General features: G+C 34.4%; 33 protein-coding genes, 8 tRNA genes and 1 pseudogene (1 of these 42 running past the window's edge). 31 read left to right on the top strand and 11 right to left on the bottom strand.

What is annotated here, in order from left to right; translation table 11 throughout:
- Positions 1–1,588: 1,588 nt before the first annotated feature.
- The 3 genes from adk to accD form a co-directional block, all read right to left on the bottom strand.
- On the bottom strand, positions 1,589–2,233 hold the full coding sequence (gene adk, locus CIPSTX3056_RS01850; protein ID WP_072666262.1) for an adenylate kinase: 645 nt from the start codon (positions 2,231–2,233) through the stop codon (positions 1,589–1,591).
- Positions 2,234–2,965: 732 nt separating this feature from the next.
- On the bottom strand, positions 2,966–4,213 hold the full coding sequence (gene folC, locus CIPSTX3056_RS01845) for a bifunctional tetrahydrofolate synthase/dihydrofolate synthase (RefSeq protein WP_072666261.1): 1,248 nt from the start codon (positions 4,211–4,213) through the stop codon (positions 2,966–2,968).
- A gap of 72 nt (positions 4,214–4,285) precedes the next feature.
- Positions 4,286–5,185: an acetyl-CoA carboxylase, carboxyltransferase subunit beta gene (gene accD / locus CIPSTX3056_RS01840; protein ID WP_072666260.1), complete on the bottom strand. Its 900-nt coding sequence runs from the start codon at positions 5,183–5,185 to the stop codon at positions 4,286–4,288.
- Between the two features lie 915 nt (positions 5,186–6,100).
- Between accD and lpcA the strand changes: the two genes are divergently transcribed.
- Together lpcA and acnB are read left to right on the top strand one after the other, a co-directional pair.
- Complete coding sequence (gene lpcA, locus CIPSTX3056_RS01835) at positions 6,101–6,688, top strand: D-sedoheptulose 7-phosphate isomerase (RefSeq protein ID WP_072666259.1); 588 nt, start codon at positions 6,101–6,103, stop codon at positions 6,686–6,688.
- A gap of 668 nt (positions 6,689–7,356) precedes the next feature.
- Positions 7,357–9,957 (top strand): bifunctional aconitate hydratase 2/2-methylisocitrate dehydratase, encoded by a 2,601-nt coding sequence (gene acnB, locus CIPSTX3056_RS01830; protein ID WP_072666258.1) that lies wholly within the window; start codon positions 7,357–7,359, stop codon positions 9,955–9,957.
- Between the two features lie 1,140 nt (positions 9,958–11,097).
- Here acnB and queF read toward each other — a convergent pair.
- Both queF and bamD read right to left on the bottom strand, forming a co-directional pair.
- On the bottom strand, positions 11,098–11,949 hold the full coding sequence (gene queF / locus CIPSTX3056_RS01825; protein ID WP_072666257.1) for an NADPH-dependent 7-cyano-7-deazaguanine reductase QueF: 852 nt from the start codon (positions 11,947–11,949) through the stop codon (positions 11,098–11,100).
- A gap of 1,159 nt (positions 11,950–13,108) precedes the next feature.
- Positions 13,109–13,840 carry an outer membrane protein assembly factor BamD gene (gene bamD, locus CIPSTX3056_RS01820; RefSeq protein WP_072666256.1) on the bottom strand — a complete coding sequence of 244 codons (732 nt, stop codon included), beginning with the start codon at positions 13,838–13,840 and terminating at the stop codon, positions 13,109–13,111.
- A 132-nt stretch (positions 13,841–13,972) separates the two neighbouring features.
- Between bamD and rluD the strand changes: the two genes are divergently transcribed.
- Positions 13,973–14,938 (top strand): 23S rRNA pseudouridine(1911/1915/1917) synthase RluD, encoded by a 966-nt coding sequence (rluD, locus tag CIPSTX3056_RS01815; protein WP_072666255.1) that lies wholly within the window; start codon positions 13,973–13,975, stop codon positions 14,936–14,938.
- A 1,527-nt stretch (positions 14,939–16,465) separates the two neighbouring features.
- On the opposite strand, the gene fabA is transcribed toward rluD, so the two are convergent.
- The 3 genes from fabA to CIPSTX3056_RS01800 all read right to left on the bottom strand — a co-directional run bounded on the left by fabA (position 16,466) and on the right by CIPSTX3056_RS01800 (position 20,787).
- Positions 16,466–16,984 (bottom strand): bifunctional 3-hydroxydecanoyl-ACP dehydratase/trans-2-decenoyl-ACP isomerase, encoded by a 519-nt coding sequence (gene fabA, locus CIPSTX3056_RS01810; protein ID WP_072666254.1) that lies wholly within the window; start codon positions 16,982–16,984, stop codon positions 16,466–16,468.
- 1,073 nt (positions 16,985–18,057) lie between these two features.
- Positions 18,058–19,827, bottom strand: coding sequence for an AAA family ATPase (locus CIPSTX3056_RS01805; RefSeq protein WP_072666253.1), 1,770 nt, complete (start codon positions 19,825–19,827; stop codon positions 18,058–18,060).
- 627 nt (positions 19,828–20,454) lie between these two features.
- Positions 20,455–20,787, bottom strand: coding sequence for a BolA/IbaG family iron-sulfur metabolism protein (locus CIPSTX3056_RS01800; RefSeq protein ID WP_072666252.1), 333 nt, complete (start codon positions 20,785–20,787; stop codon positions 20,455–20,457).
- 1,502 nt (positions 20,788–22,289) lie between these two features.
- On the opposite strand from CIPSTX3056_RS01800, the gene recB reads away from it, so the two are divergent.
- The 11 genes and pseudogenes from recB (at position 22,290) to CIPSTX3056_RS01745 (ending at position 35,062) form a co-directional block, all read left to right on the top strand.
- A complete protein-coding gene (gene recB / locus CIPSTX3056_RS01795) occupies positions 22,290–25,835 on the top strand; it encodes an exodeoxyribonuclease V subunit beta (protein ID WP_072666251.1) in 3,546 nt (1,181 codons plus the stop codon).
- 221 nt (positions 25,836–26,056) lie between these two features.
- Positions 26,057–27,724, top strand: coding sequence for a glutamine--tRNA ligase (glnS, locus tag CIPSTX3056_RS01790; protein ID WP_072666250.1), 1,668 nt, complete (start codon positions 26,057–26,059; stop codon positions 27,722–27,724).
- 1,086 nt (positions 27,725–28,810) lie between these two features.
- Positions 28,811–29,074 carry a DUF493 family protein YbeD gene (gene ybeD, locus CIPSTX3056_RS01785; protein WP_072666249.1) on the top strand — a complete coding sequence of 88 codons (264 nt, stop codon included), beginning with the start codon at positions 28,811–28,813 and terminating at the stop codon, positions 29,072–29,074.
- A gap of 121 nt (positions 29,075–29,195) precedes the next feature.
- Positions 29,196–29,888, top strand: coding sequence for a lipoyl(octanoyl) transferase LipB (gene lipB, locus CIPSTX3056_RS01780; RefSeq protein WP_083595502.1), 693 nt, complete (start codon positions 29,196–29,198; stop codon positions 29,886–29,888).
- Positions 29,889–30,498: 610 nt separating this feature from the next.
- Positions 30,499–31,428: a lipoyl synthase gene (lipA, locus tag CIPSTX3056_RS01775; protein WP_231939200.1), complete on the top strand. Its 930-nt coding sequence runs from the start codon at positions 30,499–30,501 to the stop codon at positions 31,426–31,428.
- A 1,713-nt stretch (positions 31,429–33,141) separates the two neighbouring features.
- Positions 33,142–33,606, top strand: a pseudogene (gene rimI / locus CIPSTX3056_RS01770) (ribosomal protein S18-alanine N-acetyltransferase).
- Positions 33,597–34,319, top strand: coding sequence for a pyrimidine 5'-nucleotidase (gene yjjG, locus CIPSTX3056_RS01765; RefSeq protein WP_072666246.1), 723 nt, complete (start codon positions 33,597–33,599; stop codon positions 34,317–34,319). Before rimI ends, yjjG begins: the two are co-directional and overlap by 10 nt.
- 361 nt (positions 34,320–34,680) lie before the next feature.
- A tRNA-Leu gene (locus CIPSTX3056_RS01760) sits at positions 34,681–34,765 on the top strand.
- A gap of 24 nt (positions 34,766–34,789) precedes the next feature.
- Positions 34,790–34,861 (top strand) — tRNA-Gln (locus CIPSTX3056_RS01755).
- 42 nt (positions 34,862–34,903) lie between these two features.
- Positions 34,904–34,980, top strand: a tRNA-Met gene (locus tag CIPSTX3056_RS01750).
- A 7-nt stretch (positions 34,981–34,987) separates the two neighbouring features.
- Positions 34,988–35,062 (top strand) — tRNA-Gln (locus CIPSTX3056_RS01745).
- Positions 35,063–36,521: 1,459 nt separating this feature from the next.
- Here the strand turns inward: CIPSTX3056_RS01745 and accC are convergent.
- Together accC and accB are read right to left on the bottom strand one after the other, a co-directional pair.
- On the bottom strand, positions 36,522–37,871 hold the full coding sequence (accC, locus tag CIPSTX3056_RS01740) for an acetyl-CoA carboxylase biotin carboxylase subunit (protein WP_072666245.1): 1,350 nt from the start codon (positions 37,869–37,871) through the stop codon (positions 36,522–36,524).
- 11 nt (positions 37,872–37,882) lie between these two features.
- Entirely contained in the window at positions 37,883–38,353 is a 471-nt protein-coding gene (accB, locus tag CIPSTX3056_RS01735) for an acetyl-CoA carboxylase biotin carboxyl carrier protein (RefSeq protein ID WP_072666244.1), read from the bottom strand.
- A gap of 1,754 nt (positions 38,354–40,107) precedes the next feature.
- Here accB and cysP point away from each other — a divergent pair.
- The 5 genes from cysP (at position 40,108) to aspS (ending at position 46,871) form a co-directional block, all read left to right on the top strand.
- Positions 40,108–41,121 (top strand): thiosulfate ABC transporter substrate-binding protein CysP, encoded by a 1,014-nt coding sequence (cysP, locus tag CIPSTX3056_RS01730; protein WP_072666243.1) that lies wholly within the window; start codon positions 40,108–40,110, stop codon positions 41,119–41,121.
- Positions 41,122–41,123: 2 nt separating this feature from the next.
- Positions 41,124–41,957 carry a sulfate/thiosulfate ABC transporter permease CysT gene (gene cysT / locus CIPSTX3056_RS01725; protein ID WP_072666242.1) on the top strand — a complete coding sequence of 278 codons (834 nt, stop codon included), beginning with the start codon at positions 41,124–41,126 and terminating at the stop codon, positions 41,955–41,957.
- Complete coding sequence (gene cysW, locus CIPSTX3056_RS01720) at positions 41,957–42,802, top strand: sulfate/thiosulfate ABC transporter permease CysW (protein WP_072666241.1); 846 nt, start codon at positions 41,957–41,959, stop codon at positions 42,800–42,802. The genes cysT and cysW overlap by 1 nt, the downstream gene beginning before the upstream one ends.
- A 26-nt stretch (positions 42,803–42,828) precedes the next feature.
- A complete protein-coding gene (cysA, locus tag CIPSTX3056_RS01715; protein ID WP_072666240.1) occupies positions 42,829–43,908 on the top strand; it encodes a sulfate/thiosulfate ABC transporter ATP-binding protein CysA in 1,080 nt (359 codons plus the stop codon).
- A 1,211-nt stretch (positions 43,909–45,119) separates the two neighbouring features.
- Positions 45,120–46,871 carry an aspartate--tRNA ligase gene (aspS, locus tag CIPSTX3056_RS01710; protein WP_072666238.1) on the top strand — a complete coding sequence of 584 codons (1,752 nt, stop codon included), beginning with the start codon at positions 45,120–45,122 and terminating at the stop codon, positions 46,869–46,871.
- A gap of 524 nt (positions 46,872–47,395) precedes the next feature.
- Here the strand turns inward: aspS and cysS are convergent.
- Positions 47,396–48,790: a cysteine--tRNA ligase gene (cysS, locus tag CIPSTX3056_RS01705; RefSeq protein WP_072666237.1), complete on the bottom strand. Its 1,395-nt coding sequence runs from the start codon at positions 48,788–48,790 to the stop codon at positions 47,396–47,398.
- Positions 48,791–49,395: 605 nt separating this feature from the next.
- On the opposite strand from cysS, the gene CIPSTX3056_RS01700 reads away from it, so the two are divergent.
- The 12 genes from CIPSTX3056_RS01700 to mtnN form a co-directional block, all read left to right on the top strand.
- On the top strand, positions 49,396–50,112 hold the full coding sequence (locus CIPSTX3056_RS01700; protein WP_072666236.1) for a UDP-2,3-diacylglucosamine diphosphatase: 717 nt from the start codon (positions 49,396–49,398) through the stop codon (positions 50,110–50,112).
- Positions 50,113–50,270: 158 nt separating this feature from the next.
- Positions 50,271–50,774, top strand: a complete 504-nt coding sequence (gene purE, locus CIPSTX3056_RS01695) for a 5-(carboxyamino)imidazole ribonucleotide mutase (RefSeq protein ID WP_072666235.1) — start codon at positions 50,271–50,273, stop codon at positions 50,772–50,774.
- A gap of 2 nt (positions 50,775–50,776) precedes the next feature.
- The gene (purK, locus tag CIPSTX3056_RS01690) at positions 50,777–51,847 is read left to right on the top strand and encodes a 5-(carboxyamino)imidazole ribonucleotide synthase (protein WP_072666234.1); all 1,071 of its coding nucleotides are present in this window, start codon (positions 50,777–50,779) and stop codon (positions 51,845–51,847) included.
- A 1,293-nt stretch (positions 51,848–53,140) separates the two neighbouring features.
- Positions 53,141–53,485, top strand: a complete 345-nt coding sequence (gene erpA / locus CIPSTX3056_RS01685) for an iron-sulfur cluster insertion protein ErpA (RefSeq protein ID WP_072666233.1) — start codon at positions 53,141–53,143, stop codon at positions 53,483–53,485.
- 791 nt (positions 53,486–54,276) lie between these two features.
- Complete coding sequence (minC, locus tag CIPSTX3056_RS01680) at positions 54,277–54,957, top strand: septum site-determining protein MinC (protein WP_072666232.1); 681 nt, start codon at positions 54,277–54,279, stop codon at positions 54,955–54,957.
- A 48-nt stretch (positions 54,958–55,005) separates the two neighbouring features.
- Complete coding sequence (minD, locus tag CIPSTX3056_RS01675; RefSeq protein ID WP_072666231.1) at positions 55,006–55,818, top strand: septum site-determining protein MinD; 813 nt, start codon at positions 55,006–55,008, stop codon at positions 55,816–55,818.
- 3 nt (positions 55,819–55,821) lie between these two features.
- The gene (gene minE / locus CIPSTX3056_RS01670) at positions 55,822–56,094 is read left to right on the top strand and encodes a cell division topological specificity factor MinE (protein WP_072666230.1); all 273 of its coding nucleotides are present in this window, start codon (positions 55,822–55,824) and stop codon (positions 56,092–56,094) included.
- 191 nt (positions 56,095–56,285) lie between these two features.
- A tRNA-Arg gene (locus CIPSTX3056_RS01665) sits at positions 56,286–56,362 on the top strand.
- A 68-nt stretch (positions 56,363–56,430) separates the two neighbouring features.
- A tRNA-His gene (locus CIPSTX3056_RS01660) sits at positions 56,431–56,506 on the top strand.
- A gap of 14 nt (positions 56,507–56,520) precedes the next feature.
- Positions 56,521–56,604: transfer RNA gene (locus CIPSTX3056_RS01655), tRNA-Leu, on the top strand.
- A gap of 71 nt (positions 56,605–56,675) precedes the next feature.
- Positions 56,676–56,752 (top strand) — tRNA-Pro (locus tag CIPSTX3056_RS01650).
- Between the two features lie 265 nt (positions 56,753–57,017).
- Positions 57,018–57,671, top strand: the 5' portion of a protein-coding gene (gene mtnN, locus CIPSTX3056_RS01645) for a 5'-methylthioadenosine/S-adenosylhomocysteine nucleosidase (RefSeq protein ID WP_072666229.1). The gene runs 39 nt beyond the window's last position; the window shows 654 of its 693 coding nt (coding positions 1–654); it begins with the start codon at positions 57,018–57,020; the stop codon falls past the right edge of the window.

Here is a 57,671-nt window from a genome sequence, read left to right as displayed (position 1 = left end):
GTAATCAAACCGTGATGTCTGACTATCAATAAAATTGATATTATCGATTTTATTTTATTTACACCAATATAAGTGATACGTACGCATCTATCGCAATGTTTTTCACTCTGTCTATTATATAAAAAATTTGACTACAATGTCCTGATTACTCTCATATAAATTTCATTTTATCAAATGTACGTAACGTTTTAGTTTATTGTTATCTACTGATGCAGCAAGTAAATTGCATCCATGCTTATACCGTTTTAACTCTTGTCATGCTTATATTGCTTACACAATTAACGTCACTATATCCATAAGTATAGTTATCATATCTGACCAACTTAGCATAGCGCATCAAAATACAATAATTAGCATTAAAGTGGTTCACGGATAGATATATTATTCAGCACTTGGCTCTCTTTCTTCAGAAAGACTTCCCTAATATATGCTTGCCGTAATCTCTGTTAAATCTTTTTATGGGTCAATGCAAAATCTATTGACTTAATTTCAGTATCATATTGAAAATAGATGGTTTGCTTGTGTAAACAAAAAAATCAAGATTTTTCTTATTTTTAAGCAAAATACGATAATTATGTATTTGATACATACACAATTCATCACGATTTAAAATTTTTGTTACATAGAATGTCTGAGTATATATCTAAGATAGACCTAGCACAGTCTCTATTTAGGGGTTGTTATATAAAGCATTTTAAAATATTAAATCGTACTCATTACTCAATAAGAGCCGATGTCAGTCATAAACAATCATAAAATATATTATATTTACAGATTTTCATTATTATATACACGCATATAGGTATTTTCTCAAAAATAGTCATCGTAAGTCATATTTCAACTATATATAGATATGATGACTAATATCTGACATCTTGTTTTTAAACATAATGATCATTAATAACTATGATTGATTATTTATGACACTGATATTGGTATCACCTACGATTTACTCTATTGCGCACAGAAATCAATAACCGATACGTAGCATTATACATCTTATATTAATCATGACGATCCTGTAATATATCCATTAGATATATTACAGCTAATCTCAATGGGGATGCATGGGTTAGTATGAACGCTTGATGATTAATGAGGTAGGATATATAATTATATATAACACCTTTGTCTGTTTTTTAAAATATCTATTTTTCACTAAAAATAGATATTTTACTCAAATATCTTAATGCTCACTTTCTGAATGTACCAGCGGAAAATTTTATTTCATTTAGATATATACTGATTTTAGATAAGTAGTGTGATTTGTCTTTGTTATTTGATAAAGTGTACTACAGATTTACCTGTCACGAGAGCATGAGATTCGATTACTATACAAAATAGAAGATCCTCTCATTGCAGTGTATAATTTATATCTTCATAAGATCATCAGCAGAGTATCTTCTGTCTCTATCAAGAAAGAAGAAAAAATTTATTATGGAGTATAATCAACGGAGCATCACCAATAGAGATATATTCTTTTAAATGACAACTAAAATAAATAAATAAATAAATAAATATATTCTGCATCATGCTTAATGATGATCGCAAACGCATAAAAATCTTTGTATCACCCAACTCGATTCCATCACTCAAGAATATTTGAGATTATTTTTTTGAGTAGAGTGATATTAAGTGTACCATCTAGTCGGTGGTATTGCGTATGATCCGCTGATCTTTCTGTAGTATAATATTTTATTAGAGGAGCTGTCCTCTGATGATATTCACTTAATCGTTGGTGAACTATTTCTTTTTTATCATCGTTACGCATGGTCAATGGCTCGCCAGTTATGTCGTCCTTTCCTTGAATTTTCGGTGGATTATGGTGTATATGATAAATCCGGCCTGATCTTTCGTGTGTTTGACGTCCAACCAGCCTTTCAATAATTAGTTCGTCTGGAACTTGAAATTCTAAAATATGGTCAACCTTGATACCTAATGTTTGTATTGCATGCGCTTGAACAATCGTACGAGGAAACCCGTCTAATACAAAACCTGTACAACAATCTGTTTGAGATAGGCGCTTCGTTACTAACGCAATCATGATTTCTTCAGTAACTAGCTTTCCGGCATCCATGATTTTTTTAATCTGATTCCCAAGCGTTGAGTTACATTTGACAGCAGTACGTAATATGTCACCCGTAGAGATTGCTGGAATACCGTATTGATCTATAATAAAATTCGCCTGAGTTCCCTTTCCTGATCCAGGTGGCCCCAGTAGAATAATGCGCATTTTACCACTCTCCTCATTCACAATTGCATGAATATTATATTGCATACGTTATGCATACTACGTCGGTATAATGACTACAAGTAAATGGTACTGCGGTGATCTATCCTTAGGTATACTACTAAGACAACTTAGTACACTAGTAACCTATACTAAGAATATTCTATGCAAATATTCTTAGTATTTATCGATAGCTCTGTGTATTCTGTATTCAGAGCGCCTAGTGAATGTATAAGTTCTATATTGTGCTCAAAATATTTAAAAAAGTATAGTGATAAAATTTTTATGCCTCAAGTTAAATATTGAGTAGATTCTTACCCTAGCCAGCAGGTAATGTAATATATTTACAAAATAAATTCTATATTGATATCTATATAATAGAATTATTATTCTCTTGCGCCAGATCTATTGAAGTGATAGATGTCAACATTGCTCTTTTTCTAATGTATGCTCTCACTAAAAATTTTTATAAAAACATCTATGCATAAACTCTATACTTAATGTTAGCTAGTACTTAAACTCTCAATTCATATTTATTTTGTAATTATCAAGACACGATATCATCAATAGGCACCTCCTTGGATCTAACGAGATTATCGCACTATTTATCTATCACTACTAGGGATTTGACTGCAATCTTCATATTGATATTAATAATGTAATCAATGACTAATTATTAGCTCTGTGAAGAGCTAATTGTTTTAACATGTACCTGATTTTGTTGATTTGAAATATTTAGCTATTCGCCGTTAGTCTAGCAGTTATCACCTGAGAGACAGTATCAAACGACCCAAAAACTAGGATGATATCCTGCGAATGAGCCTTATTTACCGCATGACGCCATGCACGAGCGACTGATGTAAAACATATTGCGTTGTTCAGGTAAGACATAATACGAGCAGCACTTGCGCCATAGGGGTGAGTTAGCGATGCACAGTACCAGTAATCTACTTGAGGCACTAGGTAAGCTAAAGTATTAGCAATATCTTTATCCTGGCGCATACCTACTACTGCGTGTATTTTTGCTGTTTTTTTAATTTTTATAAGTTGTGCAGAAAGATAATGTGCTGCATGAGGATTGTGCGCTACATCAAGAATAACTTTAGGGCAGTCGGATACTATCTGAAAACGACCCGGCAAAGTAGCCTGACACAAAGCATGAAAAACAATCGAATCATGAACTGGTATGAGAGATATACGTAATGCTGCGATAGCAGTAGCGGCATTATCAATAGGTATTTGTGGTAACGGAATAGACTGAACCTTGCCATGAAAATCTTCAAACGCCCAACTGTCATCGGTAGCACTATAAGACCAATCACGATTGCTTTGGTATAGCTGCGCCCCTACATATTGCGCTATTTCTCGAACAGAATTAGGCGTGTCTGGCTCACCAATTACAGCCGGCTTACCAGTGCGAAATATACCGGCTTTCTCTCGACCAATACTTTCACGATCTGATCCTAACCAGGTCGTGTGATCTAGTGCAATACTTGTGATGATAGCTATATCTGCATCAACAATGTTAGTAGCATCCAACCGACCACCAAGGCCAACCTCTAGGATCACAATATCTAGCTTGGCCTGTCTAAATAACCATAAAGCTGATAGCGTTCCAAATTCAAAATAAGTTAATGAGATATTTTTACGTCCATTTTCAATTTCTGAAAATGATGTAATAAGCTCCTCCTCTGTTACTTCCTTCCCGCAAATACGTATGCGTTCAGAATAATGTGTCAGATGCGGAGAATTGTAGACTCCTACCTGATATCCTGAAGCTAATAGAATGATTTCTATGGCCCGACAAGTAGTACCTTTCCCATTGGTCCCAGCAACAGTAAATACAATAGAAGCAGGAGTAAGAAGATTGAGTAATTGCCCAACATGTCTAACGCGTTCAAGCCCTAGATCAATTGGTTGAGTATGCAAATGTTGAAGGTACTCCAACCATTCACTCAGTGTTGATTTAGTGTTTAAAAGCATCCATTTATATTCTCTCAAGTTAATGACTGAGTAATATTATCATATTACATAGATTGTTAATCATGAGATTAATCACTGTACTCTTTCAGTAACAGTATTATTCTTATTCTCGGCCTCTGGCGCTGGAAGATTCATCATTTTCGCAAGTATACATGCTAATTTAAAACGCATTATTGGGCGACGCAGGATCATATCGATCGCACCTTTCTCAAGTAAAAACTCGCTTCGTTGAAACCCTGGTGGTAATGTTTCACGAAGTGTCTGTTGAATAACACGAGGACCAGCAAAACCAATTAATGCTTTTGGTTCAGCAATATTGAGATCCCCAAGCATTGCAAGACTAGCAGAGACCCCACCCATAGTTGGGTCTGTTAGAACCGAAATATATGGTAGACCATTCTCCTGTAGTTTTGCAAGAGCTGCACTAGTTTTCGCCATTTGCATGAGAGCTATGAGAGCCTCCTGCATTCTCGCGCCACCAGATGCAGAAAAGCAAATCATTGGGCAGTGATCTTTTATAGCTTGCTCTACTCCCCGTACAAACCGTTCACCGACTACAGAACCCATGGATCCACCCATAAATAAAAACTCAAACGCTACTGCAATCACTGGCATCCTGTGTATAGTTCCCTGCATTAATATTAGCGCATCCTTTTCTCTAGTAGCTTTCTGAGCAGAGATCAGACGATCTTTATATTTTTTAGAGTCTCTAAATTTCAAAACGTCTTTAGGTTCCAGCTCGATGGCTAGCTCACATAGCGAGCCTGGATCCAATAGACTATGTAGACGATCTCGCGCATGCATTCGCATATGATGGTCACACTTTGGGCACACGTTCAGATTACGTTCTAATTCAGCACGATAGAGAACCTGGCTGCAGCTATGACATTTTGTCCATACTCCTTCAGGGATATGTGCTTTACGCGACGGGGTCAGTCTCCTTGTAGAAAAAATTCGCTCAATCCAGCTCATAAATGACCTGTTATATGTTATGTGATGCTTTTCTGAACAGAATCTATCTTTTCATAGAGTCTATTGTATATAGTTTAAAGGTAAGTAATTATAACACAACATATAATATAATATTATTATTTAATTAATACGTATCTTAATGAACTTCTATTAAGTTATAGATGCTTACGTTAAGTAATATACTTAAAAGTAAGATTATTTTAAGCCATGATCACAGTAACATCTTCTTACTGAAACTCTAAAATAAATTAAATTTTAAACCTTAATTCCTGTTCATTATAGTAGTACTAATACCCAATCAAACACATTGCGTATTACACTCATAATCTCATTCGAGCATATTACTCTATGATAACCCTCTCTAATAGAGACTATAGATATACATTAAGCGATGCATTAATTCTATTTACCAATGAATAATATAATGCTTAATATTCTAGCTTGAAACCTGAATCAAGCATACCTTGCATAAGCCTATTTACAGCGATTAGAAAATATGGAATAACCAGCTAGTTGTGGTCTCCAATACTAGGGGAGAAATCAATACCGGGTTTACATAGAATAATAAGTCTATTGTAGATGTAGGGTTACCATTTATTATCTGAACATTATACAGATGTGTTTAGACACTGTAGATCATCAGCTTATCCCAGAAGATGATTAACTATAGAAGCATTAAAAAGTAAATCTAACATATTAGTTCTATCTTGGTCTGACAGAAATCCTGACAGGAATCTTTACTTTTTGTAGCTTTTCTTAAATATTATAATTTTATAATTATACTCATGTAATCTAACCAATCTTAAAACTCCTGTATGCGTTACACGTGCTACACATCATTACAATATGACTCCCCTATCTGTGATGGTAGGTTGATTTTACTAAAGTTATTCCTTAACAAAAAAAGGGGGTTAGATGTATCAAGACACGATTCGCGCTGAACTACAGCAAGCATCAGAAACGTTGGATGCATTTCTTAGTCATCAAGAAAACATTACGGCAATTGAGTTGGCAGGGGTATTATTAGCTAATACTTTTAAATCTGGAGGTAAAGTCTTGTCTTGTGGTAATGGAGGATCACATTGCGATGCCATGCACTTTGCAGAAGAACTTACTGGTCGTTACCGCGAAAATCGCCCAGGATATCCAGCGATCTGTATTTCTGATGTTAGTCATTTTTCTTGCGTGAGTAATGATTTTGGTTACGATTATGTTTTTTCTCGCTATATTGAGGCTGTAGGAAAACCTGGGGATGTTTTAATGGGCATATCAACTTCAGGTACCTCAAGAAATATAATAAAAGCCGTGCAATGTGCTTATTTACAGGGCATGAAAGTTATTATGCTAACAGGTTATCAGGTTGGTAAAATAAATAGTATGGTGGATGTCGCTATCCGTGTTCCTCATATTGGTTATGCTGATCGTATCCAAGAAATCCATATAAAAGTTATTCACATTCTTATACTCCTAATTGAAAAAGAAATGACAAGAAAAACTCTGTAATGACCGTATAATAATCTCTGTATATTAAGAGATACTTAAGATAAGTAATATGATATACTACCAAAAGATATACAATGCATTTATTCTTCATGATCTTGCCTGATCATTCAGTCTGAAACAGATCATGATGAATGAAAATTTTAATGATTAACGTCTCATGTGGTATAAGGATTGAGTATCTATGCTAATTTAATATTTTTATATTAAAGGTTTAACAACCTTTATCATTAGCTGAAAATGGTATTTAGAGATAGTCAATCTCTATCGCAATTGAATATATAGTTGTATATATATATTCAATATGTGAAATATGTTGAATATATATTAGTAAGTTCTAATTACTTTATAGATAGATTATGATCTCAAGTTTTAACCGCTATTCTGCTGCCTGACTCATGTGCGATGAGTCATACGTTATCTAGAATTTTTTACTTTAAAATAAAGAAGATGTTTAGCTCATATTAATACTGTTGATAAAGCAAAGATCTCATATGATGATGAGATGCCATCACGTATTAAACACTACTATAAAGTCTTGTTATTCTGATATTTTTTGCTGAGGCATATCGTAAAATATTTAACCTGAAAGAATATACAGTCGTATGACTATACAATATGTATTAATAAAATATCTACCTCTAATACGCTAACTATCTAAGGAGAACATCGTGTTAGCAGAATACCGCAAGCATGTTACTGAACGTCAAACCCAAGGAATTCCGCCAAAAGCCTTAAGTGCGAATCAAGTAACTCAGTTAGTCAAGCTATTGCAAAAACCCCATTCAGAAGAACAAGAATTTCTACTTGATTTATTAATGCATTGGGTGCCACCAGGTGTTGATAAAGCATCATATATCAAAGCATCATTCTTGGATTCTATTATTAAAGGTCATATAACTGTCCCTCTTGTCACTCCAGAAAAAGCAGTAAAACTGCTAGGTACTATGCGAGGGGGTTATAACATTCACATTCTTTTAAAAGCACTGGATAATGATAGATTATCCCTGCTTGCCTCTGATGCTTTGTCGCATACGTTACTAATCTTTGATCATTTCAATGATGTAGAGGAAAAAGCAAAAAAGGGCAATATATATGCTAAAAAAGTTATGCATTCATGGGCGAACGCTGAGTGGTTTTTCGCGCGTCCAGCGTTAGCCAAAAAACTTACACTTACCGTATTTAAAGTAGCAGGTGAAAGTAATACTGATGATTTATCTCCTGCCACAGACGCGTGGTCTCGACCAGATATTCCATTACATGCGCTCACAATGTTAAAGCATCCTCGTAAAGGCATAAAACCAGATAAAGAGGGTTATATTGGTCCAATAACGCAAATTCAGACTCTAAGAAAAAAAGGTTTTCCTTTAGTTTATGCGGGTGATATAGTCGGTACAGGTTCATCACGAAAATCAGCTACAAACTCAGTACTGTGGTTTATAGGAGAGCGTATTCCCTATGTTCCCAATAAGAAAAGTGGTGGCGTGTGCCTTGGTGGTAGTATAGCTCCTATTTTCTTTAATACCATGGAAGACTCAGGCGCACTACCCATTGAAGTCGATGTAGAGCGTTTTACCATGGGAGATATAATTGATATCTACCCATATCAAGGTGAAATCCGAAGCCATCAAACTAATGAGGTATTAGCAAATTTTTCACTTAAAACTAAGGTTTTATTAGATGAGGTACGTGCTGGCGGCCGTATTGCACTTATTATTGGGCGCTCTTTAACTGAAAAAGCTCGAGTTGCTTTATCACTACCACCTACAGATGCCTTTGTAACGGTCAAGACGATTAAAGGCAGTCCATCTAACTTCTCTCTAGCACAAAAGATCGTAGGTCGTGCCTGTGGCGTTAAAGGCATGCATCCGGGAACCTATTGCGAACCAAAAATAACTTCCGTTGGCTCACAAGACACTACTGGCCCGATGACTAGAGATGAACTTCAAGATCTAGCATGCCTAAGATTTTCTGCGGATTTAGTCATGCAGTCGTTTTGCCATACTTCAGCTTACCCTAAGCCCATAGACATGCTCACTCATAACACGTTACCAAATTTTATAATGGATCGTGGTGGAATCTCTTTGCGCCCCGGAGATGGAATTATTCATAGCTGGCTAAATCGTATGCTATTACCGGATACTCTTGGTACTGGTGGTGATTCGCATACCCGATTTCCTATTGGTCTTTCTTTTCCAGCGGGTTCTGGTTTAGTGGCGTTTGCTGCCACTACTGGAATGATGCCACTAGATATGCCAGAGTCAGTATTAGTACAATTTACAGGAAAAATACAATCATCTATTACTCTACGTGATATCGTTCATTCCATTCCATTCTATGCTATTCAATCAGGATTATTGACTGTTGAAAAAAAAGGCAAAAAGAACATATTTTCTGGTCGAATCATGGAAATTGAAGGATTACCAGATCTCAAGGTAGAACAAGCATTTGAGTTCTCAGATGCGTCTGCTGAACGCTCTGCAGCAGGGTGCGTTGTTCAATTAAATCAAGAGTCAGTGATAGAATACCTAAACTCGAATATTGTACTATTACAATGGATGGCCCGTGAAGGTTACGGTAATACACGCACCATTAAACGTCGCATTAATCATATGAAAGAATGGTTAGAACATCCTCACCTTTTGGAAAGAGATGTAGATGCGTCATATGCAGAGACTCTCAATATTGATCTATCGAATATCATAGAACCGATTCTATGCGCCCCAAATGATCCAGATGATGCCTGCGTTTTATCTGATGTCGCAGGAACCCCTGTTGACGAAGTATTTATCGGTTCATGTATGACCAATATCGGTCATTTTCGTGCAGCTGGAAAATTGCTACAACATAGACCAAATGGTTCTATAAAAGCCCGTTTATGGGTAGCTCCACCTACAAAAATGGATGCGATGCAATTGACTCAAGAAGGTTATTATACTATTTTTAAAGATAGTGGTGCAAGAATGGAGATGCCGGGTTGTTCACTATGCATGGGTAACCAAGCTCGTGTATCCGATGGTGCTACAGTGGTTTCAACTTCTACACGAAATTTTCCCAATCGACTCGGTAATAACACAAAGGTTTTCCTTTCTTCTGTCGAACTTGCTACTATCTCAGCAATTTTAGGAAAATTACCTACTGTATCTGAGTACTATATATTTATGAAGGAAATCGCCTCCACTTCTATAGACACTTATCGCTATTTAAACTTTAATACAATAGCAGAATATACTGATAAAAGAAATACAGTAATTTTTCAGACACCAGCCTAAAAAAGCTCCTTTAACCGTTTACCATCAAAAGTACAGAATTTTTATGGTACAAAGTGTATGGTTATACAAAAATCAATATCAGCGATATGATCTCAATCATTCTATCACGTGTTATATTTTTGTATTGTACTGCTGCAGCCTTATTTGGTCTTCACAGAATAAGTAATACTAAAACAGAATAAAGAGTACTAAATATTAGCATTATTTATTCTTCGTTACTCTTTGTTTGGATTAAAATCCTGATTATCTCTGTTGAGTTATAATACAATATAATGAGTATATACGCATAAAATTTAGCTCTATAATCTAGGTTTACGGTTTTTCTTAGGAGTGTACGAATAATATATTGATTGCCTATGTTTATGGCTCTCTATGCGATGAGGATGTGTTCTATCCTAGAACCAACACACAGAGAGTGTCGCAATTAGAGGATGATTATTCTAACTGGGGTATTTTGTGTCGATATCTGTAGATCATGTGATCTATTTATCAGGAAAAAAGTGTGACATATAAGAGTATATGCTCTATGCTAGACTATGAATATATCCTGATATTTTATAATGCAGCATTATAAATATTCATATTATATCCGCCTATCATACTAATATATACAGTTTGGTACATATTAGACTCGACCAGCTGCAATTTACATTAAGTAAAATCTATTAGTTAATACTAGTGATAACATGAGATGTATTGTTCTGCATTACTAAAACGATACAATCTATACAGTACCACGCAATGTTCTAGTCCTTATATCTGCTGTTAAACGTAACATACAATGCAAGCTTTATCTGTCTCTGTTGCTATCGATCAGATAATCCACGAAAGTTTCGGTATTTTGGGAATACTCTGGACAAATTTCGTATGCTCTGTTAAGGAAAAACCACAATAAACCCTTTATCTAAAAACCAGCTATACATATTCATGTGTACCAGAGAGCGTTAAAAAATGTTAAGCTATACGATATACTTTATTAGTATTAATATACTAACCATAGATGGAGCATGATATTATGATACTATGATATAGTTTTAAGATAGTATTCTTAAAACAAACATTTATTGTTAAATTTTCAAAAGCATATTGTCAAAAGCACATACAAGAAGCCTTGCTAAGGATTACTAAGGATATAGTATGTTACTGTCGTACTAGACGAGTAAGGTATGGTACATACTCAGTATTACTGCGCCAGGGGTTAATATCTATTCCACCCCGTCGTGTATAACGAATATATACACTAAGCTTATTTGGTTTACAATACTTTAAAATATCATGAAAAATTCGCTCAGCACACTGTTCGTGAAACTCATAGTGTTTTCTATAAGAAATAAGGTAACGAAGCAAAGGTTCATGATAAATTCGAAACCCATGATAGCTAATCTGTATTGTGGCCCAGTCTGGTTGTTTAGTTATTAAACAGTTAGACTTAAGAAGGTGACTCACTAATTGCTCTTCGACAATATCCTGGGCAGTGCTATTTTTTAGGTAATGGGGATTAAGCTCGTAATTACTAATGCTAATATCTTGCTTATCAATGCATACGCCATTTAAATGACCAATAGTCTTATCCCTTGCATCTTCAAGTTGGAACAAGGTAACTCTAACAAACCCTATTGCATAATAATTTAAGTCATGCTCTATAGTCTTCTGAACTGCCTCTAAATTTGAAAATCGGGTTTGATTAAAACTATTCAGGTATAATTTTAAACTTTTAGATTCGATCAAATTCGTACTTCTGATATCTAACACCAGCTCCCCTATAGCTACCTGTGGTAGCCCTTTCTGATTAAGCCAAGATATTTCATATAATGTCCAAATATCTTCTCCGGTCAGCTTGATTTGATTCAAATCAAAACTGAGCAATTTACGGCTAAAGCTGCGTGGTACAGTTCTTAGAAGCAGAGGTTGATAAATATCATGATATTCTACAGGTTTTCCAAGAAGCTGGTCCGATAAGATTTTTTTATTGATATGGCTAGCCTTAGACATAATCGATTCCTGAGTATCATCCGTTTTATTGAAAATAAACTTCTATGATATTGTTAGTAACTGTTAAAACTTTTAGATATAAAATATGATATATTTATCATATAAATATTATTTTTATTGTAATCTATTATATTTATACTAATATAATACATAGTATGTTTTTAACGCGTCTCACATTAAAATAATATAAAAATATTCAGTCTTTTTTAGAATATTTCTTAACAAAGACTGTCGTGCTTCTTGGAAGAATAATAAACCTTTTAGTAATCCAGATAGTTTTGGTAAGTTCAACTTAAAATAGAAAAATAATATATTAACTTGTTTATATGTATCAGTGTAGTGATAAACTGATGGCTCAACACTAAAACTAAATAAATATATTTTAATGTTCAGTGGATGATGTTAAATTGATAATCGGTTAAATTGTGCTGTTCTCTCAAACACAAGAAGAATATATGTATGTTTTTATCAGACAATGATAAGTATTGAACTTTTTCTATCAATCGTATAGAAAAACTCTAAACGAATTTAACACACTTAAGCAATATTAATATATAGTATGCTTGATTTAATACATAAAACTAACAGGGTATGCTTTTAGGTGCTAATCAATCTAGTATCACCTAATAAATCATTTCATTTTTTTAAATAAACTGCTATTCTAGGCATTTTTATATTTAATGTTAACAACATATAACATAATATTATGTTATAATAACAAAGATAATATCCAAAATAAATTTACTTCTATACTATATAACAAGTATAACCGATATTCTTTATGTTATATGAACATAAAATATTTCTTCATCTATCCTGATTATATATATGATTGTAGATAGCCCACCATACTTATGGAAATGAATTTATCTTAACGAGTTTATATTCATAAAAATATAAAGAAGATACAGTTTATTATATTACTATATTTAGTAATATGACCATTGAGCTGTGCTTTATTGATCTCTCAGTATGTTTTTGAACAGGGCAGCGATCAGAGATCATTCGATATATACTGTCGACTAATAGTTGATAGCGATTTTAGTATGCTTGAACTAATCTCAAATACTTTATGCATGAGTCATATGTCATAGATTCTTTCTAAAATCTAATGTTTTATATTGTGTATGGTTTTGCTAAGAGTAAAACTACATGTTATTTAAATGGGATTAGCGGCAATGATTTTGGAGATACGATCTGCTTGCACATTTAAATGTAATTGACGGTAAGCATTTTTCATTAACTGTAGAGCTCGATGCGTTGCCTGAGCATCTGGGTAGTCTATGAGCATTTGGTTCACGCGGTTAACCACTGCTATATAAGCCCCGCGTTGCGTATAAAATTCAGCCACGGATAAGTCGTATTTTGCTTGACATTCTTTTAGAAAAATAAGACGTTTACGTGCATCAGCGGCATACTGGCTGTGCGGATAACTTCGCAGAATTTGCGAAAAACTATTAAATGCAGATACTCTATGGATTGGGTCGCGATCGGATCGATCAATACCAAAAAAAGTTTGTATCGGATTATTGTCTTTTTCCATGTATATTAAACCACGCATATACACGATATAATCAAGATTCGGGTGATCTGGGTATAGTCGTAAAAAGCAGTCAATAGTTTCTAATGCTAAAGAGAAATTATTATTCTTATAATATGCATAAACTAGGTCTAATTGAACCTGTTGGCAATATTGGCTGAATGGGTAGCTGGAATTAAAAGCTGTGAGCTGTGCAATAGCTTCCTTAAAATCTCCGTGCTCTAGTTTTTTTTCTGCACTTTCTAATGCAATGCTAGGCGACTGATTAGGTATTATGCCACTAGATCCACTACATGCATATAGCATTACGCTGCATAGTGTAGTAACTAAAAAATATTTTATACGCGTCATAAAGATTGTTTGATCCCTGAGTTTTGTGCAAAAGTGTCTCACTTAGTATTTAATAGTAGTTTAGTTATAGCTTAATATTAGCCGAAATTAACACGACATGATAGTCCAACATAAATTACAATACTCCTGTGTATGAAAAAACAAATAAAACTTAACGCAGTAGTCGCTACATTACAATTTGGTCAACGCTTAGATCAGGCGTTGAAAGAATTATTCCCAAAATATTCACGTTCTTGTTTAAAAACATGGATTCTTAAGCAATACGTTTCTGTTAACGGCATGATTGCTGATAAAGCTAAGAAAAAAGTATTCGGTGGCGAACTGATCAGCATTCATGCGGAAATCACAGACACAACCTGCTTAGCATCTAGAAAGATTAAATTAAATATTGTTTATGAAGATGCTGATATCCTTCTAATTAATAAACCTAGTCAATTAGTCGTGCATCCTGGTCCAGGTCATCATGATGATACCGTTATGAACGCCCTGCTGTACCATTTCCCAACCAGCGCTTGTATTCCTCGAGCAGGAATTGTACATCGTTTAGATAAGGATACAACCGGCCTTATGGTGATAGCAAAAACTATTCCTGCACAAAATAATCTTTTAGAGGCTTTACAAAAAAGAAAAATTACTCGTGAATATGAAGCAATAGTCACTGGTAGAATAATTATTGATGGCAAGGTAGATGCTCCAATAGGTCGTCATGTGACTAAACGTACCCATATGGCAGTCAATACCACGGGAAAACCTGCTCTAACTTATTATCATATTATAAAAAATTTTCGCAGCCATACCTGGCTGAAGTTGCGACTAGACACTGGTCGTACACATCAGATCCGTGTCCATATGTCGCATATCACTCATCCAATAGTAGGTGACCCCATCTATTCTCTGCGTCCTCGTCTACCAAAGGGATTTTCAGAAGATTTGATAACTACTTTATGCAGTTTTAACCGCCAGGCTCTTCATGCCACTATGTTACGGATGAGTCATCCTATCTCTGGTATTGCTATGGAATGGCATACAAAACTACCCCAAGATATGCTAGCATTGATTCACGCCATACGGATCGATACTGAAAATTTTCAACAATAACAGACTAATCAACTAATCATTTATTAAATTCACATTTACTATAGTTAGCTATCAAAATACAAATATATGGCAACACATGTACTATTGAATGCATGATACTCTGATATACATAACATAAATAGCACAGTATGTATCTTAGGAATCATTGCAAATGATTGATTATGTAACAATAATATGCTTATGACTATTGTTGATACTAAAAATAAAAATTTTTTCTACCTAATAGCATGATAAAGCAAGACGCCTCTGATACTAAGATACCTGATATTCCAAGAATTACATAATGTAATGCATGTAATACTATCATATTATCAAAAACTTACTGAGTAATGATAAGTATGGCATGACTCAGAAGTTTGAGTGATAAGTATAACAATGGAATGATGCTAGTGATAACAACCTTGTTCACCATTCATTGGGTCTAGATCTGCACTAACTTATATTAATTTGACCAAGCATTACTGAATGATGATATCAGCCATGTTTAATGCAATTAGACCAACTGTTCATAAGAGTTAATAAAGACTCTTAATGCCTAAGCGTTTGACTTGTATACAGGAATAACCTAAATATTTTGCTAGCTGCTATAGCTAAATACTCAGATATTTGATTACATCATCATGTACATGTATATGGAGCCTAACTGAATAAGAGTGCAGAACAACATGCAGTACTGCTATGTTTATGTTATCTAACATATAGTTATATTTTATTATCGACATTAATTTTACGCATAATATATATGTATATCACTTTGGTGTACTCAATGATAGCAAATACTGCCATGCTGTAATTGTATAAGAATATAATATAAAGATTTTACATACAGTGATGAAGTGATACACGTCATATCTCTCGATAGCCCATGAGATACATTATGATTATCAGAAGTGTATTACGCGTTAGGTTAGTATATTTTAGCCAATATTTGTATTTTACACAAAAACTAATGAGCGTTCCTTTATCGTAAACTAAGAGATTAGTTATTGGATTTCCTGAATACTGACAGAGTTTACTATCGATTAATATAAATATACTGTCGATGACAATCTCTAATAAACAATCAATCGTGATCACCATGTATCTCTATACGATAGAAATACAATCCTATAAATATAAATATGCAGAATAACCTATTCAATACTCATCCTTAGTGATATGAGAAGTAGTCATAATTTTTAAAAAAAGTATAAAAATATTCAATTTATTACAATTTATTATCTATAATAGATCTGGTGTAGGTGGTATTCAATACAAGCTTATGACTATACGACGAAATTGTTTTATAAACTAGATGGCAAAATTCTTAATCCGAATCTATACTATACAGTGAAAATATGTAATGACAAAAATCACAATCTACTATATAGCACTACTACTATGTAGTTCTAAACTATATCTAATCAACCCGCAATGTTTGTCTTACATACAATAATTATAGAAAAAATTAAGAATCACATGGCATTTGCGCAAAATTTTCTAAATTAACTATTATAGATATACTCCCTGTATCTATGCTCTGCTCTATTAGAAGGAGGACGAATCTTTAAAGAGCCCCACCTTTAAATCAGTAGCAGTATAAATAATTTCACCATCTACCATTACCTCACCATCTGCTACACCCATGATAAGCTTACGTTGAATAATGCGTTTAATATGAACAAGATAAGACACTTTTTTAGCGCTTGGTAAAATCTGTCCAGCAAATTTTACCGAACCAACACCTAGCGCACGACCTTTACCTTTTCCTCCTAGCCAACCAAGGTAAAAACCGACTAGTTGCCACATAGCATCTAGTCCTAAACAGCCTGGCATAACTGGATCACCAATAAAATGGCACGAAAAAAACCATAAATCCGGGTGAATATCCAATTCCGCTAAAACAAAACCTTTGTGATATTTTCCATCAACTTCTGTAACGCGCACTACACGATCCATCATTAACATGTTACCGGATGGTAACGGAGGGCCATCTATGCCAAAAAGCTCAGCACGCCCAGAGGCGATTAAATCTTCTTTTGTATAAAAAACAGATTGATTTAGCATATTCCATACACCTGATATTGGTTGATTGTATGTAGAAAATCTAAAGGTATATAGTTCATGCTGTGCTTAATAGTACTTATAACCTTAGATTGGCCCTAAAGTATAGATAGACTGAAATATATACAGGATATTTAGATATAACCTAAATGTGTATTTTTTATTTAATCATTCTTCTTTTAATACATATTATTCAGTATCATGTTAATAACTATTAATAGTAAATATTATCAATAAAAATTACTGTTTAGTATTACAGGTTATTCTGTATTAAACGTAAGGATATATATATCCTTATCAATTATTTTCTGCTATAAAATTTATATAAGAATCGATTGTTACAAGATAAATAATATAAGAATAGTTTATTTTAAGTGTCGCAGAATTAAAAATAAATAGTCTTAGGCGGTTTTATCGGCATCGAATACAAAATTTTATTTTTACCATAAACCATAAGTTAGCAATATTGACTTAGTATGTCATACTTTTTGATAGAAATTTTCTATATATTGTTTATTGTTTTTACTTTTACAGCAGTTTTTACTTTTACACCAAAATATGTCATCAAACATTTGAAATATATCCAAAGATATATATCTTCTCATCATCTGGTCAATTGTATTCAGATAGATGATCTTGAACGAGATAGCACTGCATGTATATTGTACTTTCAAACGCAAACGTATTATCGTGAAAATTTATTAGTTTTATCGTACTGTATGATGGAACCCAGAGTCTGTAAAACTTATACTTAATGCTATTAACAACCTTAATTATTAAATTAATTACTATCTATATTTGTAATATAGATAGTAAAAATATTGATAGGATAGTAGATGATGTTGTATTCTGAGGCAATAGAATAATAGACTTTATATGATAAGTCATTAGTCTAAAATAATCAATATTAGATTGATTATTGATCATAGTATCATTAAGGACTATGACATAAATATGTATTTTTAAAACCTTCATGATGTTTATGTTATTAGGGTTTTAAAATCTGTCTTTGGAGATAGATTTTTGACTCTCAACTTCACAAAATCAAATAGACATAACGCATCGCGCATAGCAAACTATATTGATCTTATCCAGTTAAACCAACGCAGTGATCCTATACGTCGACGAGTGTCCTGCAGAGTAATCTTTGTAATGCGCTCTTTAATAAAAGACAAAAGAGACGGCTCTGCTTCATTATCCCACGGTATACCAGTCAATATAAGCAAGGCTTCATCAACATTAGATATTGCCCATACGTAGAATGTACCATTTTTTATGGCCTGCATGACATCTTGATGTAATGCAAGATGACGAATATTGGTGGAGGGTATAATCACCCCTTGATGACCATCAAGGGTCCGTTGATTACAGATCTGAAAAAATCCTTCAATTTTTTCATTAATTCCACCTATAGATTGTACACTACCTAGCTGATCTATAGAACCTGTAACTGCAATCTGTTGATTAATTGGTTTTAACGCTAGTGCACTAATCAGCGCACAGAGCGCAGCGAGTGAAGAACTATCACCATCAATCTCTGAATATGATTGTTCAAAGACCAATGATGCAGAAAATGGCATATTCTGCTCTAGTTTTAATGTCGACATTAGCCAAGATTGCATAATCATGAGGCCTTTAGAGTGAATACTACCACCAAGATCTACCTTACGTTCGACATCAATGAACTCACCATCACCAGTATGGACTGTACAACTTATACGAACAGGGGTGCCATAAACGCATGGATGACCTGGAAATTCTATTACTGATAGGGCATTAATTTGTCCTATTACCTCACCTTTTGTGTCGATTTGGATCTGTTCCTGTTCAATATTATTTAGAATTTTTTCTGCTATCGATCCTTCCCGCCATGCGCGCGTTCGGATGGCCTTCCTAAGATTATCTCCATTCATTAACCCATCTTTAGAATACAATCGGGCTTCCTGTAAATGATAACTAATCCAGTCTAGATTTAATGGCAGACACCCTTGATCCCCAGTCCAGCGCGTACCCTCATGAATTAACTCTGACCAGAAATTATAATCAGCAGGGGGACACTCTAGAGCATTCGCAACACTTTGTACCCACATTTTCCAATTCATAAATGCTATATCATCTGATAATATAATTGTATCCTCAAATTCACTATATAAGGAGATTCTAGTTAATTCAAAATCTAGATTTTTAAAGTCTTCCAGAATCTCTCGCTCACCCATCAGTAGAAGACGAAAAGACATGGGCATGGGCGGGATATCTAGTGGTAGAGGTTGAGATGGATCATTAGAATACCATTCGTACTGTTTTCGAGTAAGTATTGTTTTTAAGCGAAACCACATTAATGGCTGTGCCAATAGAGCACGCAGAGACAGTATTAAACAACCACCATTAGCGTGGTGCACTAAACCTGGTGATAGGAAGACTTTATTTTTATATAAACGCACACAACCAAAAAGATTATCGTGCTCAATCCAGTCCGCCTGATGTACACCACCATAGGTAGCAAAATTATCCTGTATGGTTTTCGCTGGATACCAGCCGACTGTATGCTCAATGATTTCGTAACGACCACCATATAGTATTTTTACTTTATCTGTTGTTCTTTCCTGTATCGATAGAAGAATATTTTGTAAAAATGTAAAGTATATACTACTCTCGGGACTTTTAATTAACATAATCGGTACTGGCGCTATAGTTTTGAATAATAAGTCCAGTCCATTACAGAGACGTGCTTGTACGATACGAAAACAATCCGTATTCACTATTGGATATTCTAAGAATAGATGCTGAAATCGTTCTCTAGAAGTCTGCAGTATATGCCATTCTAATGGGTTTTTTCTCGAAGTCACTATATCATTCTAAATTAATATAACATGTTAGTTAACTAACTATGATCCTAAGAGCTTTGATGTTGTGCATATATTATCTCTTGACTTTACTACACTGATTTCATCTTACATCTTAAGAGTTCAACCATCTTAATGTAAGATAATACTATCTACTATATAAGATAATACTATCTACTGTTATAGTATAGAAAATTTTCTTTTATGTGTATGTCCTGATAAAAATAATCGATCGATAATTTTGATGCAGGACGTGTAAGCAATATTTTTCATAAATTTTGAAACTGGCATCCTGATATTTTTCATAAATTTTGAAACTGGCATCCTGATAGAGTACATCTACCTCTGCAATTAGAAATACATTATTCTGGATTAACGAATCTCATTCTAATGCTAATACGATGTATTATATTACAATAAGAGATAATACAAGTGTAAACATCTATATTATGATACTTTTTTATGTAAAAAACCATTACTGATTTCTTTAACTCAAGATTCTGGAATATTTTTACTTAAAATCAAACAGTAGCACTTTAAAAGTCATGATAATTGAAGTCTGTTTAGAACAGTCTTGTTTTTCCAGCTCACACTGCGAATGAAATTTATTAGATGTATATGATGTGCTAGTCATCTATTATTCAAGCTAATACAGCGTGGAGATTCTAATCTTACTCTTGAGTCGGTAACATGCCGGGCTGTGATCCATTCTGAATAAGAGTAAATCTTTAGAGACAATGAATAAACAGTACTTGCCATTTCTTTACACAGTACTCTGTAAATTGCACGATGTCTTTTCAGTGACTTTTGATCATTAAACATCTTACTCACCATGAATACTCTAAAGTGACTATCTACACCTATATATTTAGGATGATATCTGCTTTCATTATATACTTGCAGATGCTCAGGAGAAAATGCACTAAATAGCTTAGACTCTATAGTCTCACGGATATTATTCATGAATCCTCTTAATGAGCATAGAGCTCATACCAATCTTTATGTAAGTAAAATTTGACCTAATATTCAATAGAATCTCCAGAAATCAGCCATAATTTAATACAGAAAATCAATAAAACTATTTATGTTTTAATGTTTTGTATATAATTTATGCTAGCAGCAAGCTTTTTATTCCACTAGAAATTGACTTGCTTAAGCTTAACTATGAAAACATTCATGATGCTTCTTACTATTTTAGTATAACTTATGTATTTGTATTGAAATCTATGTAATAGTACTATATTACTACTTACTATGACTATTACTATTACTATTACGCGTATCATTAACGTGTTAGTTGCGACTCCTTTTTTGCTTGTGTTCTACTGTCAAACTAGTATTAAGATCGCTATTGGTGGTAACACATTGACCCCTGTATCTAGAATTTTCCGATAACAATCGAGTATATTTTAAGCAATAAAACAAGAACAACACTATAAATAATATTTATCTCATAGTCTAATACTAACATATTTTAGAATGTATTCATAGTATAGAAACACTATAAATAGTGTAGTAGGTTCTTAAAAAGCATTCAAGTTTTATTTAAATACTATTCATTATTACATCTATGATACTTTAGAGTTTTGTAATACAAATATATCTTTTAAGATATATAAATCTCTATTTTAATTAATTGCTCATAGCATCAAGTTAGAATTTAATAAAATTTATAGAAACCAAAATATTTTGTATTAATAATCTAGATGAGATATAATCCTATTAATGCAATATCTCATTATAGATCTCATTATAGGGCCTCAATTCTATATTTTGATATAAATTCTAAACAGAGATAGATACTGATCTAGGTAGATATATATTCTGAATATTTTTACTGTTTAGTTTTGAATCAATCATCCATATAATGTGTTGTTGATTATTAAAAAAGTATTTATATATTATTTTTCCTAATGCTAATAATTTAGCTAATAATTCTATCGAAAATGTTAATGAAATATTATTCATTGTATAACGTATATTACGTTAGTGATATATATATAAAGCATAAATATGTTCTATGAACTAGGTAAATCACTGTTTCTATTTATTCTTCTGATAAGTTTTAACCATACATAAATGTATTAATGTTTATTTACCTTCCATCGTTTAAAAAGTATGATATCATGTAAAATTTTTACTCATTCTTAAAATGAAAGTATCTTTCTTTAATACTGGATTATCATATTTTTATCAATCTAATACTCATATACTTATAGTTTTAATTATATGAATGGATACACGTCTGTTTTGATAAAAATAGAAAAATCTTTAAATGTATTGATACATGTAAACGCAAAATAATAGATCTATCTTTAAAAATTACAGTTAAATCAATGTTGAGACTTACTATCCTCTAGTGCTGAATAGCACTAGTATCTATTTTCAATATACACATAAAGAACAATACCAAAAAATAGGTATATCCTCGATATGTGCTATTACTTTAGCTAGGATTGATTCTCATGCAGAAAGTTTGTGCTAAATTGCAACCTCTAACATTACCTTTGAAAGGTGAAATAATCATTGAGGCTTCCGCAGGGACTGGCAAAACTTTTACAATTGGCTTGATCTATTTACGTCTGCTACTAGGTTTAGGACAACAGTCAGATTTTATACGACGGTTGTCAGTTGAGGAAATTTTAGTAGTAACTTTTACTGAAGCTTCTACAGCTGAGCTACGTACACGGATTCGTAGTAATATACATGAATTACGTATTGCTTGTATGCGCAGACACACCTCCAATCCAGTCCTAGCACAGTTAATCTCCAAGATAACAGATTTACCTCAAGCTATCTCAAATCTATTAATAGCTGAGCGTCACATGCATGCAGCAGCTATTTTTACTATACACGGGTTCTGTCAACGCATCTTACATATGAAAACTTTTGAGTCTGGTGTGCTTTTTAAGCAAGAATTGCTTATAGATGAAACCTCACTACAACGTCAAGCAACATTCGATTTCTGGAGAAGATATTGCTATCCATTACCCCACCAAATTGCTCGTATTGTACGACAGCTTTGGGTTGGGCCAGAACAGTTACTAGAAACATTATCACCATGGCTATACAGGGAGGAGATTCTGCTAAAAACAACCCATGACATTCATGAAAGTATCGAACAGCAGCATTCTAAAATCATAGAACGTATTAAACATATTAAACAGGCGTGGTTAAGCGCACCAAACATACAGGAATTACTTGAGAAATCTAGCATTAATCGCCGCAGTTATAATAGAAAAAATCTGCCATATTGGTTAGATAGTATCACAAAGTGGGCAAATACTGAGACAGTAGACTACTTTATAGTGAAATATCTAGCAAATTTTAGTCAAAGAGAATTACTGAATAACAGTGCACAGATGGAGCAACTGAATCATCCTATCTTTCAGCAGATCGACACCTTTCTTTCAAATCCCGTCTCCCTGCGTGGTTATCTTATAACCTTAGCGCTGAAGCAGATTCGATGCTCTATCAAAAAAGAAAAATCTTTACGTGCAAAAATCGGATTTCATGATCTTTTAACTCTACTGCATTCGTCATTACACAAACCAAATGGTACAATATTAGCCAAAGCTATTCAAAAGCATTACCCAGTAGCATTAATCGATGAATTTCAGGATACTGATATACAGCAATATCGTATTTTTCATGCTATATATCATAACACATCTTATAGCGCGCTATTATTAATAGGAGACCCCAAACAAGCAATTTATGCGTTTCGCGGCGCGGATGTATTTACCTATATGCGTGCACGCTCTGAAATTAGGACGCGTTATACATTAGAGACAAATTGGCGCTCATCTAAAGACATGGTTAATGCTGTTAACCTTTTATTTTTAAATCATGAGAATCCTTTTGTTTTTAGCGAAATACCATTTACGCATGTTAAATCGGCTACACCTAATGATAATTTACATTTTAGTTTAAACTCTAAGATACAACCTGCTATAAAATTTTGGCTACAACCAGGTAATACTATCAATGCCAGTGATTATCAAGAATTTATGGCACAACAGTGCGCTGCAGAAATTAGCCATTGGTTGCATGCAAGTAAACATCGTAAAGCTTTCTTAGGTTACATCGATAATCAACAGTCCGTGAGAGCCTCAGATATTACCATATTGGTACGCAGTCGCAGTGAAGCAGAAATAATGAGGCGAGCTCTATATAGACTAAATATTCCATCAGTATATCTTTCTAATCGAGATAGCATATTTTCTACATTAGAAGCACAAGAGATGCTATATCTTTTGCAGGCAATATTCAAACCAGATAAGAAATCCATTTTACTAAGTGATTTAGCAACAAGTCTTTTAGACATAGATTCAGAAACTCGTTGTTCGATTCAAAACCAGGAAGCAGCTTGGAATTCTTTAGTGAAGAGACTCATTGATTATCACAAGTGCTGGAAAAAACACGGGGTATTATCTATGCTTCGTAAGCTAATACAACAGGAGAAAATTTCTGAGAACCTATTAGAGTCTGTTAATAACACACGTCGCTTAACTAATCTAATACATTTAGGTGAAGTGTTACAGGAAGCCTCTTTGGGCTGTATAAATGAACAAGTTTTGATACGCTGGCTAACCACAAGGATTCAGAAACCGGATGGTAATATCCCTAGCCAACGCATTCGCCCGGAGAGTAGTGATAATTTAGTAAAAATTATCACAATCCATAAATCTAAAGGATTACAATATCCGTTAGTGTGGATACCATTTTTTTCTACCTTTCGCGAAGCACAGGATGCTGTGTATTATGATCATCAAACTTTTACTACCGTGCTTGACTTACAGAAAAACACTCACAATATGATCTTTGCTGATCAGGAACGGTTATCGGAAGATCTACGTTTATTATATGTAGCGCTTACACGCGCTATATTTCACTGTAGTGTTGGTATTGCGCCACTCTTTATAGGCTCACGTAAACAACCTAGCAAAAGCCATTGGCATCGTAGTGCATTGGGTTATTTGATCCAGAAGGGGCAGGTGATGGACGCTAGTAGTTTGCAATCTGCACTTCAGGCGTTCAATACGGAAACAACTACTGTTACTATTTCATTAGGACACAAGGGAAAGTTATGGCAGAATATTGATAATCATGCTATCGACGTCCAAAACTTCAATCATCAAACGCTAGCACCCCCTGTAAAAGATAATTGGAAAATTACAAGTTATTCAGATCTGCTGCAGAAAGGCAAAACTACTAGTATTAGTAATATAGATAAATTATTGCTCAAGAACCTTAGTATTCATTCAGCTGTAAACAAATCAAACACTAAGAGTAAGATACTCGAGTGTGAACAATACACCCAACATACTTTTCCAAGGGGCGCTAAATCAGGAGTCTTCCTTCATAAATTGCTATCAAGTATAGATTTTTGTGCACCATTGAGCATTACTTGGTTAGAGAGACAAATTCTTCATTATGGGTTAAGCCAGGAGTGGGTGCCAGTAATACATGGATGGATTCAGAATATTCTTCATGCTACTTTAAATGAAACCGGTGTGAGTTTATATAATATACCCATGAAGGACAGACAGGTGGAACTAAAATTTTGTTTACTGTTTTCGCAACCACTTACAACAGAAAGACTCAATAGGATTATGACACACGATCCGTTATCGGCAAGCTGCCCTCCACTTAGATTTGAACAGATTGAAGGTATGCTGGAAGGTTCAATTGATTTAGTATTTTTTTGGGAAGGTAAATATTATCTATTAGACTACAAATCTCATTGGTTCGGTGAGAGTATCAGCGATTATACCAAGAACAGGATAACTCAAGCAATGCGGGAGCACCGTTATGATTTACAATACCAATTATACACCTTGGCGCTACATCGATACTTACGTCATCGTTTGGTAGATTACCATTATCAGAAGCACTTTGGTGGAGTGATTTATCTTTTTTTACGTGGTGTCAATAAGTCAGACAATGATAACACCATCTACAATACTTTCCTAAATTCAGATTTTATTACCTCCATAGATCAGCTCTGACCCCTATAGAATAAAAATATCTACACAATTTACAGCAGGTTTTCTATTAAGAGAATCTCTTAATGCTATATTTCAATAAGTGCGATAATTAAGCTTAATGCTCACTATTACTGATATAGTAATCAGTAATCTTTAATACATGAATACTAACTGTAACTGTAACTACTATGCTTTGAATATGTTTCAAATAAAGTTTTATCAGTTTTACTGAGGATATTAAAATGAGTAAGATCTCAGGCTACCCAACTAACTTTATCCGTCAAATTATTAATAAAGATCTAGCACAGGGCATACATAAAATGGTGCGTACTCGCTTTCCACCAGAGCCTAATGGTTATTTGCATATTGGTCATGCAAAATCTATTTGTTTAAATTTTAGCATAGCTCAGGACTACCAGGGGGAATGTCACCTACGCTTTGATGATACCAATCCGGCAAAAGAAAATTTAGAATTTATTGAATCTATTAAGCGTGACATAACTTGGTTAGGATTTCAGTGGAATGGCAAAGTCCGGTATGCTTCGGATTATTTTGAAAAGCAATATCAATATGCTATTGAGCTCATTCAGAAAGGATTAGCATATGTTGATGAATTATCACCTACTTTAATTCGTGAGCATCGGGGAACCTTAACTTCACCGGGGAAAAATAGCCCATATCGTAATCGTAGTATATGTGATAATTTAAAATTATTTTCTAAAATGCGTAATGGTGAAATCGCTGAAAGTGCCGCCTGTTTACGTGCTAAAATTGATATGACGTCCAACTTTATTATTCTACGTGACCCAGTACTTTATCGTATAAAATTTAAAGAACATCACCAAACCGGAAGAAAGTGGTGTATATATCCAATGTATGATTTTGCCCACTGTATTTCTGATGCACTTGAAGGAATTACCCATTCACTATGTACTCTAGAGTTTCAAGATAATCGTCGTCTATATGACTGGATTTTGAATAATATTAGTATTACCGTGCATCCGCGACAGTATGAGTTTTCACGCCTCAATCTTAAATATGCCATCATGTCTAAAAGACATCTAAATCGTCTAGTGACTGAAAATATTGTAGAAGGATGGGATGATCCAAGAATGCTTACTATTTCCGGTATGCGTCGCAGAGGTTACACAGCAGCATCTATACGCGAATTTTGCCGTCGTATTGGCGTTACAAAACAAGAAAACATGATTAATATGGAAATGCTCGAAAGCTGTATTCGTGACGATTTAAATACTAATGCACCAAGAGTAATGGCTGTTATTAATCCAATTAAAGTGCTTATTAGAAATCTTCCACTGCATTATGAAGAAATGCTCAATATACCATATTACCCTCAAAAACATGAGCGTGGAACACGTGTAGTTCCGTTTACCAGAGAACTTTATATTGATGGTGCTGATTTCCAAGAAGAGAAAAATAAAGATTTTAAACGCCTAATTTTAGGACAAGAGGTGCGTTTACGTTATGCTTATGTGATTAAAGCAGAAGGCGTAGAAAGGGATGCCCAAGGTAATATTATTGTCTTGTATTGCTCCTGTGATATGAGCACTATGAAGAAAAATCCAAGTGATAGTCGTAAGATCAAAGGAGTGATTCATTGGGTGTCAGCAAAATATGCTCTTGCTGCAGAATTCCGTCTATATGATAGGCTATTTAATTCACCTAATCCGTTAGCAACAGAAGATTTTATCAAAGAATTAAACCCAAACTCACTAGTTATTAAAAAGGGCTTTATTGAACCCAGCATGCGATGTGCAAAAGCCTCCTTTCCTTACCAATTTGAACGAGAAGGGTATTTTTGTACTGATAATACACACTCCGTTGTAACTCATTTAGTATTTAATCGTATTGTTGGTTTGCGTAATGCTTGGCCAAAAATTGACGCATAATGTTTCTAGGTTATCATAACAGGTTTTAAGTCATGCAAGAGTTGTTTGCATACATCTTGTCAGATATTGAAATAATACTTCTGAACTCTAGATAAGATATTAGACTTATAGTAGTCCGTAGCACTGGTCAGTGCGAGTATGATTAGTAAGGGTACTAATACTGGAAGCTGGTATATAGTTAAAATTCATAAAAAGCATAATGTTTTAGATAGTAATCTTTTGGTAATACACTAGCGCTCAATACGGTTTTTTCAAAATAGTGTGTTTATACTTTTAAATAACATGGATCATATGATGTAATGATATAATCAATTTTGACATGTCCTGAAAAGAAGCGCTTCTACCTCTATGGTTTCTTTAAATTATGTCACAAATACTTCTTATTCCAACATCAAAACCAGCAAAAGCATACGCATTACCCACAGACCGCAAAATAATATTAAATGATTCTATATATATTATAAAGTCTATGCTCTCTATTGTCTTTATGAGCTGATCAGTATCATATACTGTACCTTCTTTGAGCGAAAGCATTAATGATACTATAGCCGAAATTAGTAAAATTAGTAAAATTAGTATAAAGATACAGGTTACTTACTAAATACAAAAGTATAGATTGTTAAATCTAAATGTAACAGGGTAGATTTTTCAGATCTCGATAAACTTGTCGAGAATACTTTATACTAATATTATACTAAATGATTATCAGATACATACATTACTTTATTACTTCATGCTACGTTATTCTGAAACAATCATAGATTAATACACTTGATAAGATATATTGTTATAATTGCACATAAAATATGTAAATAATACATATAGAACATGACACGCTCAAAGTAACTGATATCGATTCACTGGATATTTAACGACTGATATAGTGGTGCGCTTTAATCAAGTACGAGCAGGTTATTAGCTATAATTTAATAAAATTATTTATTACTCACTCACGGTATCATATGATCAGACCTACACAGATTACTCTAATCACTCCTAATATATCTAATAAAATAATCTATTTTTCACAATGTAAGTAATACAGTACTGATTTAGGATCCTTAACCTGATAGCATTGGAGTATCAATGAAAAGTAATCTTAAAAAATTTCTTAAGTTTCCTACATTATTTACTTATAAAATTATAGCTATATCAAGCCCTGGCTTAGTCGAAAAAATAGTTAAAATAGTGCAACTTTATATTCCTGGTGAATACAATCCAGTACTGAAAACTAGTGGAAAAGGAAAATATTCCTCAATCTCTATCACCATTACTGCAACTCACATTCAGCAGGTGGAAGCGCTATATGATATATTAGGTAGTATTGACAAAGTTTACATGGTCTTATAATTACTGATTTATGAAGTATCTCTGTTAATAGATTTTCCCTTGGAAGCTATAATCAGTATATATCTTATGGCAATAACATTTATTTAAGATAAGAATATCTAGTGCGGCATGTGGTATAGGAATGCATATTTTATCTCCAGACACGCTTATTATTCGAGCACTGGGTTTACATACCTGGGTATCTGTTGTAGACGCTATGCAGCAATTTACCCATCAGAGAAATCATATGACACCAGATGAAATCTGGCTAGTAGAGCACTTTCCAGTATTTACACAAGGCCAGACAGGCAAGAAAACACACCTCTTATTACCTAAAGACATTCCCCTTATGAAGAGTGATCGAGGTGGGAAGATTACTTACCACGGTCCAGGTCAACAAATGTTATATGTAATGATAAATCTAAAGCGACGGCGCATTGGAGTTCATCAATTAGTAGTCGCCCTCGAACAAACAGTAATCGAGACTTTGGCGGTATTTGCTGTACATGCATATATAAGACCTGGTGCACCAGGTGTATATATAGATGGAAAAAAAATATGCTCACTTGGATTACGTATACGCAATAGTTGCTCATATCATGGTTTAGCTTTTAACATTAATATGGATTTAACTCCTTTTCTCTATATTGACCCCTGTGGGGACCCTTTACTTGAGATGACACAGTTAAAACAGAAAAAACCTGAGATAACTATGTTAGAGGTTCAACCAATATTGATACGTAGTTTTATGCATCAGCTAGGCATTAATAGTATTACCTGGGATAAAGGTGGCGCTCTGCCTAAATATAATTCATTAGATTCAAATGATATTTGATATATTTTTTGCCTATATGTAGTAGGAACTGCAAAACAAAACAGAGCATCGTAATAATGAAATTAACTATCTTTCCTACAGATGGTGTTGTTTTATAACAACTTCGATCTTAAACCACATAAGCACTCTACCTCAATCGACTGTGCTAATCATGGCGGAATAATTATGTACTTTTCATAAAGCACAGCATGTTATACGTCATATATATTCTATATCTGTGCATGCATAAATGACTATCTATTACGAGTAATATCCCTTGATATTTGCAGGAAGCCATGATTACTATTTCTATTATTTTTCAAAGTAAAGCATACCACTATCTTGATAAGTCAGTATCAATTGAGACCTAGTACATATATATTGTATGTTATGTGTGTACTCAAAACCAAATTAGAGATATTCTAACACCCCAGTCAGTATTTCTTATTGATATGCCTAATATGATGTACGTTAAGTTTATTATCTTAATGCGGAAGACTGAAGAGAATTTTTCTTACAAAAAATTCTATTCTACCACTATTCAAACGATAGACCTAAAGCTATAATATAGTTAACTAATTGTGGACTATTCCTTATGATCAAGCATAGCCTAAAATATAACACTGCTCATATGTTAAAAACAGTGTCACTAAAGACTAATACAACCAACCGTATCAATATTTTACGTAAACCAGAATGGATTAAAATTAAATTGCCGGCTGACCTTGGTCATGTTCAGCGTATAAAGTCTACCATGCGTAAATACAATCTGTACTCTGTGTGTGAAGAAGCCTCTTGCCCTAATTTATCTGAATGTTTCAGCAACGGTACAGCTACTTTTATGATTTTAGGTGCAATATGTACTCGTCGTTGTCCATTTTGTGACGTGACGCACGGTCGTCCTATGCAACCAAATATTAAGGAGCCAGTGAATATAGCACAATGCCTTCAAGACATGAACTTGAGATACGTAGTAATAACGTCAGTAAACCGTGATGACCTACATGATGGAGGTGCCCAACATTTTTCGAACTGTATTAATGCTATTCGTAAAACCAATCCAGCTATAAAAATCGAAATTCTAGTCCCTGACTTTCGTAGATGCATGCACCGCGCGCTTGAGATTCTCAGTATAACACCCCCTAATGTATTTAATCATAATCTCGAAAATGTTCCGCGACTCTATCATCTGGTACGTCCTGGTGCAAATTACAAAAATTCATTGCAATTACTGAAAATGTTTAAAACATATCATCCAGAAATTCCCACTAAATCTGGGTTAATGGTTGGGTTAGGCGAAACTAACTCTGAGGTAGAAGAAGTTATGCATGATCTTAGGCATAATGGGGTTACCGTTTTAACTATTGGACAATACTTACAGCCCAGTCATCATCACTTGCCAGTGCAAAGATACGTCACTCCATCTGCATTTAATGACATGAAAACAATAGCCATGTCTATGGGGTTTACGCATGTTTCTTGTGGGCCCTTAGTCAGATCCTCCTACCATGCCGATATACAAATAAAAGAATTGAATATACATAACACTACTATAAATTGATTTTGCAAGTAGCATCCACTATAGATCATTATATAGAATCGTGAGATAGACTACACGCAATGACTTTTTAATTCAGCAATAGTAGTTACCATGGAGGAACCCGTAGTATATGGCATACATCTCAGTTCAGTCAGTGTATTATCAGTCGATGCCAATCAAAATATAGATCAAATCTGTACTGTATATAAAATATACATCATATATTTTATATACAGTACTAGAATGTTTATATATAAACATTCTTTATAAAAAGAAACTACATTCGATTCAGGCAGTAAAGTATTTTAAATAAATTTTCCAGGGGAAATTAATCATATAAAATCCTTGCAATTTTATTCTTATAAGTGATAGAATAAAAAAGTTGTATGATATGCTCCTGTTAATAACAGTTTTTTATCATAACTCAGGTTGTTTTAAATCATTATAATGGCGTTTACAATATTAAGTCATATAATATGTGTTTCTGTATATCCGCAAAAATATTTATAGATTCACTATATGTATAGTAAATTAAAATAATCAAAATAATTAAAATAATTACCCTATAAGGGATACAGCAAGAGATAAGAGAATAAAAGCATAAAATTCAAATAATATTTAACATTGAATATAAATGATCCTGTCATAGGGCAGAACGGGGAAATACAATGTATATATAACACATATTATGTTATGCATAACATATACAAAATGATAAACAAATACATAAATCAATAGTAAAAAGTAAAAATTATCGTATTAAATATAATTATTATTTATTTGTATATCATATTTCTGATATCTCTTTTAATTCTTTAATATAGAAACGTTTTTATAAAGTTATGTATAAAGTATTTTATAAAGTTATGCTTATTATATATAATACAAAATACATAACATATAATTAATAACATAGATCTAATAACCCTAATACACATTATTAGTATATATACTATTATTAGTATATATACTAAAGTATATCACAGGAATCGTACAATATATTCCTAATATCCCCTTGTTTCAAGACACAAGGTACTTTAGCAATATATTTTAGCTATACAAGATAGTTAATGAGTGTTTACGTTGTTTACATGATGAACAACTTTTTAATAACAGATGACTGTTTAATAACAGATGTCTTAAATCTGCATAGGACATATCCTATCTAAATATATCGGGATTAATTTTCTCATATCAGTTATCCTGCACCCTCTTGTTTATATAGCATACGATATATTCTTATATATAATTGGTATTACAGATACTGTCTTAAATCGATAGTTAAATATATGTTTATTAAGCTTTAGATAAATTCTCAAATCTGATTAAATGTAATAATTACTAGTACAATCAGTAATAAAAGTCAGTAATATACAGTAGTAGTTTAATTATACTAAAATTTAACCGCTTGGATTCTTGTATTTTCTAAGAAATTATTTTTAAATAGAAAATAATTATTAGAATAATATATACAAAATTAGATATTAGATAGGTTAAGTCCTATCTTTATCAGTACTGTAAAATTCTGTATAACAAATTTTAACTAAAAATGCATGAACATTCAGCGTAACACCTAGACGATTTACCTGGCTTTATTTTGCAGCGATAAATAGCAGCAACATACTCACAATGTACAATAAATAGCAGCAACATACTCACAATGTACAATAAATAGCAGCAACATACTCACAATGTACAATAAGTACGTATCTCATAAATAACAGATAATTTTATATGAATCAGATTTCCTTGCTTTATCCATATCATTTTAATGCCGCATTTCTTATTGAGCAGAAAAGTCACGTCTATCCATCAATTAAAGAAACATTTTTTAAAAACCAAGGTGCTCGATATTTAAATTTTTGTCTGATGGTTGATGGCGTCATGGCAGCTTTCGCTATTACTCAGCTAGTTATAGATGAGGCAAATCTATTTAATATAGCTGTAGACCCCAACTTTAAGAGACGTGGTTTGGGGAAAGCCTTGTTACAGCATTTAATAGGTCAGCTCAGTAAACGAAATATTAAAACATTATGACTCGAGGTTCGCTCTTCAAACTATTCTGCTATTATGCTATATAGGTGCCTTAATTTTAATGAAGTTGCTATTCGATCAGGTTACTACCCAGCAGCTAATGGAAGGGAAGATGCTATTATTATGGCTCTTACAATATCATGGAGAGAAAGTGAATGTCAGTAAAATTGGAGTGGGTATTATTTGATGCTGATAATACACTATTTTACTTTGATGCTTTTTCTGGTTTGAAGAGGCTTTTTAAAAAATATGAAATCTACTTTAGTCCTAATGACTATGATCAATATCAATCTCTTAATACAACGCTATGGATAGACTATCAAAATAACTCCATTAGTCTTTTACAATTACAGCATTATCGTTTTGAAGGGTGGGCGAATAGGTTAGGTGTTACTACGTATGAGCTACACAATGGCTTTTTAAAAGCGATGGGGGAAATTAGCAATCCACTGCCTGGTGCAGGAGACCTACTCAGTAATCTCTACGGAAAGGTAAAAATTGGTATTATTACCAATGGTTTTACCGCATTACAAGAAACACGTATCAGACGTAACTGTTTTTCGAAATACTTTAACCTCCTCATAGTGTCTGAACAAGTTGGTTATGCTAAACCAAATCCCGAAATTTTTAATTTTGCACTGAATAAAATGTCTAACCCATCTCGTCATCGGGTTCTGATGGTTGGAGATAATCCAGATTCGGACATTATTGGTGGTATAAATGCTGGGTTTTCAACTTGCTGGTTAAATCATGATGGTCGCACAAAACCACATGGAATTAACCCAGACTGGCAGGTCACATCCTTAAGAGAGTTGCAAGATTTATTGGAGGGATCATTACGCAATGCTGACTGTAATCAAAATCTTCTCAAGACTTAACATTCATCTTAGTACGTTGCTCTATGACATACAATAAAAATATATAGTGATGTGTTATCATGCATACAATCCGGTATATTTAGTCAATAGATACTCATAGTAATCAGTAGTTGAAATATTTATTGAATTGAATGGGTACTAGTTAATTCAAAAAAGGAATTCAAGCGCCTTATAAAACTCAAATGCGTATATAACTATATTACTAGTTTTCGGTTATTGAGAGAATTTTAGGGCCCTGTTAATGCTAAAATTAGTTGACGTAGAAAAGATAACTTATCATAATAGAAAATTAAATCTTGAACTTTTATAAAATAAGACTAGACGTCCATGAACTGTAACCCATAGACGATCATGTTGTTAGGCGGGAGTGGCGAAATTGGTAAACGCACCAGATTTAGGTTCTGGCGCCGAAAGGTCTGCGAGTTCAAGTCTCGCCTCCCGCACCATGTTTACTGATAATTAAGCGAGAATGGGGTATAGCCAAGTGGTAAGGCACCGGTTTTTGATACCGGCATTCCCTGGTTCGAATCCAGGTACCCCAGTCATCAATAATATTATCTATGGTAATGATACGATGCATTTTTGGCTACTTAGCTCAGACGGTTAGAGCGCAGCACTCATAACGCTGAGGTCACAGGTTCGATTCCCGTAGTAGCCACCAATTATACTGGGGCGTCGCCAAGTGGTAAGGCACTGGTTTCTGATACCAGCATTCCGGGGTTCAAATCCCTGCGCCCCAGCCAATCAGCCAATCAGCCAATCAGCCAATCAGCCAATCAGCCAATCAGCCAATCAGATGCCGTTAAGATAAAATGTTCAATCAAAACAAAATATACAAAAAGCTAATGACATCAAAATCATGCTTTTATCATAATAAAGTTGATGAGCATCATATACTAAGACAAACTATTCACACTCTAAAGCAACACCGTTGTTCTGGGCACATCTGATCTGTTCAGATGAAATGACCTGTATATCAGTTGCAGCTTCCCAAAAAGTAATATAGATTACCTATCTAAATTTTAATCTGTTACTTGAATTCACTGTTACTTCATCCAATAAATCGTAATTAATACGTTATCCTATCAATCCTAATTGATAGGATCAAATGCAACATTACTGCATTGTTTGCAGCCGAAGAGAACGCAAGCATAATCTCATTAAAGACATAAAAAAACCTTATAACCATTTTGATGGTATGAATAGTTTTTATACACAAAAGCTTTAGTGCATTCTTGTATTTTATAATTCATTAATTGTAGAGGATTTGAATGAAAACCTATTCAGTCTCAAGACGTTAGTCAATTATTACTTCACTAGTAATGATCATTAACGTAATATAAAACGGAAGATATTCTTGCTATATAACTTTTATACTTCTAAAGATATTTCATACTTTATATTAATAATAATACTTACAACATTCAAAGAGAGGAATTCAAATTTTCTATATTGTGCGTAATGTGAACATATACATAGAGATCGTTTAAGTTATATCTGAGTATTGTTTAAGCTATTATAAAGTTATATATACATGATGTATTAGCGTTCTGCTACAAAAGAACAGGTGTAGATACTAGAAGATTCAGGTAATGAGCATCAGTGTCTGATATTAGTTGTTATTCAGTGGAATAACTTAGCATTCTTAAATATTATACCATGAGCAAAAAGTGTCATCACTCCACCAGTAGCACTTTTGGTATCTAACAACTTATAATAATTTAAGATAGTCTCTATTATTGAGAAGAAAACCACTCTTACGAATATCTACTGAGCGCCGCTATCATGTCGTATCATCGAGCTAGTTTTAACGTAAATAATCTCTTATAATTAACGTGAGACATCTCTTATATCAATACATGAATCTCGATGTATTTATAGTATTAAAATTAGTCATTTAGAACCTAATTATACTGATTAATATATAGAGCATGTAACAGGGCGCCTAGTAGAAACATTCTCATCGCTGATAAAGAACAGAACATATTAGGTAAGTCATTGACTAGTTATTAAAGGAACTGATCATTAAGATATTGCTACAAGAGATATTCTAGATCTTATCTTATAAGTTAACTATCACTAACAAATTGTATATAGTTTTGCAGTGTATGGTGATCGACTAATCATAATCGCCTATTTTAGAACTGTCAAAATTGTAATAAAAGTGCTTTCATTAGCTTACTTTTAAATAAGTAACAATTATTATGTTTCTATTAGACCGAGTTTTTTCTCTAAATAATGGATATTAGCCCCACCAAGTTGAAAGTTCACATCCGACATAATATCCATCTGAAGTTTGATATTAGTCTTTATACCATCAATAATTAACTCGGTTAATGCGTTTTTCATGCGAGAAATAGCTACATCGCGGCTTTCTCCAAAAGTTATAAGCTTACCAATCATTGAATCATAGTATAATGGCACGCTATAGCCAGCATATACATGCGACTCCCAGCGCACGCCAAAACCACCAGGAGCATGAAAACGAGTGATTTTTCCCGGGCTAGGTACGAAAGTCTGAGAATCTTCAGCGTTAATGCGACATTCTACCGAGTGTCCGCGAATCATAACTTCTTCTTCTTTCACGGATAATGGCTGTCCGGCAGCAATACGTAATTGTTCTTTAATTAAATCAATACCTGTGATCATTTCAGTCACAGTGTGCTCAACCTGAATACGTGTATTCATCTCAATAAAATAGAATTCACCATTTTCATACAAAAACTCAAAAGTCCCTGCACCACGATATCCGATATCAATGCAGGCCTTAGAGCAACAATCTCCTATATATCGCCGCATTTTATCAGTAATACCAGGCGCCGGTGCTTCTTCTACCACCTTCTGATGTCGACGTTGCATAGAACAGTCGCGCTCAGCAAGATAAATAGCATTACCATGTCCGTCAGCTAAAACTTGGATTTCAATATGACGCGGATTTTCTAAATACTTCTCCATATAAACTATATTGTTATTGAAAGCTGCCTGTGCTTCTGTTTGAGTCATATGTATTAATTGCTCTAAATCTTGATCACTCCGTACAACATGCATGCCTCGACCACCACCTCCTCCAGAGGCTTTGATCATCACCGGATAACCAATACGATGTGCGAATTCTCTATTTTTTCCCATGTCCTTTGTTAAAGGTCCATCAGAGCCAGGGACTGTAGGAATACCTGCTTTTTTCATGATAGCAATTGCTGATACCTTATCACCCATAAGACGGATGGTATCAGATTTTGGTCCAATAAAGATCAATCCTGATCGCTCCATTTGTTCAGCAAAATCGGCATTTTCAGAAAGAAAACCATAACCAGGATGAACCCCAACAGCACCAGTGATTTCTGCAGCTGAAATCAAAGCTGGGATGTTTAAGTAACTTTTTACTGACGGAGGAGGGCCAATACAGACAGTTTCATCAGCAAGTAGAACATGTTTTAAGTCTCGATCTACTGTAGAGTGGACTGCTACGGTTTTAATGCCAAGCTCTTTACAAGCACGTAAAATACGTAGTGCAATTTCACCACGGTTAGCAATAATAATTTTATCCAGCATAGTTACCCTCGTTATTCAATGATGAGCAGTGGTTCATCAAATTCAACAGGTTGACCATTTTCAACTAAAATCGCTTTTACAATACCAGATTTCTCCGCTTCAATGTGATTCATCATTTTCATTGCTTCTACAATACATAAGGTATCACCAGAATGAACTTTCTGACCAACTTCTACAAATGCCGATGCGTTAGCACTAGGAGTTAGATAAATAGTTCCAACCATAGGAGATCGAACTATATAAGTACCTACTTCAAGTGGATAAGATCTTTTCTGGATTGGTGTTACCACGGTTGGGGCTTCAGTTCTGTGAACAGATTTCTGTGTTCTCTGTGTTGTATTAGTTTTATTTAAAACAGAATGACCGGTGTAATCTATCGTGCGAATAATACGCACTGACTCTTCGCCGTCAGAGACCTCTAATTCAGCAATACCGGATACTTCAACTAATGTAATTAATTTTTTAAGTTTACGAATATCCATAAATGTTATTCCGTACTGAGTATAATTAGAAGGTAGCAGTGTTTTAATACGCTTGATTAAGTTAGGAGTATCTGTTAATAATCAGTGTGCAGATCTCATTATCAGAGACGAGTTAATATCTATTGGGTATCAAATACGGGCCTGGTAGGCTTCATATTAACAGAAGCATATGAATATTGACCACTGAATTACTAGATATCATGTAGTATTTTTAATGTAGTATTTATTCTTCATAGACTAATCATGGTCTCATCGATACGTCTATAGTCTCAAGGTCTAAATAACAGTGTGAAGCGACACTATATCTAGATTGAAACGGGGTTTCTTGAAGATATTTTAGACAGCTCAAGAATGCGGTAACTTTAGTTACCTCAGACAACCTCGTGACGCAGTCAACTTTTCTCGTATCTTATCACACATATTTAGGAGATTGATGTTAGACATTTCTATAATTACATAAAACTTATTGATAATTATTGCTCTATTATCTAAGATCATTCAGGTATTATACAAAATACATGGCTACAGCTATTTTGTCACCCTTTCAGATAAAATTTACAGCTATGGTAGAGAAGATAACTTTTTTTATACATAACTGCGTAACTTTCTAGAAAATCCCTATACTATTAGTATACACCATAGATATCTGTATTTAAAAAATTGCTAAAACCAGATTTACAGTTTTCTGCGAAGAAGAGCATTGGAGGTATCATAAAAGACTCATCAATAGTAGTGCATCTAATCTGAGATATAGTTAGTATAATACCAGTAGTTAGCATAATGCCATATGAAGGCTATGATAATCCACCTAACTTTATTACATACTATAGTGTTACTTGTCGTATCACTGGCATAAGCATCGCTTGCAGCCAGAGTCTTTGCTAGATAAGGTACATTATAATGTATGAACGTAGCTGAAGCGCATAGAATACTAAAAAGCCAGATAATGCAATATACTGATGCAGTACTTGTAAGACCCTCTTAAAATATCACAATGTTGAGAGAATTTCTTACTTATCGCATTGTCAGAGATATGACATTCATCGGAATAAGATTTGCAGGATACATGCAGTTTATAGTGCAGTTTATAGTAAAATTTTTCTAAAACTTAATATTTTTAGAGATTTTCGTCATTATGCGCTCAATAAATCATACAAGACATGCATTGCCAGATTTTAGCGTTAGTTAATACCGTGTGTGTAGCTCTAACTATTTTAGACCAAAGCATGTAAGTGGTTATCTGGTTCCAAGAACTTTTTTATTACTACTTTATTAGTACTAGAAAGAGCTTTGTGCATGCAGTCAGGCTTATCTAAGAATGGCCTAATAATTTATTGACTGCTAAATCATAACCAGTCATCACGTAGAAGATTAAGAGATTACAATACTAAATTGTTTGGAATACTCACTATTAGAGCACCAATAGTAACAAGAAGAGATTATGTGGGATAAGAGTAATATATTAGATTGTTGGCACTAATCAGTCAGATTACACCATGTAGGCAAAAACTCATATAATAATTACAATATTCAGTGATATTTTACTGAATATTTTAAACTGAATATAAAATTACATTTAGAGAAGGTTTCATGTATTTTACTAGAACATTACCTTAAAGATCGATTTTGTCATGTACTCATAGCATTACTCATTAAGTAGTATAACGACGTATAAAACCGCTATGTGTTATTAAAAAGCGATTAATCAGTTTAACCCATAGCTCTACTCAGATAGTTGATTTTTAGGAGATTGAATGACATTACCGACGATAAAAAAAATAATAGCTTGTGTATGTTCGTTGGTTCTGGGTAGTAGCGCACAGGCAACTGTGTTACTTAACAGTTCTTATGATGTGTCACGTGAACTATTTTTGGCCTTGAATTGTGCATTTGAAAAACAGTGGGCACAAACACATCCTAATGACGTGTTAACTATTAAGCAATCCCATGCAGGTTCATCCAAACAGGCATTATCTATTTTACAGGGATTAAAGGCAGATGTAGTGACGTATAATCAAGTGACTGATATTCAGATTCTGCATGACAAGGGTAACCTTATTCCATCCGATTGGCAAAAACGTTTGCCTAACAGTAGTTCACCGTTTTATTCTACCATGGCGTTTTTAGTGCGAAAGGGAAACCCAAAACATATCCAGGATTGGAGCGATCTAATACGTAAAGATGTCAAATTGATTTTTGCTAATCCAAAAACCTCAGGTAACGGGCGCTATACTTGGTTAGCCGCATGGGGTATAGCTCAACGCATAAGTGGCGAAAATATATCAAAAACTGAACAATTTATGAAAAAATTACTGAACAATGTGGAAGTATTTGATATAGGCGGTCGGGGGGCTACCACAACCTTTGTTGGTAATAAGATAGGTGATGTATTAATTAGTTTTGAATCTGAAGTCAACACTATTCGCAATCGTTATCTACAGCAAGATTACCAGGTAATTGTGCCCACCACTAATATTATGGCAAGCTTTCCAGTTACGTGGGTCGATAAAAATCTAAGTCAAAACCATACCGAAAAAGTAGCAAAAGCCTATTTGCGTTACTTATTTACGCCATCTGCCCAAAAAATTATTACTAACTTTTACTATCGTGTAAATAACGCACAGTTAATGAAAAAAAATAAAGATCGTTTTCCATATACAAAATTCTTTACGGTAGAGAAAGATTTTGGTGGCTGGGATCGCATAAATCAAATGCATTTTGCTAGCGGTGGTGAACTGGATAAGCTTTTAGCAATGAGGCGTGAGTAATCATGTTTCACACACCAAGTAAACACGTTCTACCAGGATTTGGGATCAGCCTCGGTAGTAGCTTATTGTTTACCTGTATCATCCTACTACTCCCCGTAAGTGCCCTGTTGATGCAGTTATCGAAGATGACCTTGTCGCAATATTGGGAAGTCATAACACATCCACAGGTCATCACTGCATATAAAATTACGCTGCTTTCTGCTGGAGCTGCATCTCTTTTTAACACATTCTTTGGAATGCTAATGGCATGGATTTTAACACGCTATAATTTTACTGGACGTCTCCTCTTAGATAGCCTAATAGATCTGCCATTTGCTCTTCCTACAGCTGTGGCAGGTCTGACTTTAACAAAGTTATTTTCCATTAATGGTTGGTATGGGCAGTGGTTGGCTTATTTTGATATTAAGGTTTCTTATACTTGGCTAGGTATTGCTATTGCGATGGCTTTTACTAGTGCCCCTTTTGTAATACGAACAGTACAGCCAGTATTAGAAGAGCTAGGACCCGAGTACGAAGAAGCCGCAGAAACACTTGGAGCTTCTAAATTTCAAAGCTTTATCCGTGTTATATTGCCAGAAATATGGCCTTCACTGCTAGCAGGTGCAGTTCTATCATTCACCCGTAGCTTAGGTGAATTTGGTGCAGTAATTTTCATAGCTGGGAATATTGCATGGAAAACTGAGGTAACTTCGCTAATGATTTTCGTTCGTTTACAAGAATATGATTATCCAGCTGCTACTGCAATTGCTTCAGTGATTTTAGTCACTTCATTGTTTTTATTATTTACAATCAATATATTACAAAGCCGCTTTGGTCGAAGAATCGGAGGGCAATAATGCCGGAAGCGCGCAAAGCTCTTAGAAGTAACTATTCACGCACAAACCAGTGGAGCCAGAGAATACTAATCAGCACAGGAGTAATTATTTCTCTATGTTTATTAGTAGTACCACTGATAGCTATTTTTATCACTGCATTTTCCGAAGGACCATGGGCATTTCTTAGAAATTTACGTGATGATAATATGCTTCATGCTATTAAATTGACATTATTAATTGCCTTAATTGTAGTACCGATTAATTTAATATTTGGTACTTTATTGGCCTGGTTGGTCACCAGATTTTCTTTTCCTGGTAGACAACTTCTTTTAACTGTATTTGATATTCCATTTGCTGTATCACCTGTAGTGGCAGGATTAATGTATCTGCTATTTTGGGGTGCAAATACTCCACTTGGGGGGTGGTTACACACACACAATATTCAGGTTATGTTTTCATGGCAAGGTATGGCTCTAGTAACGACGTTTATTACTTGTCCATTTGTTGTACGTGAATTAGTACCACTGATGCTAAGCCAAGGCAGACAGGAAGATGAGGCAGCAATTCTTTTGGGGGCCTGCGGATGGAAAATGTTCTTTCGTGTGACTTTACCAAATATCCGTTGGGCAATTCTATACGGCGTAGTTCTTACTAATGCACGAGCTATTGGTGAATTCGGTGCAGTTTCAGTAGTATCTGGCGCTATACGCGGTGAAACTTATACTCTGCCATTGCAAGTTGAAGTTTTACATCAAGATTGCAATGATGTAGGTGCATTTACTGCCGCTACCCTATTGACTATAATGGCAATATTGATGCTACTGCTAAAAAGCGCGCTACAGTGGCGATTAGAAAAATCGAACTAAGAAGCGTATACGGAAGGAGGAGAATTATGAGTATTGAGATTGTTGATCTCAATAAATTTTTTGGACATATACAAGTTTTAAACGATATTTTCCTCAATGTCTCTTCCGGAGAGCTTGTTGCATTATTGGGACCGTCTGGTTCTGGTAAAACCACATTGCTCAGAATCATTGCTGGGCTAGAAACTCAAAATAGTGGGCAGCTGAGTTTCCATGGTAATGACGTCAGTCACGTACATGCGCGAGATCGCCGAGTAGGCTTTGTATTTCAACATTACGCACTATTTCGACATATGACAGTATTTAACAACGTTGCCTTTGGTTTACATGTCTTACCAAAGTATAAACGCCCTCCTCTAAGTGAAATTCATCAAAAAGTTAGATCTCTTCTAGACATGGTGCAATTAGGACACTTAGCGAGGCGTTTCCCAGCTCAGCTATCCGGCGGGCAAAAACAGCGTGTTGCCTTAGCGCGTGCGCTAGCAGTTGAACCCCAAATTTTATTGTTAGATGAGCCTTTTGGTGCACTTGATGCTCAAGTGCGTAAAGAATTGCGCCTATGGGTTAAACAGCTCCATGCAGAGTTAAAATTTACTAGTGTTTTTGTTACCCATGATCAAGATGAAGCGATGGAAGTTGCGGGGCGGATAGTTGTTATGAATCATGGTAATATCGAGCAAGTTGGCACGCCAGATGAAGTGTGGCGCTTTCCAAGAACACGATTTGTTTTGGAGTTTCTTGGGGAGGTCAACTGTATCAAAGGCTGGATTAGTAATGCCAACTTACAAGTAGGAGACTATCACTGGGTTCTCGCCAATGAGACCTCTTATCAGGGGGCTGTTGAATTATTTTTGCGTCCGTGGGAGATAGATATAAGTCTTCAGAGTAGTCTTAAAACACCTTTTCCTGCAACTATATTAGAAGTTAGTCCTCGTGGACATTATTGGCAACTAGTCTTAAAACCTGCCGGATGGCACCCTGATTATCTTAATGTAGTGCTAGTACATGGGGCAATCATACCACAACGCGGTCAATGCTTGTTTATAGGTTTGGAAAACGCTTGTCTTTATCATGGTAAAACAAAACTCAGTCCATCGTCATATATTTAAAACTTTTCACGTAATTGCGTCTGTCCACTGCAAAACTGATAGAAATAAACGAACAGATAATTTCTCTCATGTATCAGAGGATTATAAGTTGGCATTGTTAATCCATGCGCAGCCTCACTAATTAAACAGAATTTTAAATTACTGCTGTTATTAAAAATATTAAGTGTTTTATGTAAATTTGAATATATAATAATAAGTATTGCAGACAAATCCATGACTGTCTTACTTTTTAGCATACAACTAGTATGGTTATATGAATATAACCATACTAGTTGTATGGTTATATTCATATATGCAGTCATATCCATACCAGCATCAATCTAAAACTGCTTAATATCTAATTCAAGTTATGTTTGGTAATCTATATTTTTGAGATGTTATTTAGCATTCCGCTTATATCCTGGTCATTTACTACTACTGTTTTAAGCAGAATAGCAGAAGCACCAAATATATAGCCTTTTTAAAAAAATTCTATTAAAAATAGCATATAAAAAATGTAAATTACTTAGTAAATGCAAAAACAGAATTGATGTAAATAAAATGCCCTTAATGTTAGATTACTTGGCGATCAACTCTGCATGCCTACTGCATTTAAATATAGAAGACTTATTACAATCGTATATAAAACAGATGGAATAAGTTAATTATTTTTTATAACGTAAGAATACTTACTTGGGATTCTAGTACGCTCAGTACAATCATGTTTATCTAGAAAAATTTTTTCTATTTCTCATAAAGTAACCTCTACTGATTAGTTTGTGTAGTAGTGCAAATAATTTACTATGTCGATAACTATCCTTGACACTATCTTAGATGGTGTCTTACTTATGAGTTAGACGATAGTGATTAAACTGTAAGGGATCATTAAAACTTTTTATTAAAAAATCAAGCATTAACTCTAATAGTAGTTATGAGATAACAATCGATACAGATTAATTGCGCTGAGATTACTGCCTAACCCTGTTGTCAGGCTAGATTTAGATCAAATACAAGTACATGCAAAATCTGTTATATGCTATAATAATACAACTCATTATAGTGTTAGGCATTAATAATCAGATCTTTAATACGCGATACATTATCTTTAATTACTACATCGATGAGATAATCTCACTACAATAAAGGCTGTGTTTTCGCTCGATTGTTAATCATGTATTATTAAGTTCTATTTTACAGAATTAGATAGCAGTCTTTAAGATCGGGGTATAATCATGCGTACTGCATATTGTGGAACACTCAACCACACCTACATAGATCAAAAAGTTACGCTATGTGGATGGGTTCACCGCTATCGTAACTTAGGAAGCCTTATCTTTATTGATATGCGTGACCGTGAAGGCATTGTACAGGTTTTTTTTAGCCCAGATTATCCTCAAACTTTTTGTGTGGCTGGAGAATTACGTAACGAGTTCTGTATTCAGGTTATTGGTAACGTTTGTATTCGTACTGAAAAAAATAAAAATAGATCCATGCCTACTGGTGATATCGAAGTATGTGCAACAAATTTATCCATTATTACTCGCTCCGAATCAGTGCCTTTAGATTTTAGCAAAAATAATAATGAAGACATACGTTTAAAATATCGCTATCTAGATTTAAGACGCCCAGAAATGGCTAATCGATTAAAAGCCCGTTCTCGCATTACTAGCATAGTACGACAATTTATGGAAAAATCAGGATTTCTTGATATAGAGACACCCGTTCTAACTAAGCTTACACCAGAAGGTGCTCGAAACTATCTTGTGCCCAGTCGCTGTCATATTGGTAAGTTCTATTCACTCCCACAATCACCGCAGTTATTTAAACAATTGTTAATGATCTCAGGCGTTGATCGTTACTATCAGATTGCAAAATGTTTTCGTGATGAAGACTTGCGCTCTGATCGTCAACCGGAATTTACACAAATTGATGTGGAAACTTCATTTATGAGCGCGCAGGAGGTAATGGCACTCATGGAGAGTTTAGTTCATACTTTGTGGCAAAAAATAAAATCTGTATCATTACATAATTTTCCCGTGATGACCTTCGCTGAATCAAGGCGCCGTTATGGTTCTGATAAGCCAGACCTACGGAATCCGATGGAATTAATAGATATAGCTGATTGCATCAAAAAGATGGAGTTTTTAGGTTTTTCTAAACCATTAAATAACGCTACAGATCGCATAACGGCGTTACGTGTTCCAGGCGGAGCCGGACTCACGCGAAAACAAATTGAGTGCTATATAAAATTTTGCAAAAACTACGGTTTAAACGGCATCTCCTGGATTAAAATATATCATCGAAGTACTGGCCTTTCTGGTATCAGTAGCCCTCTAATAAAACATTTGAATGAGGAGATAATAGGCAAACTCTTAGATCGTACTACAGCGATTGATGGAGATATTATTTTTCTTGCTGCAGACCTTGAAGATGCGGTTACCAATGCACTAGGTGCCTTGCGCATAAAAATAGGTAATGAGCTAAAGATTAACAATAATTCTGCTTGGGAACCGCTGTGGATAGTAGACTTTCCAATGTTTACGGTAGACGAACAAGGTGATCTAACACCAATGCATCATCCTTTTACCGCTCCTCAGTTGATGTCAATAGATCAATTAAGAAAAGAACCAGAAACGGCGATCGCTAATGCATATGATATGGTAATTAATGGTCATGAAGTGTGTGGTGGATCTGTACGCATTAACGAATGGATAATGCAAAAAACAGTATTTGATCTTTTAGGGATTTCCCAAGATGAACAAAATCAAAAATTTGGCTTTTTACTTGAGGCATTAAAATTTGGCGCCCCCCCACATGCTGGTCTAGCTTTTGGTCTTGATCGTTTGGTAATGCTGTTAACTGATTCAGATAACATACGAGATGTTATTGCGTTTCCTAAAACCACCTCCGCTATTTGTCCAGTGACAGACGCTCCTTATACTGTGAACCCTCTATTATTAATGGAGTTGGGGATGAAAACTTGAAAGTATTACAAGAGTAATATCTATACAATAGAGAGTGCTTGATCATTAGTATCTCCATCAAAAATAGATATGATGTATCAATAATTACCTCAGTAAAATACTGCGATATTTGTTATAGATCATAATCTATAACATAAAATAATCCAATTGAAAACTCATAGCCTAAGATGTATAAGATGCTGGGATATGCACTACAACAGCACAGATATTGGTTATAGATAATATATTTTACTAAAATGCTAAAAATCAGAGAAGCCTGATCAGTTAGATAATGTATAGTTATACTCACTGCTTAGACTTTATAGAATATCTCTATACCTAGAGAGGTATTACACTAACTAAATTAAAGATAATTTCCAATTATAAAAGATTCTATCGATATCGATAATATAAAAATATTGGCAAAAACCAGAGTATATCGTATCTGTTTTTATTAGATTCCTAGGATAACATGTTGGTATGAGCACATATAGTTGTAACATGACAGCTCATCAACATAAAGAGGCATTCAGGTTTAATGTTAGCTACTTATTACGCCATTGAGTACCATCTACTCTGTCTTCTAGAAGAACGCCCATATGTTCATCAAGGTAATTTCGTATAGAATCAGCCTTCTTCCAGTTTTTATTTTTTCGAGCATGAAGACGAATCTGAATAAGATCTTCGATTGTTGAGTGTGTATCATCCTTGCAATTCAAGCCGTGCTTTTTTAAAAACTGACCTGGGTCTTGCTCTAGTAAACCAAGAACACCACCAAGACAGCGTAGTCGCACTGCCAGGCTATTTGCTAGCCTTGTATCTGTGGTTTTTTTACGATTAATTTCTCGCGCTAAATCAAAAAGAACCGCACAAGCTACTGGAGTATTAAAATCATCATCCATTGCCTCGAAGAAACGCTGTGCAAACTCTTCACCTGAGGATAGATGTGCGTTTTTATCTGTATGCTGTAAAGCTATATAAAGACGCTCAAGCGCAGAACGTGCTTGTATTAAGCTATCTTTGTTGTAATTGACTTGACTACGATAGTGACTTGATATTAAAAAATAACGCACAGTTTCTCCATCATGATGCTGTAATATTTCGCGCACAGTTAAGAAATTGTCAAGAGATTTTGACATTTTCTCACAATCAATCATAACCATACCGGAGTGCATCCAGTAGTTGACATATGGAGTATTATAAGCGCAAGTAGACTGAGCAATTTCATTTTCATGATGTGGAAACATAAGGTCTGATCCACCACCGTGTATATCAAAATGCTGACCTAGTTGTTTATGATTCATTGCAGAACACTCAATATGCCAACCTGGGCGTCCATGACCCCATGGAGATTCCCAAAAAGGCTCATCTTCTTTAGATGCTTTCCATAAAACAAAATCTAGAGGATTCTTTTTTATATCAGTAATAAAAGTAACCCTTGCACCAGCGTTTAAGTTCATTAGATTTTGTTGTGAAAGACACCCATATCTAGAACTTTTCTCAACAGAGAACATTACATCGCCATTATGAGAGATGTAGGCATATTTGCGCATTATGAGTTTTTCTATCAATAAAATCATTTCTGAAATATATTGCGTGGCACGTGGCTCATGATTCGGCGGTAAAATATTAAGTGCTGATAAATCCTGATGCATCTCATGAATCATACACTGAGTCAAACAAGTAATCCCTGTGTCTGCATGCTTAGCACGTTTAATAATCTTATCATCAATATCAGTGATATTACGAACGTAATTCAGGTTATAACCAAGGTATCGCAGATAACGCGCAATAATATCAAAAACTGCAAATGTCCTTCCGTGGCCAATATGGCAGAGGTCATACACAGTCATGCCACAAACATACATACCAATCATGCCACCATTGATGGGCCGGAATTCCTCTTTGGTACGACTTAAGGTATTGAAAATTTTTAGCATAAAGAAATTCCGTGATAAAGAGCTAGTGCATAAAAAAGATATATTATACATATATATGGTTTAAGATCTTAGCTAGAGTAGATAAAGATACTGATCTAATCAGTAGATAAATAGCGCTCTATATTGATAGTTATCATATTTTTATTAAAAAGTATAATAATTATAGGATGAAATCCTGCGCTATCTGGTAGCATTCTGAATGCTACTAAGCATACCTATAGTATAACTAGGATTAATCTGATATAATGTAATAATTGAATGAGTTTTTAAGACTTGTTAAGATAATATAAAATTATTAATTATAATAATTTTATATTATCTATACTTTCATTATATATAGCGATCTTCAAAAATCTAAGCTCATTGAATTCCATACTATCAATAAATTTGTTTTTATACCTAACCTTGCAATCCCCTATTCTGCACCCAGATAATAAATCGTTCTATATAATCTCATTCGAGATCAAATTATCATTTAGGTGATGTTATTTAAACATAACAATCAGAAATATTATTACTACTTTTACCGTACAGAAGTTAATGATTTTAGATGCTAAGAGGACACAGTTCCTTATACTTTATACACTGTTGGCTATCCATTAATTATGACCAATACGCTTTTTATTGCTGACTTGCACCTATGTAACCAAGCACCAAGCATTACTTCTAGTTTTTTAAAATTTTTAAATTATGAAGCTCGGTATATAGATGCACTATATATTTTAGGTGATTTATTTGATTCTTGGATTGGTGATGACGACCCCAATCCACTGCATGATTATTTGGCTTTCTCTCTTCGTCAGTTATCTATTCCGTGTCACTTTCTGCATGGCAATCGTGATTTTTTATTAGGAAGGAATTTTGCGTATAGAGCAGGGATAAATTTAATACCTGATGAGTATGTTCTGGAAGTATATGGTCAAAGATTACTAATTATGCATGGTGACACATTGTGCGCTAACGATATCTTGTATCAATCATATCGTCAAATAGTGCAGTGTCGATGGGTAAAAAATTTATTTCTTGCTATACCAATATATACCCGGAAACATATTGCATCAATCATTAGAGATTACAGTAAACGAGTCAATAATAATAAAAAGATAGAAATCATGGACGTACACCCTCAATTAGTTACTGAGATTATGCATGCATATCGGGTATCAATACTTATACATGGTCATACCCATCGACCAGCAGTACATAAGTTAGAAATCTACGGACAGCCTGCTCAGCGCTTAGTCTTGGGAGATTGGAATCAACAGGGGTCAATGGTTAGGGTCAGTCATAATGATATACAACTCGTTACTTTTTCTTTATAAAGAAAATAATCTTTTATGTGCTAGGTTACATCTTTAGCTAAAGATCCGATCCTTAACTATTATGCATTATAGAACCCTACTTTTCCCATCTTGCATGATGTAACCTATTGGGTTGTTCACTAATAGTGACATTTAACAAATCATAGGAATCATTATACATGATACATACGTCTAATATACACTGCATTGCAATTATTATGGGTTCTAAAAGTGACTGGGCTACTATGAAATACTCTGCGGATATCCTAACTCGATTCAAGATTCCATTTCACTGTGAAGTGATATCAGCTCATCGCACACCAGAAAAATTATTTACTTTTGCAGAGCAAGCTAAAAATAATGGTTATCAAGTTATTATTGCCGGTGCGGGTGGTGCTGCTCATCTACCAGGAATGTTGGCAGCTAAAACACTAATACCAGTATTTGGTGTGCCAATACATAGTGCTATGTTAGGTGGCATGGATAGCTTATATTCTATTCTTCAGATGCCGTCTGGTGTGCCAGTGGGAACGTTAGCTATTGGGACTGCAGGAGCTACTAATGCAGCTATTTTAGCTGCGCAGGTTCTTGCATTAAACGATACCCAATTAGCCATAAGCATAGCAAGATGGAGGCAAAACCAGACAGATGAAGTGCTCAACAACCCCGACCCGAGAGACTAATAATGAAACCGGTTTATGTCTTAGGAACTGGTCAATTGGGGCATATGTTGCGTCAGGCGGGCGAATCACTTGGAGTGACGGTTCATCTCATTGAGCTGGATAGCAACCTCCAAACACTTCCAGTAGATAAGAGTGTCATTACTACAGAGATAGAATTCTGGCCAAACACGGTGTTAACTCGCAAGATATCTAAAAGTAGCTCGTTTATAAATCACAATGTTTTTCCAATATTAACTGATCGCCTAAGCCAAAAAAAACTGCTAAACGATCTTAATCTCGCAACAGTACCTTGGGCGTTCTTGTCTTGTAAGATGCAATGGCCTCAAGTATTTTCTAATCTTGGTCAACGTGTAATCGTTAAATCTCGTCATGGTGGTTACGATGGACGTGGTCAATGGCATGTATCTCCTGATAATACTAACACGCTACCAGACACTCTCTATGGTCATTGTATCGTGGAAAAAAATATTCACTTTTCTAATGAAATATCTCTTATTGGTGCTAGAGGTCGTAATGGAGCTACAGCCTTTTATCCCCTTACTCATAACTTTCATGAGAACGGTATGTTACGCACAAGTGTTGCGCTTTTGAATAAAAATACACAACAGAGTATAGCTGAACATATGTTATCTGTGATAATGCATAAACTAAATTATATTGGCGTAATGACTATGGAGTGCTTTGTGGTATCAGACGGCTTATTAATTAATGAGTTATCAGCACGAGTTCATAACAGTGGGCACTGGACGCAAAATGCTGCTTCCATTAGTCAGTTTGAGTTACATTTAAGAGCTATTCTTAACCTTCCTTTACCTACACCTGTGATACATATGCCAGCTGTCATGCTTAATCTTATTGGTATTAAGCCTCATATGGCGTGGCTCTCTGAGCCGCGACTGCATCTGCATTGGTATAACAAAATAGTTCGTGATAACCGTAAAGTTGGTCATATTAATCTAGTAGATACCAGCCCTATTGTACTTAGTCGAGTGCTACATTCTCTTCTACCGGTCTTACCAGTAGAATATGCTAATTATATTCTTTGGGCACGAAATAAACTATCTCAGCAATAGAACTATCTTTATATGTTGATTGTTAATAATTTTTCTTATTCACGATGACGCTTATTAAATGAAAGATCTATTCAAAAACTTTTTATGCATTTTTACATGCACACAGATGCACATTTTCAAAACCAACACTCTCCACACTTATAGTGTATTTAATAAATTTTACAATGTAACTCTTAATGTGAAGCCTCACTTTATAATAAAGTAATTATTGCATATAGTTAGTATCGAATTAACACTGTATATATGCACATATACAACACTATATACCATATAGCTCAATTTAGCATAAGATGAGAATTAAAACGAACTATATCGATGCTCACTATTGATATAGTTAAGCACCTCTGGATACTCCATCTCTACCAATCAATGATCTCTCAATATATCTTCTTCATATCTTCTGATCCATTAGAAAATGGAAATCTTGAATGATGACTAGTTTTAATAAGCTTTGTGCGCTAAATACAATCTTCTGGTATGCAAATAGGATATCTGAATTTTCTCAGAACCCGCTATTATCATATAAAACTTTTATATTTACGTATAACATGAGCATACCTATGATCATGAAAGATCCATAACTACTTAGTAAAAACCATTTAAAGATTACATTAAATACAAGAAATACAAAATTTAATTATTTACTTGAATATGTAGACACCTGGATTAAGATCAAGGTTGTTATAAATATTAATTCGTATTCTTCTTTTTTGCTAAAAAATGATTTCTCAGTGCATTGCATTCAAGAAGAACCACCCCTATTGTGAACGTAAAAAATTTAAAAGATTATCGGGATAATACTATGCCAAGAGTAACATTATTACTATATGCTATAATATAACAAATAAAACTAATCAAGGATGGATAGCTCACCTCTGAATTATCCTGTATAAAACAAAATCTTGATATCAATGCAATATAAGTCTAAGTGAAATGATTCTTGTTTTTCTGATAAGATATATTGATAGTTTCTTCTCAACGCACAGTATCAATCATTCTCGATCTTTAGGGGAATATAATTTAGACAACAATGGTTTTAATATATTAAATCTAATATTAGATATATAACACAATATTTATCTTATCTGTGTGTTTATTATACAATTAAAATATGATAAAAATCGTCATGTAATAGAGTTAACTAGGCATGCACGTATTATTCTAATTTAATTAATTAGGTTAGCGTAAACTGGACAGAAAGCTGATTCAAAATCTAACCATTCTAGGAGTTCAGCCGTTATGATAGATTGTTATATTTAATATCACCGATCTAAGTTAGTATTGGGGTTAACAATGATTAATAATCAAATTATACCGTTATGCTTTACTGATTCTGCCGCAAGTAAGGTAAAAAATCTTCTTCTTTATCAAAAGAACTCGCATCTCAAACTACGCGTGTATATTACTGGAGGTGGCTGTAGTGGTTTTCAATATGGATTTACTTTAGATGATCAAATTCATGTTGGTGATATAACAGTGGAAAAACTTGGAGTCATGTTAATAGTTGATCCTATGAGTCTACAATATCTCATTGGAGGTTCAGTAGACTACGTAGAGAATTTGGAAGGGTCACGCTTTGTGGTGAAAAACCCAAATGCAAAAACTACCTGTAGTTGTGGCTCTTCTTTTAACATCTAAGGTCATGATTATAAGGAATGTTATTCCTAACATAGTACATGGTGATAGCAATGTTTCTCTATATTTTTCTGCTATACTGATTAGAGATATTAGACATGAGTATTTATGATGCCATAAACATCCTAGTATGCTTTATATAAAAATATTAGTCACTATAAAATCTTAAAATTTATTTAAAACATAACAGCTGCTAAAAGCAAGGTCCTCACGCTATTGCCTGGTGACTTTTATTAAAAAAATCATTATTAGAACTAGATTACACTAAGATCGTTCATAATTTATGATTGTAATATCAAATATGATTTTGATCATTAAACGTAGTCGGTCTTCACTAGAAATCAAAATAAAAAATAAATATTAGAGTTGCATACATATATACTAAAAGGCCTATACTCCCTAATGCTATTACCTTTAAGAGTTCTACCTAAAAATCGTAATAACACATTGATACAAGCAACATTAAAGCTCTGATGTTGAAACATATATCTAGTATTTTACTAGACTGTGCTGTGTATCATGCTTAGCAGTTATTAAAATATAGCGATAAAGTAATAATAGTTAATGATCGTATAAATAAAGTTGAAAAAAATTAGAGAAAATCTCTAGCTCAACTATTATGAGAAGAGTTAGGTTGGTCAAATCTTATCGCCTGTGATCCTGGCCTGTACGTATATAATGTTAAATATCGCGGTAAATCATTACCGTTACAACTAAGTCTAGTGAACAGATTTATTATATATTTTATATTCAAGGTTATTATATTATCATCATGAATGAGAGCCAGAGTTCTAATGTCACAATTGCCAATTGATTTAAAAGGTAGTAGCTTTACATTGCCTGTACTACATTTGCATCACACTGACCCTTCTGCTGTACGACAAGCGCTTCAGGAGAAAGTTAGTCGTGCTCCTGATTTTTTAAATAATGCAGCAGTGATAGTGGACGTCACAGTATTAACTAGAGAAGTAAATTGGCATCAAATGCAAAAGGCCATTTTATCAACGGGTCTTTTTATTGTTGGTATTAGCGGCTGTCAAGATGCACAATTAAAAAATATTATTATACGCTCTGGCCTTCCTGTATTAAATGCTGGTCAAATGCATACTGCTATTAAACATAATATGACTCCCGCAGGTTTATCTTCGAAAACTCGAATAATTTTTTCTCCAGTGCGCTCTGGTCAACAAGTATATGCTGAAAATAGTGATTTAGTTATTATTAATAGTATAAGTGAAGGAGCGGAAGTACTTGCAGATGGTAATATTCATATTTATGGAATGATGCGCGGTCGTGCACTAGCTGGCGCAAATGGAGATGAAAATTGTCAGATTTTTTGTACTAATCTATGCGCAGAATTGATATCTATTGCTGGTCACTACTGGATAATGGATCAGATACCCAGTGAGTTCATTGGTCTTGCCTCGCGCCTGTATCTACAAGATGGTGTCTTGACTATTAAAAAACTCAACTAAGCATTCCTTAGTTACCTTGTCTTTTAAGATTGTAAGGGAGGATTATATATGTCACGTATAATTGTTGTTACGTCTGGCAAGGGCGGCGTAGGTAAAACCACATCCAGCGCTGCTATTGCAACTGGTTTAGCGCAGAAGGGTAAAAAAATTGTCGTCATTGATTTTGATATTGGTCTGCGTAACCTTGATGTAGTCATGGGCTGCGAGCGCCGTGTGGTATATGATTTTATAAATGTTATACACGGTGATATCTCTTTAAATCAAGCTTTAATTAAAGATAAGCATACCAAAAATCTTTTTATTTTACCTGCCTCCCAAACCCGAGATAAAGATGTACTAAGTCGTTCTGGTGTAGCAAAAGTTCTAGAAGATCTAAAAAGTATGGCCTTTGATTTTATCATCTGCGATTCACCGGCTGGCATTGAAACTGGCGCTCTCATGGCGCTATATTTTGCTGATGAAGCTATCATCACTACTAATCCAGAGGTCTCTTCTGTACGCGACTCTGATCGTATTCTTGGCATTCTCTCGTCTAAATCTAAACGAGCAGAAAATAATATAGAACCAATTAAAGAACATCTCTTAATAACACGTTACAATCCCAGACGAGTTAACAGGGGCGATATGCTTAGTATAGAAGATGTACTAGATATCCTACGTATTCCGCTAACTGGAGTGATTCCTGAAGACCAATCAGTACTACGTGCCTCTAATCAAGGTAAGTCAGTGATACTAGATCCTACCTCTAATGCAGGTCAAGCATATACTGACACTGTAGCTCGCTTACTTGGAGAATCACGTTCATTTCGCTTTACTACAGAAGAAAAAAAAAGCTTTTTCAAGCGCTGGTTTGGAGGGTAAACCATGGCCTTGCTCGATTGTTTTATATCCCGTAAAAAAAATACAGCTAGTATAGCTAAGCAGCGGTTACAAATTATTGTAGCAGAGCGCAGAAAAGGGGAGGCGGAGCCACAGTACTTACCTCAATTAAAAATAGACTTATTAAAAGTAATTGGTAAATACTTTAAAATTAATCCACATATGTTAAATGTCAAGTTAGATCAAAAATATGAAGATATCTCCATTCTTGAATTAAATATTACATTTCCTGAAACAGATAAAAAACAAAATCTTTAAGTACGTTCTCTGAACGTGTAGTTTTTCAACTTCAATTTGAATCTTTGTTATCACCTATTAGAAAATAAACATAGTCTTATAATAGAAAAGATTCTATCTTTTACAAGTAGTCTGCACTATAAAAAGATATTTTTATTAAAAGCAGTAGACAGAATAAATTCTAACCAGTAGAATCTAAGTCTGTATCTTTTGCACTCGTAGCTCAATTGGATAGAGCATTGCCCTCCGGAGGCAAAGGTTACAGGTTCAAATCCTGTCGGGCGCACCATAAAAATTATTTTAAAGTACTTGAGATGACAATGTTTACTGGTAAAGCAAAAATAATCAAGTCATCTGGTGGCTATAGCTCAGTTGGTAGAGCCCTGGATTGTGATTCCAGTTGTCGTGGGTTCGAGCCCCATTAGCCACCCCAAATTTACATTTTCTGCGAAGGTGGCGAAATTGGTAGACGCGCTAGCTTCAGGTGTTAGTGTCTTTCAAGACGTGGGGGTTCAAGTCCCTTCCTTCGCATCACCATATTACACCAAACATAGGTCAATAATATTGTATACTATTATCAAGACGATAGTATATTTAGTGTACGGCGAGTAGCGCAGCTTGGTAGCGCAACTGGTTTGGGACCAGTGGGTCGGAGGTTCAAATCCTCTCTCGCCGACCAATGCGAACATTTTTTCATGCAAAATATCCAGAAAAAATAGATTTATACTATTCGAGTAATTTATACTAGAGTGATTTATACTACCACGCTGAATGATTTTACAAAACCGTACATATTGTACAAAACCATATATAACAAAAGATGAAAAGAACAATTTTTTACGCTAACATCAAAATACAATATGCAAGGATTCATAATACGCTCATATCATGACACGCTTATATCATCATAATCAATCAGGACCAATCGGAAACAAAACATCGCCATGAAAGTTGGAATTATTGGAGCCATGGAAGAAGAAGTAAATATCTTACGCAATCAGATGCAAACAAGAAAAAAGACATATGCGTTCGGTTCTGAAGTTGATAGCGGTCTGTTAAGTGGAGTAGACATTGTTCTTTTAAAATCAGGTATTGGTAAAGTGTTAGCAGCATTAGGTAGTACATTATTGATTAACCTTTATCAAGCCGATATAGTTATCAATACCGGTTCGGCAGGTGGGCTCACCCCTAAATTAAAAATAGGAGATATTGTCATCGCCAGCGAAGTCCACTACCATGATGTAGATGTTACCGCTCATGGTTACCAACCAGGACAAGTACCACATTGTCCTATAGCCTTCAAAGCTGATCATAATTTAATTACTATAGCAGAATCATGCATTCATCAGCTTAATTTCTCTTCAGTGCGGGGGGTTATAGTTACTGGAGATACCTTTATTCAGGGCAATGAACCACTTAAGCGTATTAGATATTCTTTTCCTAAAGCAATTGCGGTAGACATGGAGGCCGCTGCTATTGGTCATGTCTGCTACCAATGCAATGTTCCATTTATTGTCATACGTGCTATTTCCGATTTTTCCAATAGGACTTCAGCTATTAATTTTGATAGTTTTTTAAAAACAGCTGCGCAAAAGTCC

It is taken from the genome of Candidatus Erwinia haradaeae (assembly GCF_900698965.1).
GTDB lineage: Bacteria > Pseudomonadota > Gammaproteobacteria > Enterobacterales > Enterobacteriaceae > Erwinia_E > Erwinia_E haradaeae_A.
Note: the sequence above shows the minus strand (reverse complement) of the source record. Positions and strands in the feature narration are given on the sequence as shown.

Bases quoted from the DNA above. Each gene is read 5' to 3' on its own strand.
- minE (WP_072666230.1), top strand. From the start codon at position 55,822: ATGGCCTTGCTCGATTGTTTTATATCCCGTAAAAAAAATACAGCTAGT.
- lipB (WP_083595502.1), top strand. From the start codon at position 29,196: ATGCATATTTTATCTCCAGACACGCTTATTATTCGAGCACTGGGTTTA.
- lpcA (WP_072666259.1), top strand. From the start codon at position 6,101: ATGTATCAAGACACGATTCGCGCTGAACTACAGCAAGCATCAGAAACG.
- accD (WP_072666260.1), bottom strand. From the start codon at position 5,185: ATGAGCTGGATTGAGCGAATTTTTTCTACAAGGAGACTGACCCCGTCG.
- bamD (WP_072666256.1), bottom strand. From the start codon at position 13,840: ATGACGCGTATAAAATATTTTTTAGTTACTACACTATGCAGCGTAATG.
- lipA (WP_231939200.1), top strand. From the start codon at position 30,499: ATGTTAAAAACAGTGTCACTAAAGACTAATACAACCAACCGTATCAAT.
- adk (WP_072666262.1), bottom strand. From the start codon at position 2,233: ATGCGCATTATTCTACTGGGGCCACCTGGATCAGGAAAGGGAACTCAG.
- CIPSTX3056_RS01700 (WP_072666236.1), top strand. From the start codon at position 49,396: ATGACCAATACGCTTTTTATTGCTGACTTGCACCTATGTAACCAAGCA.
- cysT (WP_072666242.1), top strand. From the start codon at position 41,124: ATGTTTCACACACCAAGTAAACACGTTCTACCAGGATTTGGGATCAGC.
- fabA (WP_072666254.1), bottom strand. From the start codon at position 16,984: ATGCTAAATCAATCTGTTTTTTATACAAAAGAAGATTTAATCGCCTCT.
- erpA (WP_072666233.1), top strand. From the start codon at position 53,141: ATGATTAATAATCAAATTATACCGTTATGCTTTACTGATTCTGCCGCA.
- minC (WP_072666232.1), top strand. From the start codon at position 54,277: ATGTCACAATTGCCAATTGATTTAAAAGGTAGTAGCTTTACATTGCCT.
- purK (WP_072666234.1), top strand. From the start codon at position 50,777: ATGAAACCGGTTTATGTCTTAGGAACTGGTCAATTGGGGCATATGTTG.
- folC (WP_072666261.1), bottom strand. From the start codon at position 4,213: ATGCTTTTAAACACTAAATCAACACTGAGTGAATGGTTGGAGTACCTT.
- accB (WP_072666244.1), bottom strand. From the start codon at position 38,353: ATGGATATTCGTAAACTTAAAAAATTAATTACATTAGTTGAAGTATCC.
- cysP (WP_072666243.1), top strand. From the start codon at position 40,108: ATGACATTACCGACGATAAAAAAAATAATAGCTTGTGTATGTTCGTTG.
- accC (WP_072666245.1), bottom strand. From the start codon at position 37,871: ATGCTGGATAAAATTATTATTGCTAACCGTGGTGAAATTGCACTACGT.
- queF (WP_072666257.1), bottom strand. From the start codon at position 11,949: ATGTCTAAGGCTAGCCATATCAATAAAAAAATCTTATCGGACCAGCTT.
- purE (WP_072666235.1), top strand. From the start codon at position 50,271: ATGATACATACGTCTAATATACACTGCATTGCAATTATTATGGGTTCT.
- CIPSTX3056_RS01800 (WP_072666252.1), bottom strand. From the start codon at position 20,787: ATGAATAATATCCGTGAGACTATAGAGTCTAAGCTATTTAGTGCATTT.
- recB (WP_072666251.1), top strand. From the start codon at position 22,290: ATGCAGAAAGTTTGTGCTAAATTGCAACCTCTAACATTACCTTTGAAA.
- aspS (WP_072666238.1), top strand. From the start codon at position 45,120: ATGCGTACTGCATATTGTGGAACACTCAACCACACCTACATAGATCAA.
- yjjG (WP_072666246.1), top strand. From the start codon at position 33,597: ATGTCAGTAAAATTGGAGTGGGTATTATTTGATGCTGATAATACACTA.
- cysS (WP_072666237.1), bottom strand. From the start codon at position 48,790: ATGCTAAAAATTTTCAATACCTTAAGTCGTACCAAAGAGGAATTCCGG.
- rluD (WP_072666255.1), top strand. From the start codon at position 13,973: ATGAAAAAACAAATAAAACTTAACGCAGTAGTCGCTACATTACAATTT.
- cysW (WP_072666241.1), top strand. From the start codon at position 41,957: ATGCCGGAAGCGCGCAAAGCTCTTAGAAGTAACTATTCACGCACAAAC.
- minD (WP_072666231.1), top strand. From the start codon at position 55,006: ATGTCACGTATAATTGTTGTTACGTCTGGCAAGGGCGGCGTAGGTAAA.
- ybeD (WP_072666249.1), top strand. From the start codon at position 28,811: ATGAAAAGTAATCTTAAAAAATTTCTTAAGTTTCCTACATTATTTACT.
- cysA (WP_072666240.1), top strand. From the start codon at position 42,829: ATGAGTATTGAGATTGTTGATCTCAATAAATTTTTTGGACATATACAA.
- glnS (WP_072666250.1), top strand. From the start codon at position 26,057: ATGAGTAAGATCTCAGGCTACCCAACTAACTTTATCCGTCAAATTATT.